Source organism: Kitasatospora sp. NPDC059160 (genome assembly GCF_042755465.1).
Taxonomy (GTDB): Bacteria; Actinomycetota; Actinomycetes; order Streptomycetales; family Streptomycetaceae; genus Kitasatospora.
Genome location: NZ_JBHZCN010000055.1, coordinates 1 through 56,218, shown reverse-complemented (window position 1 = coordinate 56,218; position 56,218 = coordinate 1). Strand labels below are relative to the sequence as shown.

The 56,218-nt window shown below is 73.9% G+C and carries 49 protein-coding genes and 2 riboswitches (1 of these 51 cut by a window edge); of the genes, 22 read left to right on the top strand and 27 right to left on the bottom strand.

What is annotated here, in order from left to right; translation table 11 throughout:
* Positions 1–351, bottom strand: the 5' end (the start) of a protein-coding gene (locus ACFXOZ_RS23555) for a PRC and DUF2382 domain-containing protein (protein WP_380592467.1). It extends 771 nt beyond the left edge of the window; 351 of the gene's 1,122 nt are visible here — the first part of the coding sequence; its start codon is at positions 349–351; the stop codon falls past the left edge of the window.
* A gap of 223 nt (positions 352–574) precedes the next feature.
* Positions 575–678: riboswitch (glycine riboswitch) on the top strand.
* A gap of 236 nt (positions 679–914) precedes the next feature.
* Here ACFXOZ_RS23555 and gcvP point away from each other — a divergent pair.
* On the top strand, positions 915–3,815 hold the full coding sequence (gene gcvP / locus ACFXOZ_RS23550) for an aminomethyl-transferring glycine dehydrogenase (RefSeq protein WP_380402120.1): 2,901 nt from the start codon (positions 915–917) through the stop codon (positions 3,813–3,815).
* Between the two features lie 144 nt (positions 3,816–3,959).
* On the opposite strand, the gene ACFXOZ_RS23545 is transcribed toward gcvP, so the two are convergent.
* Positions 3,960–4,151, bottom strand: a complete 192-nt coding sequence (locus ACFXOZ_RS23545) for a DUF5999 family protein (protein WP_360242315.1) — start codon at positions 4,149–4,151, stop codon at positions 3,960–3,962.
* A 407-nt stretch (positions 4,152–4,558) separates the two neighbouring features.
* Entirely contained in the window at positions 4,559–5,131 is a 573-nt protein-coding gene (locus tag ACFXOZ_RS23540; protein ID WP_380592465.1) for a hypothetical protein, read from the bottom strand.
* 376 nt (positions 5,132–5,507) lie between these two features.
* Here ACFXOZ_RS23540 and ACFXOZ_RS23535 point away from each other — a divergent pair, with 376 nt between their 5' ends.
* On the top strand, positions 5,508–7,013 hold the full coding sequence (locus ACFXOZ_RS23535; RefSeq protein ID WP_380528710.1) for a glutamate--cysteine ligase: 1,506 nt from the start codon (positions 5,508–5,510) through the stop codon (positions 7,011–7,013).
* Positions 7,014–7,089: 76 nt separating this feature from the next.
* The gene (locus ACFXOZ_RS23530; RefSeq protein ID WP_375893597.1) at positions 7,090–7,878 is read left to right on the top strand and encodes a CPBP family intramembrane glutamic endopeptidase; all 789 of its coding nucleotides are present in this window, start codon (positions 7,090–7,092) and stop codon (positions 7,876–7,878) included.
* On the opposite strand, the gene ACFXOZ_RS23525 is transcribed toward ACFXOZ_RS23530, so the two are convergent.
* From ACFXOZ_RS23525 to ACFXOZ_RS23500, 6 genes are all read right to left on the bottom strand, one after another.
* The gene (locus tag ACFXOZ_RS23525) at positions 7,856–8,392 is read right to left on the bottom strand and encodes an HAD domain-containing protein (protein ID WP_380528711.1); all 537 of its coding nucleotides are present in this window, start codon (positions 8,390–8,392) and stop codon (positions 7,856–7,858) included. The genes ACFXOZ_RS23530 and ACFXOZ_RS23525 overlap by 23 nt on opposite strands.
* A gap of 99 nt (positions 8,393–8,491) precedes the next feature.
* Positions 8,492–9,766 carry an MFS transporter gene (locus ACFXOZ_RS23520; protein WP_375893601.1) on the bottom strand — a complete coding sequence of 425 codons (1,275 nt, stop codon included), beginning with the start codon at positions 9,764–9,766 and terminating at the stop codon, positions 8,492–8,494.
* A 106-nt stretch (positions 9,767–9,872) separates the two neighbouring features.
* Positions 9,873–10,574 carry a dienelactone hydrolase family protein gene (locus ACFXOZ_RS23515; RefSeq protein WP_380592463.1) on the bottom strand — a complete coding sequence of 234 codons (702 nt, stop codon included), beginning with the start codon at positions 10,572–10,574 and terminating at the stop codon, positions 9,873–9,875.
* Positions 10,575–10,663: 89 nt separating this feature from the next.
* Positions 10,664–12,076 carry a sugar porter family MFS transporter gene (locus ACFXOZ_RS23510; protein ID WP_380528714.1) on the bottom strand — a complete coding sequence of 471 codons (1,413 nt, stop codon included), beginning with the start codon at positions 12,074–12,076 and terminating at the stop codon, positions 10,664–10,666.
* A 113-nt stretch (positions 12,077–12,189) separates the two neighbouring features.
* Positions 12,190–12,873, bottom strand: coding sequence for an FMN-binding negative transcriptional regulator (locus ACFXOZ_RS23505; protein WP_380528716.1), 684 nt, complete (start codon positions 12,871–12,873; stop codon positions 12,190–12,192).
* 13 nt (positions 12,874–12,886) lie between these two features.
* Entirely contained in the window at positions 12,887–13,561 is a 675-nt protein-coding gene (locus ACFXOZ_RS23500) for a pyridoxamine 5'-phosphate oxidase family protein (protein ID WP_380592461.1), read from the bottom strand.
* A 34-nt stretch (positions 13,562–13,595) separates the two neighbouring features.
* Between ACFXOZ_RS23500 and ACFXOZ_RS23495 the strand changes: the two genes are divergently transcribed.
* Both ACFXOZ_RS23495 and ACFXOZ_RS23490 read left to right on the top strand, forming a co-directional pair.
* Positions 13,596–14,927 carry an aminotransferase class I/II-fold pyridoxal phosphate-dependent enzyme gene (locus ACFXOZ_RS23495; RefSeq protein ID WP_375893610.1) on the top strand — a complete coding sequence of 444 codons (1,332 nt, stop codon included), beginning with the start codon at positions 13,596–13,598 and terminating at the stop codon, positions 14,925–14,927.
* 158 nt (positions 14,928–15,085) lie between these two features.
* Positions 15,086–16,288, top strand: coding sequence for a GDSL-type esterase/lipase family protein (locus tag ACFXOZ_RS23490; RefSeq protein ID WP_380592459.1), 1,203 nt, complete (start codon positions 15,086–15,088; stop codon positions 16,286–16,288).
* Between the two features lie 111 nt (positions 16,289–16,399).
* Here ACFXOZ_RS23490 and ACFXOZ_RS23485 read toward each other — a convergent pair whose 3' ends face one another.
* Entirely contained in the window at positions 16,400–17,758 is a 1,359-nt protein-coding gene (locus ACFXOZ_RS23485) for an NAD(P)/FAD-dependent oxidoreductase (RefSeq protein ID WP_380528719.1), read from the bottom strand.
* Positions 17,759–17,941: 183 nt separating this feature from the next.
* Between ACFXOZ_RS23485 and ACFXOZ_RS23480 the strand changes: the two genes are divergently transcribed.
* From ACFXOZ_RS23480 to purB, 4 genes are all read left to right on the top strand, one after another.
* Positions 17,942–18,697 carry a HipA family kinase gene (locus ACFXOZ_RS23480; protein ID WP_380592457.1) on the top strand — a complete coding sequence of 252 codons (756 nt, stop codon included), beginning with the start codon at positions 17,942–17,944 and terminating at the stop codon, positions 18,695–18,697.
* Complete coding sequence (locus tag ACFXOZ_RS23475; RefSeq protein ID WP_375893616.1) at positions 18,694–19,110, top strand: DUF3037 domain-containing protein; 417 nt, start codon at positions 18,694–18,696, stop codon at positions 19,108–19,110. Before ACFXOZ_RS23480 ends, ACFXOZ_RS23475 begins: the two co-directional genes overlap by 4 nt.
* Positions 19,111–19,262: 152 nt before the next feature.
* On the top strand, positions 19,263–19,721 hold the full coding sequence (locus ACFXOZ_RS23470) for a MarR family winged helix-turn-helix transcriptional regulator (RefSeq protein WP_375893617.1): 459 nt from the start codon (positions 19,263–19,265) through the stop codon (positions 19,719–19,721).
* Positions 19,722–19,824: 103 nt separating this feature from the next.
* Entirely contained in the window at positions 19,825–21,255 is a 1,431-nt protein-coding gene (gene purB / locus ACFXOZ_RS23465; RefSeq protein WP_380592455.1) for an adenylosuccinate lyase, read from the top strand.
* Between the two features lie 7 nt (positions 21,256–21,262).
* Here purB and ACFXOZ_RS23460 read toward each other — a convergent pair whose 3' ends face one another.
* Positions 21,263–22,804 (bottom strand): MFS transporter, encoded by a 1,542-nt coding sequence (locus tag ACFXOZ_RS23460; protein WP_380526638.1) that lies wholly within the window; start codon positions 22,802–22,804, stop codon positions 21,263–21,265.
* Between the two features lie 312 nt (positions 22,805–23,116).
* A riboswitch (cyclic di-AMP (ydaO/yuaA leader) is annotated at positions 23,117–23,299 on the top strand.
* A 2-nt stretch (positions 23,300–23,301) separates the two neighbouring features.
* On the opposite strand from ACFXOZ_RS23460, the gene ACFXOZ_RS23455 reads away from it, so the two are divergent.
* Positions 23,302–24,267, top strand: coding sequence for a peptidoglycan DD-metalloendopeptidase family protein (locus ACFXOZ_RS23455; RefSeq protein ID WP_380526637.1), 966 nt, complete (start codon positions 23,302–23,304; stop codon positions 24,265–24,267).
* A 260-nt stretch (positions 24,268–24,527) separates the two neighbouring features.
* Here ACFXOZ_RS23455 and ACFXOZ_RS23450 read toward each other — a convergent pair whose 3' ends face one another.
* From ACFXOZ_RS23450 to ACFXOZ_RS23435, 4 genes are all read right to left on the bottom strand, one after another.
* Entirely contained in the window at positions 24,528–25,253 is a 726-nt protein-coding gene (locus tag ACFXOZ_RS23450; RefSeq protein ID WP_380526636.1) for a DUF2470 domain-containing protein, read from the bottom strand.
* 174 nt (positions 25,254–25,427) lie between these two features.
* A complete protein-coding gene (locus tag ACFXOZ_RS23445) occupies positions 25,428–25,838 on the bottom strand; it encodes a RidA family protein (protein ID WP_375893625.1) in 411 nt (136 codons plus the stop codon).
* Between the two features lie 46 nt (positions 25,839–25,884).
* The gene (locus tag ACFXOZ_RS23440; RefSeq protein WP_380592453.1) at positions 25,885–26,634 is read right to left on the bottom strand and encodes an IclR family transcriptional regulator; all 750 of its coding nucleotides are present in this window, start codon (positions 26,632–26,634) and stop codon (positions 25,885–25,887) included.
* Positions 26,635–26,671: 37 nt separating this feature from the next.
* A complete protein-coding gene (locus tag ACFXOZ_RS23435) occupies positions 26,672–27,868 on the bottom strand; it encodes a sugar kinase (protein ID WP_380592451.1) in 1,197 nt (398 codons plus the stop codon).
* A 153-nt stretch (positions 27,869–28,021) separates the two neighbouring features.
* On the opposite strand from ACFXOZ_RS23435, the gene ACFXOZ_RS23430 reads away from it, so the two are divergent.
* The 5 genes from ACFXOZ_RS23430 (at position 28,022) to ACFXOZ_RS23410 (ending at position 34,686) form a co-directional block, all read left to right on the top strand.
* Positions 28,022–29,359 (top strand): amino acid deaminase, encoded by a 1,338-nt coding sequence (locus ACFXOZ_RS23430; protein WP_380592449.1) that lies wholly within the window; start codon positions 28,022–28,024, stop codon positions 29,357–29,359.
* On the top strand, positions 29,359–30,993 hold the full coding sequence (locus ACFXOZ_RS23425) for an amidohydrolase family protein (protein ID WP_380592447.1): 1,635 nt from the start codon (positions 29,359–29,361) through the stop codon (positions 30,991–30,993). The genes ACFXOZ_RS23430 and ACFXOZ_RS23425 overlap by 1 nt, the downstream gene beginning before the upstream one ends.
* A gap of 26 nt (positions 30,994–31,019) precedes the next feature.
* On the top strand, positions 31,020–31,688 hold the full coding sequence (locus ACFXOZ_RS23420) for a bifunctional 4-hydroxy-2-oxoglutarate aldolase/2-dehydro-3-deoxy-phosphogluconate aldolase (protein ID WP_380592445.1): 669 nt from the start codon (positions 31,020–31,022) through the stop codon (positions 31,686–31,688).
* Between the two features lie 175 nt (positions 31,689–31,863).
* Positions 31,864–33,456, top strand: coding sequence for an alpha-amylase family glycosyl hydrolase (locus ACFXOZ_RS23415; protein ID WP_380592443.1), 1,593 nt, complete (start codon positions 31,864–31,866; stop codon positions 33,454–33,456).
* 165 nt (positions 33,457–33,621) lie between these two features.
* Positions 33,622–34,686, top strand: a complete 1,065-nt coding sequence (locus ACFXOZ_RS23410) for a hypothetical protein (RefSeq protein ID WP_380592441.1) — start codon at positions 33,622–33,624, stop codon at positions 34,684–34,686.
* Between the two features lie 100 nt (positions 34,687–34,786).
* Here ACFXOZ_RS23410 and ACFXOZ_RS23405 read toward each other — a convergent pair whose 3' ends face one another.
* Complete coding sequence (locus ACFXOZ_RS23405) at positions 34,787–35,614, bottom strand: (2Fe-2S)-binding protein (protein WP_380526622.1); 828 nt, start codon at positions 35,612–35,614, stop codon at positions 34,787–34,789.
* 295 nt (positions 35,615–35,909) lie between these two features.
* Between ACFXOZ_RS23405 and ACFXOZ_RS23400 the strand changes: the two genes are divergently transcribed.
* Both ACFXOZ_RS23400 and ACFXOZ_RS23395 read left to right on the top strand, forming a co-directional pair.
* Positions 35,910–37,094 (top strand): sensor histidine kinase, encoded by a 1,185-nt coding sequence (locus ACFXOZ_RS23400; RefSeq protein WP_380592439.1) that lies wholly within the window; start codon positions 35,910–35,912, stop codon positions 37,092–37,094.
* Between the two features lie 92 nt (positions 37,095–37,186).
* A complete protein-coding gene (locus tag ACFXOZ_RS23395; protein WP_380592437.1) occupies positions 37,187–37,678 on the top strand; it encodes a hypothetical protein in 492 nt (163 codons plus the stop codon).
* Positions 37,679–37,737: 59 nt separating this feature from the next.
* Here ACFXOZ_RS23395 and ACFXOZ_RS23390 read toward each other — a convergent pair whose 3' ends face one another.
* On the bottom strand, positions 37,738–39,333 hold the full coding sequence (locus ACFXOZ_RS23390; RefSeq protein WP_380592435.1) for a purple acid phosphatase family protein: 1,596 nt from the start codon (positions 39,331–39,333) through the stop codon (positions 37,738–37,740).
* 191 nt (positions 39,334–39,524) lie between these two features.
* On the opposite strand from ACFXOZ_RS23390, the gene ACFXOZ_RS23385 reads away from it, so the two are divergent.
* On the top strand, positions 39,525–40,202 hold the full coding sequence (locus ACFXOZ_RS23385) for a response regulator (RefSeq protein ID WP_375893646.1): 678 nt from the start codon (positions 39,525–39,527) through the stop codon (positions 40,200–40,202).
* Between the two features lie 357 nt (positions 40,203–40,559).
* Here ACFXOZ_RS23385 and ACFXOZ_RS23380 read toward each other — a convergent pair whose 3' ends face one another.
* The gene (locus ACFXOZ_RS23380; RefSeq protein WP_380592433.1) at positions 40,560–42,242 is read right to left on the bottom strand and encodes a peptide-N4-asparagine amidase; all 1,683 of its coding nucleotides are present in this window, start codon (positions 42,240–42,242) and stop codon (positions 40,560–40,562) included.
* Positions 42,243–42,400: 158 nt separating this feature from the next.
* Entirely contained in the window at positions 42,401–43,303 is a 903-nt protein-coding gene (locus ACFXOZ_RS23375; protein WP_380526610.1) for a LysR substrate-binding domain-containing protein, read from the bottom strand.
* Between the two features lie 138 nt (positions 43,304–43,441).
* On the opposite strand from ACFXOZ_RS23375, the gene ACFXOZ_RS23370 reads away from it, so the two are divergent.
* A complete protein-coding gene (locus ACFXOZ_RS23370) occupies positions 43,442–44,458 on the top strand; it encodes a pseudouridine-5'-phosphate glycosidase (RefSeq protein ID WP_380592431.1) in 1,017 nt (338 codons plus the stop codon).
* 3 nt (positions 44,459–44,461) lie between these two features.
* Positions 44,462–45,352: a carbohydrate kinase family protein gene (locus tag ACFXOZ_RS23365; RefSeq protein WP_380526608.1), complete on the top strand. Its 891-nt coding sequence runs from the start codon at positions 44,462–44,464 to the stop codon at positions 45,350–45,352.
* Between the two features lie 88 nt (positions 45,353–45,440).
* Here the strand turns inward: ACFXOZ_RS23365 and ACFXOZ_RS23360 are convergent, their stop codons facing one another.
* The 4 genes from ACFXOZ_RS23360 to ACFXOZ_RS23345 form a co-directional block, all read right to left on the bottom strand.
* Complete coding sequence (locus ACFXOZ_RS23360; RefSeq protein WP_380592429.1) at positions 45,441–47,240, bottom strand: helix-hairpin-helix domain-containing protein; 1,800 nt, start codon at positions 47,238–47,240, stop codon at positions 45,441–45,443.
* Positions 47,241–47,367: 127 nt separating this feature from the next.
* Positions 47,368–48,096, bottom strand: coding sequence for a hypothetical protein (locus ACFXOZ_RS23355; RefSeq protein ID WP_380592427.1), 729 nt, complete (start codon positions 48,094–48,096; stop codon positions 47,368–47,370).
* Positions 48,097–48,501: 405 nt separating this feature from the next.
* A complete protein-coding gene (locus ACFXOZ_RS23350; protein ID WP_380592425.1) occupies positions 48,502–49,209 on the bottom strand; it encodes a DUF6629 family protein in 708 nt (235 codons plus the stop codon).
* Positions 49,210–49,217: 8 nt separating this feature from the next.
* Positions 49,218–50,183: a DMT family transporter gene (locus ACFXOZ_RS23345; protein ID WP_380592424.1), complete on the bottom strand. Its 966-nt coding sequence runs from the start codon at positions 50,181–50,183 to the stop codon at positions 49,218–49,220.
* A gap of 283 nt (positions 50,184–50,466) precedes the next feature.
* Between ACFXOZ_RS23345 and ACFXOZ_RS23340 the strand changes: the two genes are divergently transcribed.
* Entirely contained in the window at positions 50,467–50,730 is a 264-nt protein-coding gene (locus ACFXOZ_RS23340; RefSeq protein WP_363437335.1) for a dsRBD fold-containing protein, read from the top strand.
* Positions 50,731–50,931: 201 nt separating this feature from the next.
* Here the strand turns inward: ACFXOZ_RS23340 and ACFXOZ_RS23335 are convergent, their stop codons facing one another.
* Complete coding sequence (locus ACFXOZ_RS23335; RefSeq protein WP_380592422.1) at positions 50,932–51,399, bottom strand: hypothetical protein; 468 nt, start codon at positions 51,397–51,399, stop codon at positions 50,932–50,934.
* A gap of 307 nt (positions 51,400–51,706) precedes the next feature.
* On the opposite strand from ACFXOZ_RS23335, the gene ACFXOZ_RS23330 reads away from it, so the two are divergent.
* Positions 51,707–52,708, top strand: coding sequence for a hypothetical protein (locus tag ACFXOZ_RS23330; protein WP_380592420.1), 1,002 nt, complete (start codon positions 51,707–51,709; stop codon positions 52,706–52,708).
* 114 nt (positions 52,709–52,822) lie between these two features.
* Here ACFXOZ_RS23330 and ACFXOZ_RS23325 read toward each other — a convergent pair whose 3' ends face one another.
* The 3 genes from ACFXOZ_RS23325 to ACFXOZ_RS23315 form a co-directional block, all read right to left on the bottom strand.
* On the bottom strand, positions 52,823–53,215 hold the full coding sequence (locus ACFXOZ_RS23325; protein ID WP_380526598.1) for a hypothetical protein: 393 nt from the start codon (positions 53,213–53,215) through the stop codon (positions 52,823–52,825).
* 670 nt (positions 53,216–53,885) lie between these two features.
* Positions 53,886–55,118 carry a DNA sulfur modification protein DndB gene (locus ACFXOZ_RS23320; RefSeq protein ID WP_380526597.1) on the bottom strand — a complete coding sequence of 411 codons (1,233 nt, stop codon included), beginning with the start codon at positions 55,116–55,118 and terminating at the stop codon, positions 53,886–53,888.
* 367 nt (positions 55,119–55,485) lie between these two features.
* Positions 55,486–55,719 carry a hypothetical protein gene (locus ACFXOZ_RS23315; protein ID WP_380592418.1) on the bottom strand — a complete coding sequence of 78 codons (234 nt, stop codon included), beginning with the start codon at positions 55,717–55,719 and terminating at the stop codon, positions 55,486–55,488.
* Positions 55,720–56,218: the final 499 nt, after the last annotated feature.

Here is a 56,218-nt window from a genome sequence, read left to right as displayed (position 1 = left end):
GTCCCGGGCGGGCTCCGTGGTGGCCGGACGGCCGTCCGCGGGGGTGTCGAGGCCGTAGTAGCGGTAGAGCTGGAGCTCCTGGGCCGGCGACAGGTGCTGGCCCACGCCGAAGTCCGGCGAGTCCTTCACCAGCGACTTGTCGTACGGCACCCGGAGCTCCTCGCCGGAGAACTCGCTCGTGGTGAGCGGGACGAAGGCGTCCCGGCCGAAGATGCCGGTGCGGACGGCCGCCCACTCCGGATGCCCGGTGGCGTCGTCCAGGTACACCTCGTCCACCGTGCCGATCTTGTCCCCGTTGCGGTCGACCGCCTTGTGGCCGATGAGGTCCCTGGGGTCGATGTCGGTCTGCACTCTTTCCTCCAAGCGCTGCGCCTGCGGAACTCCCGCAGGTGAGGCGGCCGGAGCACCCGTCCCGTCCGCCACTTCACACCAAAAGCCATCAATCGGACGCGCGCGACCGGGGTGCGCCGGACGGGCTTCGCGCTGGGCCGTCCGGGGGACGCGCGTAGACCCGGAGTGACCGGACGCACCCGTGATCGGAAGCCCTCCCGCTGGTACCCTGGGCCGCGACCGCCGAGCCCGCTCGGGAGAGTCCCCGACAGTGAAAACCGCTGGTCGGGGCGCCGAAGGAGCAACTCCTCCCCGGAATCTCTCAGGCATCCGTACCGTGCGGGATAGGTCACTCTGGAAAGCAGGGCAGGACCGCCGGCGCGGGAGCCGACGATCACCACCCTCACCGACGGTGCAAGCCGACGGCGCGCCATCGCGCGGCGTGCGGGCGAAGCTCTCAGGTCCCGATGACAGAGGGGGAGGCCTTTCGGGTCCGCCCGCCCAGGTCGGTCCGCTGTCCGCAGCGGCGCGACCGGCCGGCGTGCGTACCCCCGCCGGTCCGTGACCAGGAGGCCTCGACCACCATGAACGCCCAGCCGAACGCGGGACGCCCCACCAGCGCCTCGACCCTCACCGAGCTTGAGCTGGCCAGCCCCTTCGAGAACCGCCACATCGGCCCCGACGCCGCCGCGCAGGAGAAGATGCTGGCCTCCGTCGGCTACGGCTCGCTGGACGAGCTCGCCGCCACCGCCGTTCCCGAGGCGATCCGCTCCATCACCGCCCTGGACCTGCCCGCCGGCCGCAGCGAGGCGCAGGTCCTCGCCGAGCTGCGCGAGCTGGCCGGCCGCAACCAGGTGCTCCAGCCGATGATCGGCCTGGGCTACTACGGCACCTTCACCCCGCCGGTGATCCTGCGCAACGTCATGGAGAACCCGGCCTGGTACACCGCGTACACCCCGTACCAGCCGGAGATCTCGCAGGGCCGCCTGGAGGCCCTGCTCAACTTCCAGACCCTGGTCTCCGACCTGACCGGTCTGCCCACCTCCGGCTCCTCGCTGCTGGACGAGGGCACCGCGGCCGCCGAGGCGATGGCGCTGGCCCGCCGCGTCACCAAGGTCAAGGGCGGCGTCTTCCTGGTCGACGCCGAGACCCTGCCGCAGACCGTCGCGGTGATCAACACCCGCGCCGTGCCGACCGGCGTCGAGGTCGTCGTCGCCGACCTGTCCGAGGGCATCCCGGCCGAGATCGCCGAGCGCGGCGTCTTCGGCGTGCTGCTGCAGTACCCGGGCGCCACCGGCGTGGTCCGCGACCTCACCGCGGTGATCGAGCAGGCGCACGGCCTGGGCGCGATCGTCGCCGTCGCCGCCGACCTCCTGGCGCTGACCCTGCTCAAGTCCCCGGGCGCGCTGGGCGCCGACATCGCCTGCGGCACTTCGCAGCGCTTCGGCGTCCCGATGGGCTTCGGCGGCCCGCACGCCGGCTACCTCTCGGTGCGCGCCGAGTACGCCCGCTCGCTGCCCGGCCGCCTGGTCGGCGTCTCCGTCGACGCCGACGGCAACCGCGCCTACCGCCTGGCCCTGCAGACCCGCGAGCAGCACATCCGCCGCGAGAAGGCCACCAGCAACATCTGCACCGCCCAGGTGCTGCTCGCCGTGATGGCCTCGATGTACGCCGTCTACCACGGCCCGGACGGCCTGGCCGACATCGCCCGCCGCACCCACCGCTACGCCGCCGCCCTCGCCGAGGGCCTGCGGGCCGGCGGCGTCGAGCTGCTGCACGGCGAGTTCTTCGACACCGTCACCGCCGTCGTCCCGGGCCGCGCCGCCGAGATCGCCGCCGCCGCCCGCGCCAACGGCATCAACGTGTTCCAGGACGGCGAGGACCGGATCTCGGTCTCCGCCGACGAGACCACCACCCGCGAGCACCTGGCCGGCGTCTGGGCCGCGTTCGGCGTCCCCGCGGTCGAGGTCGCCGAGGCCGCCGACGCGCTGCCGGCCGCGCTGCTGCGCGAGGACGAGTACCTGACCCACCCGGTCTTCCACAGCCACCGCTCGGAGACCGCCATGCTGCGCTACCTGCGCCGCCTGTCGGACCGGGACTACGCGCTGGACCGCGGCATGATCCCGCTGGGCTCCTGCACCATGAAGCTCAACGCCACCACCGAGATGGAGGCGGTGACCTGGCCGGAGTTCGGCCAGCTGCACCCCTTCGCGCCGGTCGACCAGGCCGCGGGCTACCTGACCCTGATCCGCCAGCTGGAGCAGCAGCTCGTCGAGGTCACCGGCTACGACGCCGTCTCGATCCAGCCGAACGCCGGCTCCCAGGGCGAGCTGGCCGGCCTGCTGGCCGTCCGCGCCTACCACCACGCCAACGGTGACGCCCAGCGCGACGTCTGCCTGATCCCGTCCTCGGCGCACGGCACCAACGCCGCCTCCGCGGTGATGGCCGGCATGCGCGTGGTCGTGGTGAAGACCCTGGTCGACGGCGACGTGGACGTCGAGGACCTCAAGGCCAAGATCGAGCAGCACCGCGACAACCTGTCGGTGCTGATGGTCACCTACCCGTCGACCCACGGCGTGTACGAGACCCAGATCACCGACATCTGCGCCCTGGTGCACGAGGCCGGCGGCCAGGTGTACGTCGACGGCGCCAACCTGAACGCCCTGGTCGGCCTGGCCAAGCCGGGCAAGTTCGGCGCGGACGTCTCGCACCTGAACCTGCACAAGACCTTCTGCATCCCGCACGGCGGCGGCGGCCCGGGCGTCGGCCCGGTCGCGGTGCGCGCCCACCTGGCGCCGTACCTGCCGAACCACCCGCTCCAGGAGGAGGCCGGCCCGGCCACCGGCGTCGGCCCGATCTCGGCCGCGCCGTGGGGCTCGGCGGCGATCCTGCCGATCTCCTGGGCGTACGTCCGGCTGATGGGCGGCGAGGGCCTCAAGCACGCGACCCAGGTCGCCGTGCTGAACGCCAACTACATCGCCAAGCGCCTCGCGCCGCACTTCCCGGTGCTCTACACCGGCCCGGGCGGGCTGGTCGCGCACGAGTGCATCATCGACCTGCGCCCGCTGACCAAGGAGACGGGCGTGACGGTGGACGACATCGCCAAGCGCCTGATCGACTACGGCTTCCACGCGCCGACGATGTCCTTCCCGGTGGCCGGCACGCTGATGATCGAGCCGACCGAGTCCGAGGACCTGCACGAGATCGACCGGTTCTGCGACGCGATGATCGAGATCCGCGGCGAGATCGACAAGGTCGGCTCGGGCGAGTGGGCGGCCGACGACAACCCGCTGCGCAACGCCCCGCACACCGCCGCCGTGCTGGCCGGCGACTGGGCGCACGGCTACTCGCGGCAGGAGGCGGTCTTCCCGGCGGGCGTGAACCCGGCGGACAAGTACTGGCCGCCGGTGAGCCGGATCGACGGCGCGTACGGCGACCGCAACCTGGTCTGCTCCTGCCCGCCGCTGGACGAGTACGGCGTCTGATCGACCGCGCAGGAACGAGGCAGGGCCCCGGCAGAACGTTTCTGCCGGGGCCCTGCCCTTGTGTGCTGTCCGGGTGTCGGACGGGTTACCGCGTGGGCTCGGGCCGTGGCGGCGCGGGCGGTGGGGCGGCGGGGCGGCGTGGGCTCAGGCTGCGTGGGCGACCGGGCGGCGCGGGGCGATCACCCGGCCGTCGGGCAGCAGTTCTCCGGTGTCCTCGAACAGGAGGACGCCGTTGCAGAGCAGGCTCCAGCCCTGCTCCGGGTGGCAGGCCACCGGCTCGGCCGCTTCGCGGTCCTCGGACTCGGCCGTCGGGCACTCAGGACGGTGCTGGCACATACGCGTACCCTCGCTTCGCTCTGCGATCCTCCCCGTGGTGCGGTTCCCGGAGGTCGAGCCGTCCGGGGCCGCCGTGGTGGTCGGATCCTGTCCGCGTGCCGGCCAGGTTTGGCCAGCACTCAAGTGGGTAGGACAGGGGGTCCTTCCACGCTGGTTCCCAGTGTCGGCATCTGCGGACGCGCGCGCAGCAATTTCGTGACATGCGCCACAACTCCGGGGCAGAGATCACCCGTTCAGGTGGGGCCGGGGAGAAATCGCGCACCAGTGGGCCAGTCGGGGCATGGCCCGAGAGGGCCATGGCGGATGGCCCGTCCGGGTAGTGGCCGTTCGGGTGAGGGCGGCGGGCGGGGCGGGCGCGGCGAAGGGCCGCCGGGCGCGGTGCCCGACGGCCGGTGCGGTGCGCGTCCTCAGGGGGAGCCGAGCAGCAGGGATCCGGCCAGCGGGGCGCGGGCGAGCAGCGGGAGCAGCTCGGCGGCCGGGTAGGCGCGGTGCGCGGTGACGCCGAGCGGGGCCGGGGCCAGCGGGATCAGCAGGTCGGTGGACGGGCCGGCGTCGGGGCTGTGCAGCCAGAGCGCGGTGGCGTACTGGCCGGGGAAGGTGAGCAGCCGGGGCTGGCGGCGGGAGCGGGAGCCCTGGGCGAGCTGCCAGGCCTCGCGCAGTGCCCGGACGGTGGAGGAGAGGTACGGGCCGGCGGTGAAGTGGGAGAAGGTGTGGCCCTCGGGGCTCTGCACCACCTCGGCGGCGGCGGCCACGTCGGGGCCGTCCTTGATCAGGAACCGCCAGCCGGTGCGCCGGGCGGCGGGCAGCTCGGGGCGCGGGCCGTCCAGGACGTGCACCGCGAGCGGGTGCGCGGGGAGCAGTGGACCGGTCGGGTGACGCAGCGCGGCGGCGGCGGGCTGGCGCAGCGCGGTCTCCGAGTCGAGCGCGCCCAGGACCGCGCGCAGGGCACTCGGTGGGGGCTGGGGGGTCTGCAGGGTCATGGCGGGGTCCGCCTCTCCAAGCGAGATCGGCGTGCGAGTGCGGCATACCGGCGCGGCTCGGCGCGTCCACGGTGACGGGGGCCGGCCTTGTCCGGTTGTGCAGGATCGCGGCGCCGGCGCGGTCTCCGCCGTCGATGAGGGACTCGGGGCGGGAGCGGACCGGCCGGAGCGCAGTGCGAACTCAGCGGCTTCATCGAACAAATGCGCAGGGTGATCTGTTTATCACAGGCGGTGGCGGCGGGCAAGTCTGCAGATGACCTGAATTCCCGTCAGATGCCTTGCAATGCAAGCCAGTACAAGCATTCGGGTATCGATCTTCGAGGTGGGCATGATGCTGGCACGGTCGACCGGCCGGGTGTCTCAGGAGGAGGGGACCGTGGGCGAGAAGGTCGTGGCGACACGGGCGGATCTGGCGGACCGGCAGCAGTACCGGCTCAAGCTCCAGGCCTGCCTCGACGCGCTCGGGCGGATGCTGCGCGAGGACCGCTTCGACCGGCCGCGGGCCGTGATGGGGCTGGAGATCGAGCTCAACCTGGCCGACGAACAGGGCCTGCCGGTCATGCGCAACGCCCAGGTGCTGAGCGCGATCGGGTCCAGCGACTTCCAGACCGAACTGGGCCAGTTCAACATCGAGGTCAACATCGTGCCGCACCGGCTCTGCGGGCACGTCTTCGAGGAACTGCGCGAGGAGATCGACACCGGGCTGCGGTACGCCGACCGGCAGGCGGCCGAGGCCGGCGCCCGGATCGTCATGGTGGGCATCCTGCCGACCCTGGAGAACGACCACACCGGGCTGGACGCGATGAGCCACAACCAGCGCTACAGCCTGCTCAGCGACCAGATCCTGGCCGCCCGGGGGGAGGACATCGCGCTGGACATCGAGGGCGTGGAGCACCTCCAGCTGGAGTCCATCACGATGGTCGCCGAGGCCGCCGCGACCTCGCTGCAACTGCACCTCCAGGTGACCCCGGAGCGGTTCTCCTCGGTGTGGAACGCCGCCCAGGCGATCTGCGGGCCGCAGCTGGCGCTCGGCGCCAACTCCCCCTTCCTGTTCGGACGGGAGCTGTGGCGGGAGACCCGGCCGGTGCTCTTCCAGCAGGCCTGTGACACCCGTTCGGCGGAGCTCAAGGCCCAGGGCGTGCGCCCGATCACCTGGTTCGGCGAGCGCTGGGTGGACTCGGCGTACGACCTGTTCGAGGAGAACCTGCGCTACTTCCCGGCGCTCCTGCCGATCTGCGACGACGAGGACCCGCTCAAGGTGCTGGCCTCCGGCGGCGCGCCCAGGCTCGCCGAGATGCGGCTGCACAACGGCACCATCTACCGCTGGAACCGCCCGGTGTACGACGTCTCCGGCGGGGTCGCGCACCTGCGGGTGGAGAACCGGGCGCTGCCGGCCGGGCCGACGGTGGCCGACACGCTGGCCAACGCCGCCTTCTACTACGGGCTGGTGCGGGTGCTCGCCGAGCAGCCCCGGCCGGTCTGGACCCGGCTGCCGTTCGAGCGGGCGGACGAGAACTTCCGCCAGGGCGCCCGGTACGGCATCGACGCGGTGTTCCAGTGGCCGCGCCCCGGCCGGGCCGGCCGCGGCGGCGGGCTGCAGACGGTGTCGGCGGTCGACCTGGTGCTCAACGAGCTCCTCCCGATGGCCTACCAGGGGCTGGACGAGTGGGGAGTGGAGCCCGCCGACCGGGACCGCTACCTGGGGATCATCGAGCAGCGCTGCCTGCGCCGCACCAACGGCGCCGCCTGGCAGAGCGCCACCTTCCACCGGTTGCGCGAGCAGTACGGCATGGACCGCCCGGCCGCGCTCGCCGCGATGACCAGGCGCTACGCCGAGCACATGCGCGGCGGCGAACCGGTGCACACCTGGCCGGTGGGCTGAGCCCGCCGCTGTGTCAGGATGATCGCTCCGGTCGTCGGCCGACGACCGGAGCGACCGTCCGTCCGCTGGAGCACCCGTGACGACCCGCCCGACCGTGCCGGAGACCGTGCGGCCCGACCGACGCCTGCTCGGCGTGGAACTGCTGGTCGTCCTCGGCCTCTCGCTCGGGGCCAGCGGGATCAGCGCGCTGATCAGCTTCGCGGGCTCGCTCACCGAACCGCTCCAGCTCGGGCAGCAGGTCGCCACCCTGAACGGCTCGCGCGCGCCCGGGCGGCCCTGGCTGGACCTGGTCTGGCAGCTGTACTACATCGGACGCGGGCTGATGCCGGTGGTGCTGGTCGGCTACCTGCTGGTGCGCGAGGGCGCCTCGCTGCGGGTGCTGGGCTTCGACCTGCGGGAGAAGCTGCGCGACCTGGGCCGGGGCGCGGCCGTCGCGGCGGCGATCGGCGGCTCCGGGCTGGTGCTGTACCTGGCCTCGCAGGCGGCCGGGTACAACCTGACGGTGGCGCCCTCCGGACTGCCGGACGTGTGGTGGCGGGTGCCGGTGCTGGTGCTGTCGGCCTGGCAGAACGCGATCCTGGAGGAGGTCGTCGTCCTCGGCTACCTGCTGCGCCGGCTGGGGCAGCGGGGATGGTCCTGGCCGGCGGCGGTGGTGGCCAGCTCGGTGCTGCGCGGCTCGTACCACCTGTACCAGGGGGTCGGCGGGCTGGTCGGCAACATGGTGATGGGGGCGGTGTTCTGCCTGCTGTACCGGCGCTGGGGGCGGGTGATGCCGCTGGTGGCGGCGCACGCGCTGATCGACACGGTGGCCTTCGTCGGGTACGCGCTGCTCGCCGGGCACGTCAGCTGGCTGCCGACCCCCTGACCGGTGATCCCGACAGGGACTGGCTGCGCGGCGGGCGGGCGAGCAGCCGGTCGACGTGCCGGCGCTCCAGGCCCCGGCCGGGGTCGATCGGCAGCAGCAGGCGGTCCCGGCGCCACAGCGAGCGGCGGACCAGCCGGGACGGGATGACGTCGTCCACCCAGGCGAACGGGCGGCCCTCGGCGTAGCGCAGCAGCGGTGCCCACTTGCGGGCGGAGAACAGCTGCATCAACGGGACGTGCGGGTCGCCGGGTTGCTGGACGTACCCGGTGAAGCGGACGAAGGGGAGCGGGTCCAGGCCGATCGCCGGGGCGATGTGGGTGTTGGCGTGCTCCTCCCAGGTGGTGGCCCAGACCAGCTCGTACGTCCCGGCGAGTTCGCGCAGCCAGGCGCCGTGCTCGGCGGAGAGCAGGACGGCGTAGCCGAGCAGGGTGTGGGTGTCGAACCCGGCGTCCGGAGGCGGGCAGACCGGGTTCAGCACCCCGTCGACGTCCAGGAACAGCAGTGGCTTCGGCACCGGTGGGCCCCCAAGTGGATGGATCTTCCTACCCGGTCGGACGAACCGTCGGCCCCGATGGTTGCTTTCCGACGGGCGCACGCGGGGCGCACAGGGCGCTCACGGCGCGGGCGCGGGTTCGCCGGCGGGCACCGGTGCGTCCGGGGTGCTTCCCCGCGGGTCGCGGCGGGAGAGCCGGCGGATCTGCGGGTCGATCAGGACGACGGCGCTCAGCAGCAGGCACAGCGCCGCGCAGGCCCACAGCGCGCCGGACAGGCCGAGCGCGGCCGCGGCCGGGCCGGCCAGCGCGGTGCCGACCGGGGCCAGCGAGTAGGAGCCGAGCTCGTCGTACGCGGAGACCCGGGAGAACATCTCCTCCGGAATCTCCTGCTGGAGCACGACCATCCAGTTGACGCCGAAGACCGTGACGCCGACCCCGGACAGGAACATCGCGGCGATCAGCAGCGGCAGCGGGGCGCCGGCGGCCAGGGCGAGGGCCGGGGCGCCGAACAGGAACACGCCCCAGTTGCCGACCAGCAGGATCCGGCGGGGGCGCCAACGGGCCATCAGCAGGCCGGTGACGACCAGGCCGACGCCGTACGCGGACATCGCCAGGCCCCAGGCGCCCGCGCCGCCCAGGCGTTCGTCGGCCACCGTCGGCCCGTACACCGCCTCGACGGTGTTGATGCAGGCCACCACGACGGCGAACTGCAGCACGATCACCCACAGCCAGCGGCGGGAGGCGAACTCCCGCCAGCCCTCGCGCAGGTCGCGCAGCATGCCGCCGCCGGAGGGGGCGGGCGCGGACTCGGGCTCCAGGAAGAAGCGCAGGGAGGCGGCGACCAGGAAGCAGAGGGCGTCCAGGGCCAGCACCCAGCCGGGGCCGACGGCGGCGGTGAGCGCCCCGCCGAGGGCGGCGCCGCCGATCTGGGAGGCGTTCAGGCCCATCCGGAAGACCGCGAAGGCGCGGGCGGCGTGCTCCTGGGGGACGGCCTGCATGATCATGCCGCCGGCCGCGGGGGAGTAGAGGGCGTAGCCGGCGCCGCCGGCGGCGGAGAGCACCAGCAGCTGCCACAGCTGGACGTTCCCGGCCAGCACCAGGGCGGCCAGCACGGCCTGGGAGGCGCCGCTGAACAGGTTGGCGGCGACCATCACGTGGTGGCGCGGGAGCCGGTCGGCGAGGGTGCCGCCGACCAGCAGGAACAGCACGGTCGGCAGCAGCCGCGCGGCGGTGACGTAGCCCACCTCGGTGGCGCCGCCGCCGTTGCCGAGGACGGCGAAGGCGGTGGCGATGGGGGCGCCGGCGTTGCCGAGGCCGCTGATCACGGTGGCGGCGGTCTGGATGCGGAAGTTGCGGCTCGCCCAGGTGGGGCGGCGGGGGAGTGGGGTCGGCACCCGGGTGACTATGGTCGGAGTTCGTACCGGTGTCATCCGGATTTCGCGCCCGAACCGGTGGGGGCGGGCGCCGGCGGCGGATGGGGCGGGGCGGTGGGGCGGGGCGTCAGCCCAGGTGGCCCCAGAGGAAGGTGAGGGTACGGCGCCAGGCGATCCGGGCCTGGAGGGCGTCGTAGGTGCCCAGCGGGTTCTCGTCGTTCATGAAGGCGTGCCCGGCCGGGTAGAAGTGGATCTCGGGGCGGACGTCGGTGGCCTCGCCGATCCGGGTGGCTGCCTCGTCCACGTCGGCCATCGGGATCGAGCCGTCGAGTTCGCCGAAGTGGCCGAGGACGTGGGCGGTCAGGCCGCGGTAGTCGAAGTCGGGGTCCGCCGGGAGGCCGTAGAAGGGGACCGCGGCGGCCACGGCGTCGCCGGCCCGGGCCGCCAGCATCAGGGCGAAGCCGCCGCCCATGCAGAAGCCGACCGCGCCGACCGCGTCGCCGACCACGCCGTCCAGCGCGAGCAGGTGGCCGACGGCGCCGGAGAGGTCCTCGACGGCCCGCTCGACCGGGAGTTCGCGCTTGAGCCGGGCCGCCTCGGCGCCGTCGTGGGTGGTGGTGCCGCCGAAGAGGTCGGGGGCCAGCACGGTGAAGCCCTCGGCGGCGAAGCGGTGGGCCATGTCCGCGACGTGCGAGGTGAGCCCCCACCACTCCTGGACCACCACCAGGCCCGGTCCGACGCCCTGCGGAGGGCGGGCCAGGTACCCGTGCGCGGTGCGGCCGTTGCTCGGGAAGCTGACGTTCTGCCGGGGGCCGCCGTGGTCGGGCATGGCTTCCTCTCGGTGGGTCGGGCCGTTCGGGGGCTGGGCCGTTCGGTGGGTCGGGCCGTCTGCGGCGGGGAGCGGGAGGGCGGGGCCGGTCAGCCCATCTCCTCCAGGGCGCGGCCCTTGGTCTCCTTGATGCAGAAGGCCACGAACGGGATGGAGAGCAGCGCGAAGGCCGCGTAGATGACGTACGTCGCGGAGAGGTTCCAGTCGGCGAGGTCCGGGAAGCTGACCGTGATCGCCCAGTTGGCGATCCACTGGGCCGAGGCCGCGACCGACAGGGCCAGCGCCCGGATCCGGTTGGGGAACATCTCGCCGAGCAGCACCCAGACCACCACGCCCCAGGAGAAGGCGAAGCAGAGCACGAACACGTGGGCGGCGACCAGGGCGACGGTGGCGTGGGTGTTGTCCAGGGTCGCGGTGTCGCCGGTGCCGTGCCGGTAGGAGAACGCCCAGGCGGCGGTGCCCAGCGCGGCCGCCATGCCGATCGAGCCGGCCAGGGCCAGCGGCTTGCGGCCGATCCGGTCCACCAGGGCCATCGCGATCACCGTGCCGATCACGTTGACGATGGAGGTGGAGAGGCTGATCAGCAGCGAGTTGGACTCGTTGATGCCGACCGACTGCCAGAGCAGGGAGGAGTAGTAGAAGATCACGTTGATGCCGACGAACTGCTGGAACACCGAGGCGCCGATGCCGATCCAGACGATCGGCAGCAGGCCGAAGCGGCCGCCGAGCAGGTCCTTGAGCCGGGGCTTGTGGGCGGATTCCAGCACCGCGCGGATCTCGGCGACCCGGGCGTCCAGGTCGACGTCCTCGCCCTCGACCTCGACCAGCACCTTGCGGGCCTGCTCCTCGCGGTGGTCGGCGATCAGGAAGCGCGGCGACTCCGGGATGGAGAGCGCCATCAGCCCGTACACCAGGGCCGGGATGGTCTCGACGCCGAGCATCCACTGCCAGGCCTGGATGCCGCCGAGGTGGCCGGTGGACTCGCCGCCGGCGGCCTGGTTGAGCGCGTAGTTGGCGAGCTGCGAGACGGTGATGCCGAGCACGATCGCCATCTGCTGGAAGGAGGCGAGCCGGCCGCGGTAGGCGGTCGGCGCGACCTCGGCGATGTAGGTCGGCGCGATCACCGAGGCGATGCCGATCGCGACGCCGCCGACCACGCGCCAGCTCGCGAGGGCCTCGATGTTCGGCGGGAACATCGAGCCGATGCCGCTGGCCGCGAACAGCACGGCGGCCAGCAGCATGGTGCGCACCCGGCCGAAGTGGTCGGCCAGCCGGCCGGCGACCACCGCGCCGGCGGCCGAGCCGAGCAGCGCGATGGCCACCACGAAGGCGGTGGTGCCGTGGCCCACCGCGAAGTGCTTCTGGATGCCCGTCACGGCGCCGTTGATCACGGCGCTGTCGTAGCCGAACAGGAAGCCGCCCATCGCGGCGGCCGCCGAGATGAAGATCACGTGCCCGAGGTGGGCCTCGCCGGAGGCCCGCTGGTGATGGACTGTGGACACGCGCGCTCCCCGGGTGGACGGGCCCGCCCCGACGGCTGGGCAGGACTCGTCTCACATTCGAGCAGCGCGGCGGCCGACCCGCCCGAGTTGGGGACCGATCGGGTGAAACGGGGTCAGTCGGCGGCGCGCGCGGTGGCCGTGCGCCGCTCCTGGAGCCGCTCCTGACGTCGGCGGTGGCGCCGCAGCAGTTGGGTGCGGGCGGCGGCGTCCTGGTCCCGGCGGAGCGCCGGGGCGTCCGCGCGCTCGGCGAGCCGCCCGGCGATCGCGTGCTGTTCGGCGGCCGGCTTCTTGTCGTCGTACTTGAACTTGGCGCGCACCTCGCGGACCGTCAGTCGGAGCCCGCGCAGGCCGGGCAGCAGCCGGCCGAACTCCGTCCGGCCGGGGACCACCCGGACCTCAGGGGTCTCCGGCTGGAAGTGCGCCAGCTGGCGGTTGAGGATCTCCGCCTTGCCCTCGGCGGACTCCACCACCTCGGCGGTGCAGTGGAAGTGCACCGAGGCGTAGTAGCTGGTGGGCGTGCCGGGCTCGCCGCGCCAGTGGCCGGGCGCGAAGGCGTAGCCGTCGGTGACCGCCAGGGTGACGTTCGGGTCGGCGCGGACGGCGGTCAGCAGCGGGTTGGGCGTGGCGAGGTGGAGCAGGATCTCGCCGCCCTCCTCGTCCAGCAGGAAGTGGGTGGGGACGAGCACCGGGCCCTCGTCGGGGCCGCCGTTGGCGGCGAGCAGGCCGAAGTCGCGGCCCTCGGCCAGCCAGGCGCGCCACTCCTCCTCGTCACCTCGGTCCCAGGACCTGATCAGCATCGGACGGCCTTCCTCAGCGGGGGTAGCGGCGCATGTGCGCGGGCAGCGGGACGTTCGGGTCGTGCGCCTCGGGGGCGCCGTAGGCGGTGCTGACCGGGACGGTGCCGGACCAGTACGGCAGGTCGGCGTCGGCCGGGTCGTCGGCGGCGCCGTCCGAGCGGGTCTTCGCCGAGACCTCGTCCAGCTCCAGCCGGAGCACGGCGGTGGCGGCGAGCTCCTTGGGGTTGGCCGGGCGGATCTCGCCGGAGCGGCCGGGGACGACCTGGTCGACGATGGCGGCCAGCGCGACGTCCAGCTCCTCGGGGTCGGTGACCTGGTACGCGGTGCCGTGGGCGACCACCGAGCGGAAGTTCACCGAGTGGTTGAACGCGGACTTGGTCAGCACCAGGGCGTCGACGTGGGTGACCGTGAGGCACACCTGGAGGCCCTGGTCGTCGGCGGCGCCGCGCAGCGGGCGGCTGCCGGTGGAGCCGTGGACGTAGAGCCGGCTGCCGACCCGGGCGAAGACCGTGGGCAGGACGACCGGGGCGCCGTCGACGACGAAACCGAGGTGGCAGAGGTAGGCATCGTCGAGGATGGCGTGGATCGCCTCGCGTTCCCAGGTGGCGCGGTCCTTGTAGCGGGTGGGGGTGGTGCGTGGGGTCCGGGCGTAGTCGGTGCCCTCGGTGTTCGTCGGCGTGGTCGACATGACAACCCCTATGTACTAGTGCATAATCTGGTTTGTGCTAGGAGACTATCCGCTGAAAGGGCGACGCGCCAGCGAAATCGCGGCCCACATCGAACAGGGCGTGAGCAGCGGACAGCTCGCGCCCGGAACCCCGCTCCCCCCGCTGCGCGACCTCGCCGTCGAACTCGGCGTCAACCCCAACACGGTGGCCGCCGCCTACCGGCTGCTGCGCGACCGGGGCGTGATCGAGACGGCCGGCCGCAAGGGCAGCCGGATCCTGCCCCGGCCCGCGCTCACCCCCCGCGACCAGATCCGCGTCCCGGTGCCCGAACGCGCCCGCGACCTCTCCACCGGCAACCCCGACCCGGCGCTGCTGCCCGACCTCGCCCCCGCCCTCGCGGCCGCGGTCGCCCGGACCGGACCCGTGCTGTACGGGCAGTCGCGGATCGACCCCGGGCTGCTCGAACTCGCCCGCAGCTCCTTCGAGGCCGACGGACTGCCCGGCGGCCCGATCGCCGTCGCCTCCGGCGCGCTGGACACCATCGAGCGCACGCTCGGCGCCTGGCTGCGCCCCGGCGACGCGGTGGCGGTCGAGGACCCGGGCTGGGGCAGCCTGCTCGACCTGCTGCCCGCGATGGGGCTGCGCCCCCTGCCCGTACGGCTGGACGACGAGGGGCCGCTGCCGGAGGCGCTGGCCGCGGCACTCGCCGACGGGGCCCGCGCGGTGGTGGTGACCAGCCGGGCGCAGAACCCGACCGGTGCGGCGCTCGGCGAGGCGCGGGCCGCGGCGCTGCGGGCCGTGCTGGCCGAGCACCCCGGGGTGCTGCTGATCGAGGACGACCACGGGCACGGCATGGTCGACCAGCCGTACCGGCCGCTGGTCGGCGCGGGGCCGCGGCACTGGGCGGTGGTGCGCTCGGCGGCCAAGGCGTACGGGCCGGACCTGCGGGTGTCGGTGATGGTCGGCGACGAGGAGACGGTCGGGCGGGTCGCCGGGCGGCTGCGGCTCGGCGCGGGCTGGGTCAGCCACCTGCTGCAGCGCACCGTCGCCGAGCTGTGGCGCGCCGACGCGGCGCCCGCCGCGAGCGTGGCCGCCGCCTACCGGGAGCGGCGGGACGCGCTGCTGGCGGAGCTGGCGGCGCGCGGCATCGAGGCGCACGGGGCGAGCGGGCTGAACGTCTGGGTGCCGGTGCCGGACGAGACCTCGGCGCTGGCGGCCCTGGTGCAGCGCGGCTGGGTCGCGGCGCCCGGGGCGCGGTACCGGATCCAGTCGCCGCCCGGGCTGCGGTTCACCGTCGCGGGACTCGACCGGGCGGGCGCAAGGGACCTGGCCAACGATCTGGCGGCGGTTCTGGGAACGGGCGGTGCCGACACCCGGCTGGTCTGAACCCGTCGGTAACAAAGCGGGAAACCTGCTGCACGTACCTAGCGGTAACCGGCGCGGCCATGCCATCTTTCGTGCGCCACCGGCGCCGGCGGCCTTCCCTCACGTACGCGTCTTCCCGTCCCCATCGCGCGGGGAGACCGAGCCGCAGGAGTTCCGCCGTGCCCGAAAACAGTTCGAGCAGCACCAGCAGCACCCCTGGACTCGGCCGTCGGCTGCTCACCGCAGCCGCAGCCCTGCCGCTGACCCTGGCGGGGCTGGCCCTCGCCGCGCCCGCCTCGGCGGCCCCGGCCGCGCCGGCCGCCGCGCCGGGCGGACCGACCGCGAGCGTCACGCTCGGCGACAGCTACATCTCCGGCGAGGCCGGCCGCTGGAAGGGCAACTCGGCCGACTCCAGCGGTAACCGGACCGGGACCGACCGGGCCTGGAACGGCAGTTCGTACGACCCCTCGCTGGTCTACGGCGCGACGGCGGCCAGCGGGTGCGACCGCTCCGACGTCGCCGAGGTGCTCGGCGCCCAGGGCGTCGCCCAGAAGCAGGTCAACCTGGCCTGCTCGGGCGCCGTCACCGGCAACGTCTTCCGCGCCTCCAACGGCGGGCAGTCCCTCAAGGGCGAGGCCCCGCAGGCCGACCAACTCGCCACCGTGGCGGCCCAGAACAACGTCAAGCTGATCACGCTGTCGATCGGCGGCAACGACCTCGGCTTCTCCGGGATCATCTCCAACTGCGTGCAGGACTACCTGGTCTGGTACTCCTACTGCCACAGCTCGGCGCAGTCCCAGATCGACTCCAAGATGCCCACCGCGATGGCCGGGGTGAGCAAGGCGATCGACGAGATCCGGGCCGTCATGACCAACGCGGGCTACGCGCGCTCCGACTACCGGCTGGTGCTCCAGTCGTACCCCTCGCCGATCCCGCGCAGCGCCGAGATGCGCTACCCGGAGAGCGGCTGGAGCCGGTCGGACACCGGCGGCTGCCCGTTCTGGGACGGCGACGCCGACTGGGCGCGCGACTCGATGGTGCCGCAGATCTCCAAGGCGCTGGCGGGGGTCGCGGCCGCCAAGGGGGCGCAGTTCCTGGACCTCTCCAACATGCTCCAGGGCCGTGAGGTGTGCTCCACCTCCGCGCAGCAGCCGAGCGCGGGCTCCGGCCCGTCCGCGACCACCAGCGAGTGGGCGCGCTTCCTGGACGGCGGTCTCAACACCAGCCAGGGCGCGGTCCAGGAGTCGATGCACCCGAACTACTACGGGCAGCAGGCGCTGGGCGCGTGTCTGGGGCAGCTGTGGACCCGGCCGACCGGCAACTACGCGTGCAACAACACGGCCGGGCGGGACGCGAGCGGGATGTACCTGACGGCGGAGTGAGGCGGACGTGCCGCCGCCCCTCGCCCGGAGTGTGCGGGCGGGGGCGGCGGTGCGGCGCTCGGCTCGCCTTCGGCTCGGCGCTCGGCTCGGCTTTCGGGTCGGCTTTCGGGTTCAGCCCTTGGCGAGCAGGGACTGGGCGTGGGCGCGGACCTGATCCTTCGTCAGATAGGCGTCGGTGTACTCGAAGTCCTGCAGCCGGGCGGGCTGGCGGGCCAGGAAGCCGGTGCGGACGAAGTCGTCCCCGGCGGTCGCGTTGAGCAGCCAGTTCGCCCCCACCCGGAACTTCGCCGCGTTGGTGCGCATCGCCATCAGGTGGTAGCCGCGGGCCACCAACTGGGCCGGAACACCGCGTAGTTCGACGCCCACCGGCTTGGAGACCGCGTCCTTGCCGCCGAGGTCGACCACCAGGCCGAGGTCCTTGTGGTAGTACGGCTCCAGCGGCTGGCTGCGCAGCGAGGCGATCACGTTGTCGGCCACCGCGCGGCCCTGGCGGGCCGAGTGCTGGGCGGTCGGCGGGCAGACCGCGCCGTCGCCCTTGGCCAGGTCGGGGACGGCGGCCGCGTCGCCGAGCGCGAACACGCCCTCGAACTGCGGCACCCGCATCTCCGCCGTCACCGCGAGCCGGCCGCGGACCGTCTCCGCGTCCAGGGTGGCGATCAGCGGGCTCGCGGCCACCCCGGCCGTCCAGATCAGGGTGCGGCAGGGGATCACCCGGCCGTCGGTGAACTTGACCGTCTCGGCGCCGACCTCGGCCACCGACACGCCGAGCGACACCTCGATGCCGCGGCCGCGCAGCACCTCCAGGGCCGCCGTGCCGAGGGCGTCGCCCAGTTCGGGCATCAGCTTGGGGGCGATGTCGATCAGGTGCCACTTGATCTGCTGGGCGTCCAGGCGCGGGTAGCGGCGGGCGGCGGCGGTGGTGAGGCGCTGGAGGCAGGCGGCCGTCTCGGTGCCCGCGTAGCCGCCGCCGACGACCACGAACTGCAGCCGGGACTCGCGCTCGTGCTGGTCCAGGGTGGCCGAGGCGAGGTCGAGTTGGGCGATCACGTGGTCGCGGACGTAGGCCGCCTCGGCGAGCGTCTTCATGCCGCGGGCGTAGTCGGTCAGGCCGGGGATGTCGAAGGTGCGGGTGACGCTGCCGGGGGCGAGCACCAGGACGTCGTACTTCTGCGCGACCACCTCGTCGGTGATCTTGCGGACCACGCACACCCGGGAGGCCGGGTCCACGCCGATGGCGCCGCCGGGGACGATGTGGGTGCGGCGCAGGCTCCGGCGCAGGGAGACCGCCACGGACTGGGGGGTGAGGACGCCGGCCGCGACGTGGGGCAGGAGGGGGAGGTAGAGCTGGTAGCTGAACGGCGTGACCAGCGTGATCTCGGCCTCCGACGGCGAGAGCTTGCGTTCGAGGCGGCGGGCGCACTCCAGGCCTGCGAAGCCGCCGCCGACGATCAGGATCCGAGGTCGTTCCATCGCTCATCCCTTTGCCGTACAGGTCGTACCGGAAGGCCCCCATTACTGTCCGCCACACTCGCACGGAGCAGCGGGGGCTGCCACCGGGATGGGGCGCAGGGGGGAGGAGGGGGAAGAGGGGTTCCTGAAGAGGGGCTCCTGTCGGGGGCCGGGGCGGGGCGGGGCACCGATAGGCTGTCGGGCGTGCTCCCCGAGGTGACGGCGATCCGGTACGTGACGCCACTGCGAGAAGGCGGCTCGATGCCGGGCCTGGTCGAGGCCGACGACCGGCGGCTGTACGCGCTGAAATGGATCGGCGCCGCGCAGGGCCGGAAGGCGCTGGTCGCGGAGGTGCTGGCCGGCGAGCTGGGGCGGCGGCTGGGGCTGCCGGTGCCGGAGCTGGTGACCGTCGACCTGGATCCGGTGCTCGCGCGCAGCGAGCCGGACCACCAGGTCCAGGACCAGATGCGGGCCAGCGGCGGGACCAACCTCGGGATGGCCTTCGTCAGCGGGGCGCTGAACTTCGACCCGCTCTGCTTCGAGGTGGACCCCGAACTGGCCGGGCAGGTGCTCTGGTTCGACGCGCTGATCGGCAACGTCGACCGGTCCTGGCGCAACCCCAACCTGCTGGTGGCGACCGGCGGGCTGCGCCTGATCGACCACGGCGCGAGCCTGATCTTCCACCACAACTGGCCCGGCGCCGCGGCCTGGGTGCGCCGCCCGTACGACGCCTCCGACCACGCGCTGCTGCGCGCCCGGCCGGACCTGGCGGCGGCGGACAAGGCGCTCGCGCCGATCGCGGAGGAGGCCGTCGAGGCGGCGGTGGCGCAGATCCCCGAGGTGTGGCTGGTGGACGAGTTCGGCTTCGACTCGCCCGAGGACGTACGCGCCGCGTACCGCGCCCAGCTGACCGGGCGACTGGCCGGTCCGCGGGACTGGCTGCCGGAGGTGTCCGCATGACCGGGCCGCTGTCGGCCGCGCTGCCGGCCGTCGTGGAGCTGCACGACTACGAGTACGCCGTGATCCGGGCGGTGCCGCGGGTCGAGCGGGGTGAGTGCGTGAACGTCGGGGTGCTGCTGTACTGCCGGCAGAGCGCCCACCTGGCCGCGCGGACCCACCTGGACCAGGCCCGGCTGCTGGCGCTGGACCCGGTCGCGGACGTGCAGGGGGTGCGCCGGGCGTTGCAGGGGATCGAGGCGGTCTGCCTGGGCGGGCCGCAGGCCGGTCCGGCGGCCTCGGACAGCCCCGGGCAGCGGTTCCGCTGGCTGACGGCGCCGCGCAGCGCGGTCGTCCAGCCGGGGCCGGTGCACACCGGGCTGACCGCGGACCCGGAGGTCGAGCTGCGGCGGCTGTTCGACCAGCTGGTGCTCTGACCCCGCCGCTCCGGGCCCGGCCCTGCTGCGCCTCCCGCGTCTCCGTCCCTCCTGTCCCTCGTGCCCCGAACGGGGGTACTGTGAGGCGGCTCGCCGACGTTTGCCGTGGTCAAAGCTTGAGTTAGTGAAGCACTCAGCCGTACGCTGACCCCATGGGTTCGATCTCGACGACGACCGTACCGACCAACGCCGAGCTGATGGAGGCGTTGGCCGCCGTCGGTGCCGCGTACTTCCAGGACTTCGCGGCCGCCGCGGCCCGGCACGGGCTGTCCTCCTCCCAGGCCAAGGCGCTGGGCTCGGTGCAGGAGCCGGTGCCGATGCGCGCGCTGGCCGGGCGACTGGGCTGCGACGCGTCGAACGTGACCGGGATCGTGGACCGGCTGGAGACGCTGGGCCTGGCCAACCGGGAGGCGGCCGCCGGTGACCGCCGGGTGAAGATCGTGGTGATCACGGCCGAGGGCCGGGAGATCCTCAACCGGATCCGCGGCGAGATGGCCCGAACCCACCAGGCCTTCTCGGCGATGACCGACGAGCAGCGGATCGCCCTGCACTCGATCTGCGGGCAGGTCCTCCCGGTGCTGGCCGGCCGGACGGGCGCCGCGCCGCAGTAGCGGCGGCCACCGGGCCCGCCGGTCGGGCCCGCCGGCCGGGTCGGTGCGGCCTCGCGCCATCCGCCGACGTTCGGCGTGACCTCGGCTGTTAGGCTTGCGAAGCGTGAGCGCGAAGCCCCAGATCCCCAATGTCCTGGCCTCCCGGTACGCCTCGGCGACCCTGGCCCAGCTGTGGTCCCCCGAGCACAAGGTGGTCCTCGAGCGCCACCTGTGGCTCGCCGTCCTGAAGGCCCAGCAGGACCTCGGTGTCGAGGTGCCCGCGGATGCCGTCGCCGACTACGAGCGGGTGGTCGACCAGGTCGACCTCGGCTCGATCGCCGCCCGTGAGCGGGTCACCCGCCACGACGTGAAGGCCCGGATCGAGGAGTTCAGCGAGCTCGCCGGCCACGAGCAGATCCACAAGGGCATGACGTCCCGGGACCTGACCGAGAACGTCGAGCAGCTGCAGATCCGCCAGTCCCTGGAGCACGTCCGGGACCGTACGGTCGCCGTCCTGGTGCGCCTGGCCAAGCTGTCCGCCCAGCACTCCGAGCTGGTCATGGCCGGCCGTTCGCACAACGTGGCCGCGCAGGCCACCACCCTGGGCAAGCGCTTCGCGTCGATCACCGACGAGCTGCTGGTCGCCTTCCGCCGTCTGGAGGAGCTGATCGCCCGCTACCCGCTGCGCGGGATCAAGGGCCCGGTCGGCACCGCCCAGGACATGCTGGACCTGCTCGGCGGCGACACCGAGAAGCTGGCCGAGCTGGAGCGCCGGGTCGCCGGCCACCTCGGCTTCGACCACGTGCTGACCAGCGTCGGCCAGGTCTACCCGCGCTCGCTGGACTTCGAGGTGCTCACCGCCCTCGTCCAGCTGGCCGCCGCGCCGTCCAGCCTGGCCAAGACCATCCGCCTGATGGCCGGCCACGAGCTGGTCACGGAGGGCTTCAAGGAGGGCCAGGTCGGCTCCTCCGCGATGCCGCACAAGATGAACACCCGCTCCTGCGAGCGCGTCAACGGCCTGGCGGTCATCCTGCGCGGTTACGCGTCGATGACCGGCGAGCTGGCCGGCGACCAGTGGAACGAGGGCGACGTCTCCTGCTCCGTGGTGCGCCGGGTCGCGCTGCCGGACGCCTTCTTCGCCTTCGACGGCCTGCTGGAGACCTTCCTCACCGTCCTGGACGAGTTCGGCGCCTTCCCGGCCGTGATCGAGGCCGAGCTGGACCGCTACCTGCCGTTCCTGGCCACCACCAAGGTGCTGATGGGCGCGGTGCGTGCGGGCGTCGGCCGGGAGACCGGCCACGAGGTCATCAAGGAGCACGCCGTCGCCTCGGCGCTGGCGATGCGCGCCGGCGCCCGGGAGAACGAGCTGCTGGACCGCCTCGCCGCCGACGAGCGGATCCCGCTGGACCGGGCCGGGCTGGACGCGCTGCTCGCCGACCGGCTGTCCTTCACCGGTGCGGCCGGGGCGCAGGTCGCCGAGGTCGTCCGACAGGTGGAGGCCGTCGCGGCGGCCTACCCGGAGGCGGCCAAGTACGCCCCCGGCGACATCCTCTGACGAGGAGTCAGTTCTCTGACGAGGGCCCTGCCGCCGTTCCGGTGGCGGGGCCCTCGCGCGTCCGGGGGCGGCCCGGGTCGAGCGGCGGGGTGGTGGTGGCGCAGGGCCAGTCGCAGTTCGGCTCGGCCACCGGGTGCTCCTCCTCCGGCGCCAGCACATTGCCCCGGACGGTGGCGAAGGCGATCAGCCCGCCGGCGGCCAGCAGCCCCGCGCAGATCAGCATCGCGGTGTGGAAGGCGGAGTCCACCGCGGAGGGCACCCGGTAGGCGTCGCCGCTCAGTCCGGCCAGGGCCGGCAGGGCGGCGACCGCGAGCAGGCCCGCCGCGCGGGCGGCGGCGTTGTTGACGCCGCTGGCGATGCCCGCGTGCCGCACCTCGACGGCGGCCAGCACGGTGGCGGTCAGCGGGGCGACCAGCAGCGTCATCCCGGAGCCCATCACCGCGACCGCGGGCAGCACGTCCGCCCAGTAGGAGGAGCCGGGGCCGGTGCGCAGCATCAGCAGCACCCCGGCGGCGCACAGCAGCGGGCCGACGGTGAGCGGGACGCGCGGGCCGATCCGCTTGCCGAGCCGCCCGGCGCGCGCGGACAGGGTCAGCATCAGCACCGTGATCGGCACCAGGGCGAAGCCGGAGACCAGCGGGGAGAAGCCCGAGACGATCTGCAGCTGCACCACCAGCAGGAAGAAGACCCCGCTGAACGCCGCGTAGACGCAGAGGGTGACCAGGTTCACGGCGGTGAAGAGCCGGGAGGAGAACAGGCCGAGCGGCAGCATCGGGTCGGGCGTGCGCCGCTCGACGGCCACGAAGGCGGCGGCCAGCAGCAGGCCGATCGCACCGGTGACCCAGACGGCGGGGGACAGTCCCTCCCCGGCGGCGGTGAGCGCGTAGGTGACGGCGCCGAGCGCGAGGGCGGCGAGCAGGGCGCCGGGCACGTCGAAGCGGCCGGCGGCGGACTCGTCCCGGCTCTCCGGGACGTAACGGGAGGTCACCGCGATCACGGCGGCGGCCAGCGGCAGGTTCAGCAGGAAGATCCAGCGCCAGCCCGGGCCGTCCACCAGCCAGCCGCCGAGGAAGGGGCCGACGGCCGCCGACACCCCGCCCAGGCCGGACCAGAGGCCGACCGCCGCCGAGCGGTCGTCCGGGTGGAAGACCGCCTGGAGCATGGCCAGCGAGCCCGGGGTGAGCAGCGCGCCGCCGATGCCCTGGACGGCGCGGGCGGCGATCAGCACGTGGATGGTCGGGGCCGCGGCGCAGGCCGCGGAGGCGACGGCGAACCAGACCACGCCGATCAGGAAGACCCGGCGCCGTCCGTAGCGGTCGCCGAGGGCGCCGCCGAGCAGGATCAGGCCGGCCAGGGTGAGCAGATAGGCGTTCAGGGTCCATTGCAGGGAGGCGAGGGAGGCGCCGAGGTCGGCGCCGATCCGGGGCAGGGCGACGTTGACGACGGTGCCGTCGAGCATCGCCATGCTGGAGCCGAGCACTGTCGCGAGGAGTACCCAGCGGCCCTGCGCGGTGCCCAGGCGCAGAGTGCCGGCTTGAGAGGTGGCCACGGGCCGAATCCTGCGCCCGCCGGGGTGTACGTGACAAGGGTCACCGGGTGGTGTGTCGGTCGGTGGCGGTGCGTGAACGGACGGTCGCACGGGGGTGGTCCCGGCGGCGCAGGGTGGTGGATCAGTGGCGCCGGGTGAATGGATCGTGCACGGAGCGTGCAAGGGATCATTCGGAGGGTGACGGGGCTGCGGGGGTTGTTGCCGATTCAAGAGATCGACATTGCTTCACCCGAACGGATGAGTTTTAGTTCAGCGACCGCCCGGCCAGTCCGGACGGATCCACCGGGTGGAACGCCGAGTCCTGCCGCTGCCCGGTGGCTCGCACCGAACTCTGTACGGCAGGAGCGGGGGACCCACAGGTAAGTCGCCGGACCGGAGTTCGCGCCTTTTCGGGCGCGGACCACCAGGGCCGGCTTGGGGTGAAGCCGCACATGCGGCCGGGCAACTCCAGCCCGAACCCGACAGCTCACCTCGCAGGCGTCGGAGAGGAAAATTCCATGCCTGCACAGGCTCGTCGTATCGCCCTGCCCCGTGCCGCCCGCATCGGCATCGCCACCGCCGTCACCGGGGCCTCGTTCGTCCTGCCGCTCGTGACCGCGATGAGCGCCCAGGCGCACACCGCCCCGGCGGCCACCACCGCCCCGGCCGCTTCCGGGGCCGCCGCTCCGGCTGCCGCCCCGGCCGCCCAGCAGAGCTACCGCGTCGTCAGCGGTGACACCCTGTCGAAGATCGCCGACGCCAAGAACGTCGAGGGCGGCTGGCACGCGCTGTACGAGCAGAACCGCTCGGTGGTCGGCGCCGACCCGAACCTGATCTTCCCCGGTCAGCAGCTGGCCCTCGCCGGTCACGCCGCCGCTCCGGCGAAGCCCGCCGCCCCGGCCAAGCCGGCCGCTCCGGCGAAGTCCGCCGCGCCGGTCACCCAGGACACCTCCGCTGCCGCGGACTCCCAGGTGCAGGTCCGGACCGAGGCTGCCAAGCCCGGCGCCCAGGTGCAGACCCAGGTTCAGACCGCCGCCCCGGCCCAGGCCGTGACCGCGGCCCCGGTCGCCGCCACCTCCGGCTACGTCGCCCCGCTCGCCAACCCCGTGCTGGGCGAGGCCTACGGCGTGGCCGGCTCGATGTGGGCCTCCGGCCACCACACCGGCCAGGACTTCGTCGCCTCCACCGGCACCCCGCTGCGCGCCGTCGCCAACGGTGTCGTGGTGAAGGCCGGCAGCGACGGCGCCTACGGCAACGAGGTCGAGATCAAGCTCGCCGACGGCAAGTACGCCCAGTACGCGCACCTGTCCTCGATCGGCGTGAGCGTCGGTCAGACCGTCACCGCCGGCCAGCAGCTCGGCCTCTCCGGTGCGACCGGCAACGTGACCGGCCCGCACCTGCACTTCGAGATCCGTACCGGTTCCGAGTACGGCTCGGACATCGACCCGGTCGCCTACCTGCGGGCGCACGGCGTCGCGCTCTGACCCTCCGGGGCCTTCCGCAGGAACGTGTGAACCACCGCTGGTGCGGGGCGAATCGACGCCCGGGATGGTCATGTCGGGTGACCGCTCGACCGGGTGATCGCCGCACCGGTGGACCTGGGCGCGGGACACGCCCAAGGCCGGCCCGGCCGTACGGGACAACCTCTCGTACGGCCGGGCCGGCCGCTGCCGTTCTCCGCTCGGTCGTCGTGGTCCACGGGTACGTCTCGTATTCGCGCTGACTGCGCCGACTGCGGCGGCGGTCAGGGGCGGCGGGCCGGGAGGCCGTGTTCGGCGGCGGCCATCAGGTCGTGCATCCGGTGGCCGAAGTCCTCGGTGTCGCGGGCGGGTTCGGGGAAGACCAGGCGGACGTCGCGGTGGCCGTGCGAGTGGTCCAGGCGCAGTACCAGGCCGTGGCGGTCCAGGGCGAGCGGGCGGACGGCCGGGCCGTGGGTGAGCAGTGCCGGGTCGAGCAGCCGGGTGAGCAGGTCGAGGGCGTCGGCGTGGTCGTCGGCCAGGTGGGTGAGCAGGGCGGCCTCGTGACGGGCCAGCGGGTCGGGGGCGGCGAGGGAGAGGTCGGCGGCGGTGAGCGCGCCGGTGCCGTACGGGGTGGCGAGGACGGCGTGGGCGACGTCGACCCGCAGGTGGACGCTGAGGCCGTCGTCGGCGAGGTGGGCCAGGTGCAGCCGGCCGGCCAGGGTGAGCCGGCCGCGGATGCGGTCGCGGACCGCCACGGGGGAGACGTCGGTGACGTCGAGCACGACGGCCAGGCCGTCGGTGGCGGTGGCGCCGGCGAGGGCCGCGACGAGCGGGGCGTCCAGCGGGGCGCGCAGGCGCAGCCGGGAGCCGTGGACGGAGACCGGGGTGTCCAGGTCGTGGTGCTCGCCGAGGGCGCGGACGGTGAGCGAGGAGGTCGCGCTGAGCAGGCTGCGGACCCGCTCGGCGGTGGTGGGCTCGGGCACCTCGGCGTCACCGGCGGTGATGCTCATGAACGGACCTCCTGTTGGTTAGGTGAGGCTAACCTAATGTCCCCCTGGAGGTGTGGCAAGTGGGCGGGCGGTGGTGCGGCGGCGTGGCGGGGTGGGGATGCGCCGAGGGCCCGGACGCGTTGGTGGCGTCCGGGCCCTCGGGGTGTCGTGGCGTCGGGTCGGGCTGTCAGGTGGTCAGCCGATGACGGCCTGGGCGTCGATCTCCACCAGCATCGGCTCCTGCGGCAGTTCGACGAAGATCGTGGTGCGGCACGGCTTCACCCCGCCGGGCTTGACGTTCTCCTCGATGAACTCGGCGTAGACCTCGTTCATCAGCGGGAAGTCGGCGCGCTTGGTGAGGTAGACGCGGAACATCACCACGTCCTCGATGGTGGCGCCGCCGGCCTCGACGATGGCCTTGACGTTCTCCAGGGTGCGGCGGGTCTGCGCCTTCACGTCGCCGTGGTGGAGGTACTCGCCGGTCGCCGGATCCTGCGGGCCCTGGCCGGAGACCTGGAGGATCGGGCCCTTGCGGACGCCCTGGGAGAACATCCAGGCCGGGGCCGGGGCGCCGTCGGTGCGGATCTCGGTCTTGTCGGAGGACATCGGGGTCGGGGCTCCTTGCGGTCGGGGACGGTGCGATGACGGTTCGTCAGTTGTGGTCGGGACGGCCGCAGTCGGCCGAGACCGCCCGGGCGGTCGCGAGCAGCTGCGGGAGCAGGTCCAGCACCTGCTCGTACGGGAGGAGGACGTCCGGGACGGAGATGGAGGCGGCGGCGACCACCCGGCCGCTGGCGTCCCGGATCGGGGCGGCGACGCAGTTGATGAAGGCCTCGTGCTCGGCGTGGTCCTGCGCCCAGCCCTGGACCGCGACCTTCTCCAGCTCGGCGAGCAGCGCCTCGGGCGTGGTGAGGGTGCGTTCGGTGTGCGGGGTGAAGTCGATCCCGGCCACCACCCGGCGGCGCTCGGGCAGCGGGAGGTCGGCCAGCAGGACCTTGGAGACGGCGGCGCTGTGCAGGGCGGCGCGCAGGCCGATCCGGGAGTACATCCTGACCGGGTGGCGGGAGTCGAACTTGTCGATGTAGACCACCTCGCCGCCCTCGTAGGCCGCCAGGTGCACGGTCTGGCCGGTGGTGGAGTTCAGCTCGGCGAGGTGCGGGGCGGCGATCCGGCGGATGCCGCGCTGCTCCAGGGCGAGGCCGGACAGGGCGAACAGGCCGGCGCCGAGGTGGTAGCGGTAGGCCGCGTCGCGGTAGACGAACCGTTCCTCCTCCAGGCTCTGGAGCAGCCGGAGCACGGTGGTCTTGTGCACGCCGAGGACCTCGGCCAACTGGTCGAGGGAGCGCTCGCCCTCGCCGAGTTCGGCGAGGATGCGCAGGGCGCGGGTGACGGTCTGACTCATCGGGCTCGTGCTCCGGTCGGGTGGCGGGGGTCGGTGCTCATTGTGCCCGGGCCCGGTCGGCGCGCGCCCCGGCGGCCGCCTGGGTCGCCGCCCCGGCCACCGCCTGGGCCGCCTCCTGGGTCGCTGTCAGGGCCGGTGCGTCCGCGCCGGTCCGCCGCCAGGGGCGGGCGGCGGGCAGGGCCGGGGAGTCGATGCCCTCGGCGCTGACCCGGGTGGCGGCCCAGTCGGCGGGGGAGGCGTCGAGCAGGGCGGTCAGCACCGGGGCCGGCGGCAGTTCGGCCTGGTCGCCGTGCGCGGTCAGCGCGCAGGCCGCGCTCAGGTGGCCCAGCCGCAGCCGGCGGCGCTGGTCCAGGGCGTGGAGGGTGCCGGCCAGGTAGCCGGCGGCGAAGGCGTCGCCCGCGCCGGTCGCCTCCACCACCTCGACGGTCAGGGCCGGTTCGGCGACGGCCGTGCCGTCCCGGTCCAGCGCGGTGACCAGTCGGGCGGCGTCCTTGACCACCACGGTGGCGGGTGCGGGGAAGCGGCGGCGCAGCGCGGCGGGCTCGTCGGTGCCGAAGGCGGCCCGGGCCTCGTCGGCGCCGAGCAGCAGCAGATCGGCGGCGTCTAGCAGCGGCGGCAGCACGGCCGGGTCGCGGTCCCGCCAGAGCGCTGGGCGCCAGTTGAGGTCGAAGCTGACCAGCCGCCCCGGGCGGCGGTCGGCAAGCAGGGCGCGCAGCAGGGCCAGGCAGTCGTCGGAGAGCGCGGCGGTGATGCCGGACAGGTGCAGCAGGCGGGCGCCGGCCAGCAGGCCGGCGGCGGCCGGGTCGGTGAGCAGCGCGGGGGAGAGGGCGGCGGCCGCGGAGCCGCGCCGGTGGTAGTGCAGCCGGCTGCGGCCGGGGCCGAGGTCGTGCCGGTGGCCGGTGGTGCCGCCGACCTCCTTGAGGTAGAGGCCGGTCGGGCGGTGCGGGTCGACGGTGACGCCGGAGACGTCCACGCCGCGGGCGGCGACCTCGGCGAGCAGGCGGCGGCCGAAGCCGTCGTCGCCGACCCGGCTGATCCAGGCGGTCGGCACGCCGAGCGCGGCCAGGGCCCCGGCGACGTTGGACTCGGCGCCGCCGACGGACAGCCGGAAGGTGTCCACGGACTCCAGCGGGCCGGGGCGGTCGGGCAGGAGCACGGCCATCGACTCGCCCACGCACACGGCCGTCGGGGGAGGGCCGGGGCGGTCCGGCCCCGGGTGGTCCTGTGGCGGCATCTGCTGGGCTCCTCGTCTGCGGCGGCGGTGTGTCGACCTCTGACGGTGGGGTTCGACTCCGTTGACCGTGATCCGGCGCCGATGCTAGAACCGTGTTGCCAACATGTGCAACCCTCGTTGCACATGTTGCAACATGGTGGATGGAGGAAGACGGTGGAGCAGACTTTCGCGGGCCGTGGCACCCTCGCGGGCAGTGGCGCCTTCGCGAGCGGTGCGGACGGGCCCGGCATCGCCGAGGGGGCGGTCGCGGCGCTGGCCGACGAGACCCTCGACTGGCGGTTCAAGGCCGCCCCGCCGGAGAGCTGGGGCCGCACCACGCGCGACTGGCTCGCCACCGGACCGACCCTCTCCTCCCTCGGCACCCCGCTGCTCACCCTCGACGGCGCCGCGCTCGACCACAACGTCCGTAGCATGGCCGACTGGTGCGCCGAGGCGGGCGTCGCGCTCGCCCCGCACGGCAAGACCACCATGGCGCCCCAGCTCTGGCAGGCCCAACTCGCCGCCGGCAGCCACGGGATCACCCTCGCCAACCTGCCCCAGGTGCGGGTCGCCCGCGCCTTCGGCGTCCAGCGGATCCTGCTCGCCAACACCCTGCTCGACCCGGCCGGACTCGCCTGGCTCGCCGCCGAACTGACCGCCGACCCGGGCTTCGGCTTCCTCTGCTGGACCGACTCCACCGAGGGCGTACGGCTGATGGACGAGGCGCTGCGCGCCGCCGGGGCCGAGCGGCCGGTCGAGGTGCTGGTCGAACTCGGCGGCCCGGGCGGGCGGACCGGCGTGCGCGGCCTGGACGCCGCCGTCGAGGTCGCCGCCGCCGTGCTGCGCGCCCCCACCCTGCGGTTGGCCGGCGTCGGCGGGTACGAGGGCGCCCTCGCGCACGACGCCACCGCCGAAGGGCTGGCCGCCGTCCGCGGCTACCTGAACGCGCTCGGCGAACTGCACGGCCGGCTCGCCGGGGCCTACCCGGACGGCGCGCCACCGGTGGTGTCAGCCGGCGGAAGCGCCTACTTCGACCTGGTGGCCGAGGAGTTGGCCGCCCTGCCGGAGGCGCTGGTGGTGCTCCGCTCGGGTGCGTACATCGCCCACGACGACGGCTTCTACCGGGGCATCTCCCCGCTCGCCCGGGGCGGCGGGCCGACCCCGTTCCGCGCTGCGCTGCACGGCTGGGCCCGGGTGGCCTCCCGGCCCGAGCCCCAACTCGCGCTGCTGGACGCGGGCAAGCGCGACCTGCCCTTCGACGAGGGCCTGCCCGAGCCGCAACTGGTGCGTGGCGGTGCGGCGTTGACCGGCACGGCCGCCCGGATCACCGCGCTCAACGACCAGCACGCCTACCTCCGCGACGCGGGCGACCTCGCACCGGTCGGCGCGGTGCTGCGGCTCGGCGTCTCGCACCCGTGCACGGCCTTCGACAAGTGGACCGCGATCCCGGTGCTGGACCGCGCGGACGCGGCCGAGCCGCAGGTCACCGGGCTGATCAGGACGTTCTTCTGATGGCGGCGGGGGAGAGAACCACTGCCTTCCCGGGGGCGACCGTCTTCAAGGGGGCCACGGTCGTCGACGGGACGGGCGCCGACCGCTACCGGGCGGACGTGCGGATCGCCGACGGCGTGATCACCGAGATCGGCGCGGGCCTCGGCGGGGGTACCGTGGTGGACGCCGACGGCCTGGTGCTCGCCCCCGGCTTCATCGACATGCACGCCCACTCCGACCTCGCCCTGCTGCTCGAACCCGAGCACCCGGCCAAGGTCACCCAGGGCGTCACCTGCGAGGTGCTCGGCCAGGACGGCCTGTCCTACGCCCCGGTGGACGACACCACCCTGCCCGCGCTGCGCCGGCAGCTGGCCGGATGGAACGGCGATCCGGCGGGCTTCGACTGGGACTGGCGCGACGTCGGCGGGTACCTGGACCGGATCGACCGCACCCGGGTCGCCGTCAACGCCTGCTACCTGGTCCCGCACGGCTCGCTGCGGATGCTCGCCATGGGCTGGGACAACCGCCCGCCCACCCCGGCCGAACTCGACCGGATGCGGCAGGTGTTGGCGCAGGGCCTGCTGCACGGCGCGGTCGGCATGTCCAGCGGGCTCAGCTACACCCCCGGGATGTACGCGGACACCGCCGAGCTGGCCGCGCTGTGCACCGTGGTCGCGGCCTACGGCGGCTTCCACGCGCCGCACCAACGCTCGTACGGGAAAGGTGCGTTGGAGGGCTACGCGGAGATGGTGGAGATCGCCCGGCGGTCCGGCTGCGCGCTGCACCTGACCCACGCCACGATGAACTTCGGCGTCAACCGGGGCCGGGCCGGCGAGTTCCTGGACCTGGTCGACCGGGCGCTCGCGGACGGCGTCGACCTCACCCTGGACAGCTACCCCTACCTGCCCGGCTCCACCACCCTGGCGGCCCTGCTGCCGAGTTGGGCCACCGAGGGCGGCCCCGGCGCCACCCTGGCGCGGCTCGCCGACCCGGCCGCGTGCGAGCGGATCCGGTACGCGATGGAGCGGACCGGCAGCGACGGCTGCCACGGCGTGGTCGCCGACTGGGCGACCGTCCAGATCTCCGGCGTCCGCTCGGCCGACCTCGCGCCGACGGTCGGCCGGACGGTCGCCGACCTGGCCGCCGAGCGGGGGGCCGGCGGGACGGAGGTCTTCCTCGACCTGCTGCGCCGCGACGAGTTGGCCACCACCGTCCTCCAGCACGTCGGGCACGAGGAGAACGTCCGGGCGGTGATGCGCCACCCCGCCCACACCGTGGGCAGCGACGGCCTGCTCGTCGGGGCCCGGCCGCACCCGCGCGCCTGGGGCACCTTCCCACGCTACCTCGGCCACTACGGACGGGAGTTGGGCGTGCTCACCCTGGAGCAGGCGATCACCCGGATGACCGGCCGGCCCGCCGCCCGGCTGGGGCTGGACCGGCGCGGCCGGATTGCCCCCGGCCACCACGCCGACCTGGTGCTGCTGGACCCCGAACGGGTCCGGGACACCGCCACCTTCGAGCAACCCCGGCTGCCCGCCGAGGGGATCCAGTACGTGTACGTCAACGGCACCGCCGTCGTCCGGCAGGGTCGCACCACCGGCGCCCGGCCCGGGCGCGCCCTGCGCCGCACCGATCGAGGAACGCTGGCCCGATGAATGTTGGCCCGATGAACGCTGGCCCGATGAACGCCACGAACGCCACGAACGCCACGAATGCTGTGAACGGCACGAACGCCCTCGCCGAGCTGCGGAACGACCCGGTGATCGCGGTGGTCCGCGCACCCCGGATCCCGGACGCCGCCGCACTGTGCGCCGCACTCGCCGAGGGCGGCATCAGCTTCACCGAATTCACCTACACCACACCGGATGTGACGGACCACCTGGAGCGTGCCTCGGCGTCCGGATGGCGGGTCGGGGTGGGGACGGTGCTGACCGCCGAGCAGGCCGGGCGGGGGATCGACGCCGGGGCCTCCTTCCTGGTCACCCCCGGCTGCCGGCCCGAGGTCGCCGAGGTCGGACGGGCGCGCGGGGTGCCGGTGGTGCTGGGGGCGCTGACCCCGACCGAGGTGGCCCGGGCGGTCGACCTGGGGGCGGCCGCCGTCAAGATCTTCCCGGCCCGGTCGTTCGGCCCCGGCTACTTCAAGGACCTGCGCGGCCCGTACCCCGACGTGCCGTTGGTGGCCTCGGGCGGGGTGAACGCGGGCAACGCGGCCGAGTTCCTGGCACAGGGGGCGCTCGCGGTGTGCGCGGGGACGGACGTGGTGCCGCCGGCGGTGGTGGAGGCGGGGGACTGGGCGGAGATCACCAGGCGGGCCCGGGCGTTCACCCGGGCCTGCGCGGCGGGGGCGTAGCCGCTTCCTGCGGAGCGGGGGCCGCGCGGCGCCGGCCCGGCGGCGGTTCGGTGAAGGTGCGCGGCGGGCTGTCGGGACGGCCGGGATCGGACGAGAATCGGTGGCACCCGGCCCACCCCGGGCCCCTCGGCCCCCGGCCCGGGCGGCCCCCGGACCCGACAGGAGGACCCGCCCCATGACCTCGACCCGCCCCGGCCCCGACTGGTTGGCCGACGCCGTCCTCTACCAGATCTACCCGCAGTCCTTCGCGGACTCCGACGGCGACGGCATCGGCGACCTCACCGGCATCACCGAGCACCTCGACCACCTCGCCTGGCTGGGCGTGGACACCGTCTGGCTCAACCCCTGCTTCGCCTCGCCGTTCCGCGACGCCGGGTACGACGTCACCGACTACCTCACCCCGGCCCCGCGTTACGGCCGCACCGAGGACCTGGTCGCGCTGGTCGAGGCCGCGCGCGGCAAGGGCATCCGGATCCTGCTGGACCTGGTCGCCGGGCACACCTCCGACCGCCACCCCTGGTTCCTGGCCTCCGCCGAGGACCCGGCCGACCAGCGCTACATCTGGTCCGACCGGCCGGTGGACGGCTTCGTCGCCTCGCCCGGGAGTCGGCCGGGCTGGTACCGGCCGAACTTCTTCGACTGTCAGCCCGCCCTCAACTTCGGCTACGCGCGCACGAGTTCGTCGGAGCCCTGGCGGCAGCCGGTGGACGCCGAGGGCCCACGCGCCAACCGGGCGGCACTGCGCGACATCATGGCGCACTGGCTGGGCCTCGGCGTGGCCGGCTTCCGGGTGGACATGGCGTACTCGCTGGTCAAGGACGACCCGGGCCGGGTGGAGACCGCCAAGCTCTGGACCGAGCTGCGCGACTGGCTGGACCGCGCCCACCCCGAGGCCGCGCTGCTCGCCGAGTGGGGCGAACCGGCCGCCGCCGTCGCGGCCGGGTTCCACGCCGACTTCTTCCTGCACTTCGGCGGGGACGACCACGGCCTCCCGCTGCGCTCGCTGTGGAACAACGGCGGCGGGACGGTCGAGGAATTCTGGCAGCAGGGCCCGTGCTACTTCGAGGCCGAGGGGCGCGGCACCCCGCAGACCTTCCTGGACGCCTGGCGCTCCGCCGCCGAACTCACCGAGGGCAACGGGCACATCGTGCTGCCCACCGCCAACCACGACTTCTCCCGGCTGGCCACCGCCCCGCGCTCCGGGGAGCAACTCGCCCCCGCCTTCGCCTTCCTGCTCACCTGGCCGACCCTGCCCGCCGTGTACTACGGGGACGAGATCGGCATGCGCTACCTGCCCGGACTGCCGGACGTCGAGGGCAGCGTGCTCGGCCCGCGCTTCAACCGGGCGGGGTCGCGGACCCCGATGCAGTGGACGCCCGGCCCGTCGGCCGGATTCTCGACGGCCGCGCCCGAGCGGTGCTACCTGCCGCCGGACCCTGACCCGCACCGCCCGGACGTGCTCTCCCAGCGCGCCGACCCGACCTCGCTGCTCCACACCGTCCGGCGCCTGATCGCGCTGCGCCGCGCCCACCCCGGGCTGGGCGCCGGCGGCGGGGTGGAGGTGCGGCAGGCCGGGTACCCGCTGGTGTACGTGCGGTCCGGGCGGTACCTGGTGGCGGTGAACCCGCGCCGGGAGCCGGGGGCGGTCCGGCTGGCGGGCCTCCCAGGCGGGGGAGCGGTGCGGCCGCTGGAGGTGCAGGGGGTGCGGGTCGTGGACGGTGAGCTGCGGGCCGAGGGGTTCTCGTACGGGGTGTTCGAGCTGGGCTGAGCCGGGCTGCCGGTTGCCGGTCGTCGGGCCGTGCTCCGGGCGGCCCGGCTTCCTATCGATGTCAAATAGTTGTAAGCTACATCCATAGATGGTTGCATTTGCCACCCGAATCGGTTGTATGTGCCGCCATCATCGAAGAGATCGCCGGAGGACGGTACGAACGCCATGAGCACACCCCAGACCCCCACCGCGGCGCCCACCCCGGGGCACGCGCTCAAGCACCTCGCCGTCCACCTGCTCACCCCGCTGCTGATGTGCCTCGGCATGGCCCTCGCCTACCAGGGCGCCTTCCACCAGCCCGAGCCCCACCACCTCAAGGTCGCCGTGGTCGGCGCCGGACCGCAGGCCCAGGGGCTGGCGCAGACCGTCCAGGGCAAGGCCGGTGCCGCACTGGACGTGCGGACCGTCGCCGACCGCTCCGCCGCCGAGCAGCTGCTGCGCGACCGCGACCTGGTCGGCGCCTTCGTCCCGGACGCCCGGAACCCGGAGCTGATCGTGGCCAAGGGCAACTCCGACACCTCGGTGGTGGCCGCCACGGCGGTGTTCACCAACGTCACGGACCGGCAGGGCGTCCCGCTGCACGTCACCGACCTCACCACCCCCGCCGAGGGCGACCCGACCGGCCAGGGCCTGTTCTTCCTGCTGGTCGCGCTGAGCATCGGCTCCTACGCCAGCGTCGCGGTGATCGGCGCGGCCGGCGCCGGGCTGCCGATGCGGACCCGGGCCCTGGTGGGCGTGGCCGTCTCGCTGGTGGTCAGCGTGATCGGGATCGCCACCGCCGGTCCGCTCTTCCACGTGGTCGATCACGACTACGCCGCCGTCTGGGCGCTCGGCTGGCTCTACTCCGCGGGCATCGTGCTGATCGGCACCGGCCTGCACAGCTTCTTGAAGAAGTGGACCACGCTGGCGCTGATGGTGCTGTTCGTGATGCTCAACTTCACCTCCTCCGGCGGCATCTACCGGCCCGAACTGCAGAACGGGTTCTTCGGGGCCCTGCACGGCTTCTGGACCGGAGCCGGCTACCTGGAGGGCGCGCGGGACATCCTGTACTTCGACGGCGGCGCCGGCCTCGGCGGGCACGTGCTGACCCTGGTGGTCTGGCTGCTGCTGGGCGGGGCGGCCCTGGTCGCCGCGGCGGCGTACGAGGGCCGCGGGCGCCGCGCGGTGTCGGCGCGGGCCGAGGCGGCGGCCGAGGCCGAGGAGGAGATGGAGGAGGCGGTCGCGGTCTGAGGACCGTCCACCCGAAAGGACTTCACCCGGTGCGAGGGCATCGGAACCGGGTGGGGAACAAGTGGCCCGCACCCGGCTCCGGACAAGCCGGGTGCGGGCCTCAGCGGGTTTCCGGTGGGTTCCGCCGGGCCGGCGGCCGGGTGAAGCAGCAGTCCCCGCAGAGCCCGGCGCCCGGGCCGGTCCGGTAGTAGAGGCAGCAGCTCGTCCGGCGGAACGCGGCCCCGCGCGGGCCGGTGTGCAGCGTGCCGGAGCCCGCCAGGGGCGGACGGTCCAGCAGCCGCGTGACCAACTCCCGGGCCGGGAGCGACGCCCGGGGGCTCAGTACCCGGAGCGTCCCGGCCAGCGCGGAGGCCGCGTTGCCGCGCAGCAGGCGTGCCGAGAGCGGCACGGCGGCGCGCACTGCTGCGGCCAGTGGCTCCAACTGCCCGATCAGGACGGATCGGTGGAGCTGATCGACGAGGTCCCCGGGCTCCGGGCGGACCGGTTCCGGCGGCGTCCAGAGGTCGATCGGTCCATGGTCCGGGATCCGCACCCAGGCGTGGTCCAGGGTCGGGACCGTCCCCAGCAGGACGGCCGAGCCGATGCCCACCGACCAGAAGCGGGCGGCCAGGCCGAGGTGCAGGATCGAGGCGGCGACCCGGAGTTCGGCCGTGCCCAGGCGCTGCGCCACCACCCGGATCCGGGCGGGGAGTGGCGCGTCCGGGCCGGTGCCGTACAGCTCCGGCAGCGGGCGGAAGCCGGGCGGCGGGGGGCCGGCGGGGTCGGTGTCGGGGGCGGTGTCGAGGGCGAAGTACGGCCCGAGGGCGGCGAGTCGGGCGTAGTCGGACTGCTGCCGGTCGGCCTGCGGCCGGTCGGGCCGAGGCTGGTCGGGCCGAGGCTGTTCGGGTTGCGGTTGTTCGAGTTGCGGTTGTTCGGGCGCGGGGTTCAACGGCCCTCCCCGGTAGGGTCGTTGAACCCCGTGCCGGCTTCGGTCGGCCCGGTCGGGATCGGGCGGTCGGGGTGCATCTGCTTCTCCAGAGGGCCGGGCCGGTCGTGCGGATGAACGCTACCGCGCCCTGGCGCTCGGAGATCCACGGTGATCCGTCCTCCGTTGCGGGGGTTGTTCCGACGGCATCGAGTCTGGCCCGTCCGAACCGTCCTGACCTCCCGCTGCGGAGGGGAGTCGCCTCCTGCGCGGGGAGGAGCGGGCCTCCCCCGGGAGAGCGGCCCGTAGGCTCGGCGGAGTGCGCACCGACCGTCAGTCCCGCCCCGCCCGGCGCCGCCGTTGGCCCGCCGTCGCCACCGCTCTGCTGCTGCTCGCGCCCGTCGTGCTCGCTCATCCGGGGGAGCGCGGGGCGGCCCTGCTGCTCGCCCTGACGGCCGCGTTCGCAGCCGCGGTGGCGCTGCTGCCCTGGCCGCTCGGCCGCGTCACGCTCGCCGCCGCGGCGGCCGGCGCGGCCGGGGTCTCGCTGCTGGTCGACCTGGGCTACCCGGGGCCGTACCGGCTGCCCGCGTTCTGGCTGCCGCTGGAATGGCTCGCGCTGCTGGGCGTCCTGTACCGGGTCGTCCGCCGGTTGCCCGAGCGCTGGGCCTGGCCGGTCGGCGGGGTGGTCTCCCTCGCGGCCGTGCTGCTCCCGTTGCGGTTCGTGCTCCGGATGCCGCAGGGCGGTGCGGCCGGGCCGGTGGGCGGCGTGCTGTTCTCGCTGCTGCCGGTGCTCGGGGTGGCCGGGGCGAGCCTCTACCTGCGGGTGCTGGACGTCCGGCGGGAGCGCGCCGTCGAGCGGGCGCGGCGCGAGCAGCGGCTGGACGTCGCCCGCGGGCTGCACGACTTCGTCGCCCACGAGATCACCGGCATCGTGCTGGAGGCCCAGGCCGGCCAGCTCCCGGGCCAGCAGGCGGAGGAGACGGCCGCCCTGTTGCGCCGCCTGGAGGAGGCGGGGCTGCGGGCGCTGGACTCGATGGACGAGATGGTCGGAGCGCTGCGCGAAGGCCGGGCGGCGGCCGGAACCACCCGCCGGGTCGGCCTGGCCGACCTGCCGGAGCTGGTGGAGCGCTTCGGTACGACGGGTGGCCCGCGCGCCACCGTGGAGCTCGCCCCGGAGGCGCTCGGACTGCTCGCCGCCGAGGCCGGGGCCACCGCGTACGCCGTCGTCTTGGAGGCCCTGACCAACGTCCGCCGGCATGCCCCGCAGGCCACCGCGGTGACGGTCCGGGTGGCCGCCGAGCCGGACGGCCGGGCGGTGCGGGTGACCGTCGGCGACACCGGCGGGCCGGCCGCCCGACGGCCCCGGCTGCGCCGCCGCCCGGGCGCGGGCGGTACCGGTCTGGCGGGCCTGACGGCCCGGGCCGCCGCCCACGGGGGCACCCTGACCGCCGGCCCGTCCGGCCCCTCGGGCTGGGAGGTGTGCTGCACCCTGCCGGGGCGGTGACGCGGGGGTACCCCCCGGCTTTCCGGGCGACGGTCGGAGCGCTATGTTGAACACGTTCAAATCATCCGCGGGGTCGTTCTCAGGGGGTAGGGATGAGCGGGTCACTGCCGGCGCAGCCCGGTTTCGCGGCCGAGGCCGCGTTCACCGACCGGCCGAGGGAGCCACGTACCAACCTGGTCCGCGGCCGGGTCCGGCCCAGTGGGCGCGTCCTCGTCGCGCTGGCCGGTGTCGCCTGGGTGCCGTGGGCCGTCGGCGGGGTGTGGTGGGGGGACGGCAACGCCTGGTTCTGGGGCCTGTACGTCGGATTCCTCGGGATGACGGTGCTGCCCCTGGCCGTACCGCGCGAGCCGGGCTTCCGGCGTGCCTGCCTCACGGTCGGCTGGTTGCAGCTCGGCGTCCAGGCCGTGTGCTCGGTGCCGTTCCTGCTGCTCCCGTTGCCGGTGTTCGTCTTCGCCCTCCCGTCCGGCGTCATGCTGCTGCTCACCGGCCGGCGCAACCGCGGCCGGGTGGGGACGGCGTTCGCCGCCCTGCTCCTCGCGGGCCCGCTCGGACTCCTCGCCAACGGCGGGTGGACCCACATCTAGGAGTGCCCGGGGGGTGCCCGGGGGCGCCTGAGCGCGCCCCCGGGCGTGGGCGGGGAGGGTCAGCGCCCCCGGCCGCCGCCGCGCAGGCCGCGCGGGCGGGTGAGGGTGAAGCGGTCGACCGGGACGAGGTCGCCGTACGGGCCGCTCACGGAGTAGTACGTGACGGCGATGCTGGTGCGGCCGCCGCGCTCGCCCGGGTCGACCTCGAAGGCGGCGAAGCCGTACGGGTTCTGGGCGTCGCGGAAGGCGGACCAGGGGGCGTCCTCGATCACGTAGACCGGGGGCCGCTTGCCGGTGGCCTGGTCGACCGGGCCGACGCCGGTGATCACCCGGGCCTTGGGCGGGGTGAAGAAGAGGTGGTTGGAGGGGGCGGAGGTGCCGCCGCCGCCGATGACCATGTGGACGGTGCCCTGGGTGGTGTCGACGGTCTCGGTGCCGGTGGCGACCGGGATCGGGGTGCGGGTGTCGGTGGGCTGCTGGCCGCGGATCGGGTGGGAGCGCTCGTAGTGGTGCTCGTGGCCGCAGACCACCAGGTCGACGCCGTACTTGTCGAACAGCGGCACCCAGGCCTCGCGGACGCCGAGGTCGGCGCCGTTGAACTTGTCGGCGGTGGAGATCACCACCTGGTGCATGCAGACCACGATCCAGTCGATCCCCGGGTCGGCGTTGGCGGCGATCAACTCCCGCTCCAGCCAGCGCTGCTGGGCTCCGCCGGAGTAGCCGTGCACATAGCTGTTGCCGCCGTCCTGGTAGGCGACGTCGTCGTTGTTGAGGCTGATGACGCGCACCGAGCCGGCCGTGAACGCGTACCAGAGGCCGCGCAGTTCGTCGTCGGCGTCGGAGTCCGGGAGGTCGAAGTAGGCCTGGTAGGCGCCGTAGCCGATCGGACCGTTGCCCTTCTCGTTCTCGTGGTTGCCCGCGGCGGGCATCCAGGGGCGGTGGCGGGCCGAGCGGGTGTTGTTCTCGAACCAGTCGGACCAGGTGCGGACCCGGTCGGTGGAGAGGTTGGCGTAGCAGAGGTCCCCGTTGAGCAGGTGGAACAGCGGGGCGACCCGCTCGACCCCGGCGGTGGTGTCGCCCGCGGCCGGGCTGCCGAGGTTGTCGTTGGCGTAGCCGTTGGCGGTCTGCTTGCCGAGGGTGGGGGTGCCCTGGTCGCCGAAGCTGGTGAAGGTGAAGGCGGCCCGGCCGCGCGGGGCGGTGCGGACGGTGCCGAGTTCGGGGGTGGCGCCGTCGTGGACGGCCGCGTACACGTAGTCCGTGTCGGGGTGCAGGTCGCCGATCCGGGCGTGGTGCACCTGGACCTCGGTGCCGGAGTTGGCGTCCCGGTAGGTGCGGGTCTCGGCCTGCTCGGTGCGCCCGAAGCCGCCGTGCGAAGTCCCGTACATCACCCGGGGGTTGGAGACGGACGCGGTGGTGTGCCAGGAGACCGTGACCTCGCGCGAGGCGTCCGAGCCGAACTGCAGGTGCAGTCCGCCGACCCGCGGCGCGCCGGAGCGCTCCGGCCGCTCCCACAGCAGCGGGGAGGCGGCGGCGGGAGTGGCCGCGACGCCGGAGAGGGAGACGGCGCCGCCGAGGCTCAGGCCGGTCGCCCCGGCCAGGAGCCCGCGCCGGCTGACGGAGGGGGTGACGGGCGGACGTCCACTGGAAGCGTTCATGGCGGTCAGCTTCACCGGGCGGAGGTGAACCGCGCCGGACCGGCCGCGTGAACTTTCCCGGCGCCTTCCCCCGCCCTCCCGGCCTACCCGCCGCCCTCCCGTCGTATCCCAGGCTCTTCCGGCCTCTCTCGGTTCCTCCCGGCCCCTCCCGGCCTTTCCCGCCCGCCGGTCGGTGCGGGAGACTGCCCGGTGTGACGAGTGCGAACGGTGAGTGCCCGCGGGTGATCCGGGTGTTGGTCGCGGACGACCAGGAGGCCGTCCGGCGCGGTGTGCGCCGGATCCTCGACGCCCAGCCGGACATCGAGGTGGTGGGCGAGGCCGTGGACGGCGTCGCCGCGCTGGAGCTGGCGGCCCAACTGCGGCCGGACGTCGCCCTGGTGGACATCCGGATGCCGCGACTGGACGGGCTGGAGGTGACGAGGCGGCTGTCCGGCTCGGTGCGGGTGGTGGTGCTGACCACCTTCGACCTGGACGAGTACGTCTACCCGGCGCTGCGGCACGGCGCTTCCGGGTTCCTGTTGAAGCGCTCCGGCCCGGCCCTGCTGGCCGAGGCGGTACGGGCGGCGGCGGACGGGGAGAGCCTGATCAGCCCGTCGGTCACGGTGCGGCTGCTCCAGCACGTGACGGCGCCGCGGCGGCCCGCGCGTCCGGCCGCGGCGGGGGTGGTGGTGCCGCTGACCGAACGGGAGGTGGAGATCGCCGGTCATGTCGCGGCGGGCCGCACCAACGCCGACATCGCGGCCGAACTGTTCATCTCCGCGGGGACGGTGAAGACCCACGTGGCCAGCATCCAGCGCAAGCTGGGCGTGTCGAACCGGGTCGGGATCGCTGTGCACGCCTGGGAGATGGGGTACCCGGTGCCGCGGTAGCGGGCGGCAGGGCGCGAGGGCCGAGGGCGGCAGGGCGCGAGGGCGCGTCCACGGGGCCGAGGGGATGCTCCGTGGACGCGCGGAACCTGCGAGGTGGGGGTGGCCTCCGGACATCCCGTCCTCCGGCCGGTAGTTCGATCGTCGACCGAGGTAGTACCAGCGGCAGACCCTGATCCGTCTCGACCTGTCGCCACTGCCTCCTGCGGTCGAACTTCCTTCAGCTACCTCGCAGGTCCACCTCCCATCATGCGCTTCCTACGAGCCGTGCACCAGGGGTGAACGGTCCGAAATCGGGCGAATTTCGCAAGTCGGGCCCCCGGGGGTCCCGGGGGCCTCGGGGGCCTCGGGGGGAGTGCCTCAGGGCTTCGGCCACCCGTCGACGAAGCTCAGCGTCCGGTGGTACGGCCCGTCCGGCCCGGTGCTGCGGTAGTCCTCGGTGCTGCTGCCGGTCCGGACGGTGCGGTCGCCGTCGTGGCGGGTCGCGGTGGGCCGCAGGGTGTGGTCCACGGTGCTGCGCCCGGTGACGTGGCCGCCGGTCGCGGTGGTGGCCTCGCGGTGGTAGCCGAGGTCCATCGCGGTGTTCTGGTCGGTGTTCCCGGCCGCGTCGTGGGTCACCTTGTAGGTGACGTCCAGCGGTTCGCCCTCGTGCACGGTGGTGGTGCGGTGCGGTCCGCCGCCCCAGGTGGCGGTGGTGCGGGTGAGGTCGGTGCCGTTGTGCAGCGTCACGTCGTTGCCGCTGTCGCGCAGTTGCTGGGCGGAGCTGAACGCGAGGTCGTCGCGGACCTCGGTGGTGATCCGGCCGTGCGAGGTCTGCACCCAGCCGCGGGCCAGGTCGTGCCGGGCGGCGGTGACGGTCCAGTCGCCGCTGCCGCCGCCGTGGTCGGTGAGCCGGGTGGTGACGGCGGCCTCGGGGGCGACCCGGTAGTCGGTGAGCTGCCCGGAGGTGCGGGCGGTGTCGTGGTCGACCTCGGCGAACAGGTTGACCTGGCCGGTCCAGACGTCGTTGCTCTGCGCCTCGGAGGCGTTCACCGCGATGCCGACGCTGTGCGGGCGCCCGTCGAGCAGCAGACCGACGTACGGGGTGAGGTCGAGCCGGTAGGCGGGCAGGTCGAAGGCGAAGATGCCGGGGACCGGCCGCCACAGCAGCGGGTCCCAACCACCGGTGTAGATCACCGGGTACGGCCAGACGGCGCCGGCCACCCGGCCGTCCACGGTCAGCCTCAGTTCGCGGAACGGGCCCTTGCCGCAGGCGCCGATCGACGGGTTCGCGGCGACGAAGGCGTCCGGCGCGGAGGCGTAGGCGAACTCCTCGCAGGCGCCGCCGCCCCGCGCGTACACCTCGGCGGTCAGCCGTTGCAGGTTCTGCGGGAAGGTGAGGTCCTTGGCGGTGCCCGGAGCGGCCTGGGTGAGCGAGAACGCGCCGGTGGTGAGCACCTGGTCGGCGCCGTGGGCGGCGGGCCAGCGGTCGTTCGCGGTGTAGAAGGTCAGGCCGACCGAGACCTTGTAGACGCCGGTGTAGGTGGCGTCGGTGACGTTGGCGAGGTCGAGTGAGAACGGCTGCGGTCCGGCCGCGAACAGCGGGGCGTAGCGGGTGAGATCGCGTTCGACGTTCCACTGGATGCCGTCCGGGGACGGCTCCGGGGTGGAGGACAGCAGGACCTCGACACCGCCGACGCGGACGCTGAACATCCGGTCGAACTGCCGCCCGGCGACCTGCCCGTGGAGGTCGAGGACCACGGCGGACCAGGGGCCGGCGCAGTCGGCGGGCGGGGTGAGGGTGGCGGTGTACGGGGTGTCGGGCGGGTTGCCGTAGCCGTTGCGGAACTCCCGGTCGTGCATCACCTCGACGGTGCAGGAGCGGGTGTCGGGGCGGGTGAGCGGCTTGGTCGCGGTGACCGGGTCGTGGTAGCCGCGGCCGAAGTCGGCGTGGGCCGGGGCGGCGGCGGTCAGGGTGCCGGCGAGGGTGAGGACGGCGGCGCCGAGCAGTCCGGCGAGGCGGCGCAGCGGGCGGCGCGGGGAGCGCCGGGGGAACAGGGCCAAGGTGGGTCCCCGGGGTCGGGCGGCCCGTCGGCGCGCGACGGGCCGGGTGGCTGATCCGGGCATCCTTCCGGCGCTGGCATGTGACCGTCAAGAGTTGCTTTCGGGCCCTCCGGCGGGGCGTCGGTCCGCCCTCCCGGAACGGGGGCGGGCCGTTGCCGCTACCACTCCTCCAGGGCCGCGGCCTCCTGGCGGATCAGGTTGCGCAGCGTCGCCATCGGGGGGCGGCGGTCGTCCGTGCGCCACTGCATCTCCAGCGGCAGGGTGGCCCGGCCGTCCAGCCGTACGGTGGCCACGTCCTCGGTGAGGTGGCCGGTCATCGAGCCGGGCACCAGGGAGAAGGCGCGGTTGCGGGCGAGCAGGTAGAGCCGGGAGCCGACGATCCGCGGCGGGCTGACCAGCACCGGCGGGTCGACGCCGTGCTCCGCGCACAGGCCGAGCACGTGGTCGTAGTACCGGGGGTGCTGCTCGCGCGGCCACAACAGCAGGGGCAGGTCGCGCAGTTCGGCCAGCCGCAGGGTCGTCCGGGCGGCCAGCGGGTGGTCCCGGCCGAGGGCGACCCGGACCGGCTCGTCGGCGATCCGCTCCAGCCGGTAGCCGGGGACGTCCTCCAGGAAGCGGCCGAGGCCGATGTCGGCGAGTTCGCCGGCCAGGGTGGCGGAGACCTGGCCGGTGTCGACGGCGAGTTCGGCGGTGTCGAGCGCGGGCAGCTCCTGTTCGGCCCGGCTGACCACGGCGGGCAGCAGCCGGTTCGCCACGCTCGGGGAGGCGACGATCCGGGCCGTCCCCAGCCGGGACTCCTCGTGCAGCCGGACCCGGGCCAGCATCGCGCCGGCCTGCTCCAGGAGTCTCGCGCTCTCGGTCGCCATCACCTCGCCCGCCTCGGTCAGCGCGACCGAGCGGCGGCTGCGGTCGAACAGCTCGACCCCGACCGTCCGCTCCAGTCGGGCGACCTCCTGGCTGACCGTCGGCTGCGAGATGTGCAGCCGCTCGGCGGCCCGGCCGAAGTGCAGCGTCTCGGCGACGGTCAGGAAGACCTCCAGCTGCCGCAAGGTGAAGCCCATGCGGGTCATCCTAGTGCGAACCAATAGCTGACCGGCTATCGGAAACCCCAGGACTCATTCTGGTTTCCGATCCGAACCGTCCATACGCTGAGCGTCACGTTGCCCCACCGCAGTGGCATCTCACAGGAAGCTCCCGCCATGACCGGACAGCCCGCCAGCACCCCCGCCATCCAGATCTCCGAGGAGGTCGCCCGGGCCGTCGCCGACGGCCGGCCCGTGGTCGCCCTGGAGTCGACGATCTTCACCCACGGCCTGCCGCGACCCCGCAACCTGGCGGTCGCGCTGGAGGCCGAGCAGCAGCTGCGGGCGGCGGGCGTCGTCCCCGCCACCATCGGCGTGCACGCGGGCGTCCCCACCGTCGGCCTGAGCACCGAGCAGATCACCGAACTCGCCGCCACCGACGGCCTGGACAAGGTCAGCCTGCGCGACCTGCCGGTGGTCGCCGCGCTCGGCCGGCACGGCGGCACCACCGTCGCCGCCACCGCCTTCCTCGCCCACCGCGCGGGCGTGCGGGTCTTCTCCACCGGCGGCCTCGGCGGCGTCCACTTCGGTGCCGCCGAGAGCTTCGACGAGTCCGCCGACATGACCACCCTGGCCGCCACCCCGGTCACCGTGATCAGCGCCGGGGTGAAGTCGATCCTCGACATCCGGGCCACCCTGGAGCGCTTCGAGACCCTCAACATCCCGGTCATCGGCTACCGCACCACCAAGTACCCCGGCTTCTACGTCACCGACTCCGGCCACGAGATCAACTTCGCCGTGCAGTCCGCGGCGGAGGCGGCCGCGGTGATCGACGCCCGCGACCGGCTCGACCTGCCGCAGGCCGTGCTGATCGCCAACCCGGTCGACCCGGCCAAGCAGCTGCCGCCGGAGGAGCTGGACGGCATCCTGGCCCGCGCCTGGGCCGAGGCCGAGCGCCGGGGCATCACCGGCAACGCCTCCACCCCGTTCCTGCTCGACCACATCCAGCGCGACACCGGCGGGCGCAGCCTGGAGGTCAACGTCGAGGTCTACCGCGGCAACGTCCGCCTGGGCGGGGAGATCGCGGTGGCGCTGGCGGCCCTGGGGGGTGGGGCCGGTGGGGTCGACCGGGCCGGTAGGTCTGCTGGGGCCGGCCGGGCCGACGGGTCCGCCGCCGCGACCGCCGGGGCCTGACCCGTGCTCGGGGTGCTCGGCGACCTCGTCGAGGACATCGTGGTCTGGGTCGACGGGCCGCTGCGCCACGGCACCGACTCCGGCGCCCAGGTCTTCCGGCGGCGCGGCGGCAGCGCGGCCAACGTCGCCTGCTTCGCCGCCGGACAGTACCCGGCCCGCTTCCTCGGCTGCGTCGGCGCGGACGCCATCGGGGACGGCATCGTGGCCGAACTCGGCGGCCACGGCGTGGACGTCCGGGTGCAGCGGCACGGTCGGACCGGCAGCATCGTGGTGCTGATCGACCGCGACGGCGAACGGACCATGCTGCCCGACCGCGGCGCCGCCAAGCTGCTGGAACGTGTCCCGGACGACTGGTTGGGCGGACTGACCCACCTGCACGTGCCCGCCTACTCCTTCGACGGCGAGCCGGTCGGCCGGACGGCGGTCGACGCGCTCGACCGGGTCCGGGAGGCGGGCGGCACCACCTCGGTGGACGCCTCCTCCACCGGGATGCTGGAGCAGTACGGGCGGGAGCGCTTCCTGGCCCTGCTGGCCGAGTTGGCGCCCACCTTCGTGTTCGCCAACCGCTCCGAGTCCGCCTACCTCGGGCTGCTGGTGGACGGCCTGCCCGGGCCGGAGCGGGCCCGGCTGGCGGCCTCGACGGTGGTCACCAAGGCGGGTGCCGAGCCGACCACCGTGGACGTGCCGGGGGACGGGCTGTTCACCGTGCCGGTGCCGCCGGTCGCCGAGGTGCGGGACCTCACCGGGGCCGGGGACGCCTTCGCGGCGGGCTTCCTGGCCGGGTTCCTGGACACCGGGGACCTCCACCTGGCGGCCGGGCTCGGGCACCGCAGCGCGGCGCGGGTGCTGGCCTCGCCGGGGGCTTCGACCGGGGGAATCGACCGGGGGGTGTGAGGGCGGGGGTAGGAGGGCGGGGGTAGGAGGGCGGGGGTAGGAGGGTGGGGCACTGCGGGCTCGGCAACTACGGAAGTAGTGCGGGGCACTACTTCCGTAGTGCGTCCTTGCGGAGGAACTGCTTCAACCGTTGCCACGTCCAGGCGTTGACCACGTCGTCGACGGTGAGCCACCCGCGCTGCGCCGTGCCGATGCCGAAGCGCGGGTAGCCGAGCTGGCCGGTGGCGTGGGCGTCGCTGTCGACCGCGAAGCGCACACCGTGCCGCTTGGCCCGCAGCACGTCCTCGTCCCGCAGGTCGAGCCGCTGCGGGGAGCTGTTGATCTCGATCGCGGTGCCGGTGCGGGCGGCGGCCGCGAACACCGCGTCCAGGTCGACGTCGATCGGCCCGCGCCTGCCGATCCGCCGGGTGGTGAGGTGGCCGATGACATGGACGTACGGGTTCTCGCAGGCCCGGACCAGCCGGCGGGTCTGGGCGGCGCGGTCCAGGGTGAAGTGCGAGTGGACGGAGGCCACGCAGACGTCGAAGCCGGCCAGGAACTCGGGCGGCCAGTCCACCCCGCCGTCCGGGCCGATGTTCAGCTCGGTGCCGTGCAGCAGGCGCAACTTCTTGTGACGGTCGGCGAGTCGGCGCAGCTCCTCGCGCTGGGCCAGCATCTTCTCGTCCGTCATCCGCTGCATCACCAGGTCCGGCGCGTGGTCGGTGACGGCGTAGTAGGAGTAGCCGCGGGCCGCCGCCGTGTCGACCATCTCGGTGAGGGTGGCCAGGCCGTCGGTCAGGTCGGTGTGGGTGTGGAGGTCGCCGCGCAGGTCCGACTCCTTGATCAGCTCCGGGAGTTCACCGTTCAACGCGGCCTCGATCTCGCCCCGGTCCTCGCGCAGCGGCGGCGGGATCCAGGGCAGCCCGAGCGCCGCGTACACCTCCTCCTCGGTCGCGGACACCACCTTGGCGCCCTCCTCCTTCTTCCTCGGAGCCTTTCCGTTCCCCGGGCCCTTTCCGTTCCCCGGGCCCTTGCCGGTGTCGCCGGCGGCCTCGAACAGCCCGTACTCGGAGAGCTTGAGGCCGGCCCGCACCGCCCTCGTGCGCAGCTTGATGTTGTGCGCCTTCGACCCGGTGAAGTAGACCAGCGCGGCGCCCCAGTCCTCCTCGGGCACGACCCGCAGGTCCACCTGGATCCCCCCGGTGGTGCGGACCGAGGTCTTGGTCGGCCCGCTGCCGATCACCTCGGCCACGTACGGGAGTTCGGTGAGCGCGGCCATCAGCGGGGCCGAGTCGGCGGCGGTCGCCAGCACGTCGATGTCGCCCACCGTCTCGCGCATCCGGCGCAGCGAACCCGCGTACGCGCAGCGGGTGCAGCCGGGAACGGCGGACAGCGCCTCGACCAGCTGCTCGGCCAGCTCGGTGGCGGCGTCGAGCAGGGTCCGGCCGCCGGACTGCCGCATCAGCTCGATGCCGTGCAGGATCTTCTCGCCGCTGCGCTCGCCGAAGCCCGCCACGCCGGACAGCCGGTCGGCGCGGATCGCGTCGGCGAGTTCGTCCACCGAGCCGATCCCGAGGTCCCGGTAGAGGGAGAGGGCGCGCTTGGGGCCGACGCTGGGGACGGCCATCATCTCCCGTACGCCGGACGGGATCTCGGCGCGCAGGGCCTCCAGCGCGGAGATCCTCCCGCCGGCGAGGTACTCGGCGATCTTCTCGGCGGTGGACCTGCCGACGCCGGGGATCTGCTGGAGTCCCTTGACGTCCAGACCGGCCAGGTCCTCGGGGTGGCCGCCGACGGCCCGGGCGGCCTTCTCGTAGGCGCGGGCCCGGAAGGCGTCCCCGCCGGTGATGTTGATCAGGTCGGCGTACTCCTGGAGCAGCTCCCTGACCTGGTCGTTGAGCCGGGGCATGGGGCAAGTCTAGGTTCGGAGCGCGCCGTTCGCCGTGCGGTGGGCGCCCGGGGGCGGTCGGGGGTGGCGGTGGCGGTGGCGGTGGCGGTCGCCGGGAGTGTGGCTGGGGCGGTGGCCGGGGCGTGGCTCAGTCGTAGGCGACCCCGAGGAGCAGGACGACGGTCATGCCGCCACCGGGGGTCGGTTCCACCGCGAGCCGGCCGCCGGCCGCCAGCACCAGGCTGTGCAACGCCGGTCCCACCGGTCCGGTGCTCCGCACGCCCGCCAGCAGCCACTCGCGGGCCTCGGGCGGCTCGTACGAACCGCGGTCGGATATTCGTATCTCCACTCGCTCCCGGCCGTGCCCGGTCGTGCCGTGTCCGGTCACGCCGTGGCCGGTTGCGGTGCGCCCGGTCGCGGTGCGCGGTGCCGACGGGCCCGAGCGCTTGACGTCCGCGCGGACCAGCACCCGGCCGCCCAACGGGCTGCGCCGGATCGCGTGGTCCAGCAGCCCGGCGATCGCGGCCTCCATCCGGCGGGCGTCCCCGGCCACCACCGGCAGGCCCGGCGCCAGCCGCAACGTGACCGCCGCCGCCCGGCCGCCGCCGCGCACCACCCGGCGGACCACCTCGGAGACCTGCACGTGCCGCGCCTGGGGCTCGCACCCGGCCTGGCGGCCGGTCCAGCTCAGCCGGTCCAGCTCCGTACGGGACAGCGGCCGGGGGCCGGCCATCGAGATCGGCGGATACGGGCCGAGTCCCTCCGCAGTGCCCCCGCCGCCCTTGCGTTCGGCGCCGCCCGCGCCGTTCGCGCCGCCGAGCGCGCCGAGCGCCCGGGCCCCCGACGCGACGTAGCCCCAGAGCTTCCCGCGTGCCATTGCCCTGCCCCTCGTGCCTGACCGACGGCCGTCATCTGTTCCGCGGCCGACCGGGGCGGGCCGCTTCCCTGGCCCTCCTGCCAGCCTGCGCCTACTCCGCCCGGGTGACAATCCGGCTCCGGGACGCGAACGGCTGCGGGGACCCCGCCGAGCGGGGGGTGGCGGGGGCGCCGAGTGGCGGGGGCCGCTGCGCGGGGCTTTGGTTCGGGGGTGGGCTCTCGGGAGGGTGGGTGACGCCGGGGGCGGTTCCGGGGGTGGCAGCTCCGGGGGCTGGATGATTTTCCGACCGCCGACCCTCATCGAGGGGGGTTGAGACCGTTGGCGGTCTGAAAATCATCCGCAACGCCCCCTTCCGCAGCCACCCCCTCCACCGCCCCCTCCCGCAGCGCGTCCCTCTCGCCTGGGTCAGGTGAGGGGGAGGTGGGTGGTTGGTGTGGGTGGGTGGGTGCCGGTGGGTCTCGGTGGGTGTCCGGACCAGTGGAGGAGGAGCAGGCTGGCGAGGGCGGCGAGGGCGCACCAGGTGGAGATGAAGGCGAACCTCCAGAGCAGGGCGCAGGCGAGGGCGCCCGCTGCCGTGAGGAGGCCGAGGCGGCGGAGCAGGTGGTCGGCGCTGAGGAGGAGGGAGCCGACGGTGGTGAGGAGGTAGCCGGTGAGCAGCAGGGCGGGGTGCGGGACGCCGGTTCCGTAGCCGAGGGTGTGGCCGTGCCGGGTGGCTGTCACCGGGTGGGTGGCGACGGCGACCGCGAGCGGTACCGCCACCGCTGCACCGAGCAGGGCGAGGAGGGCGAGCAGCCGGCGACGGGCGGGGGTGGCGGGGTGACCGGGTTCGCGGGCCGCGCACCACACCCCGGCCGGCACCAGGGCGGGCAGCAGCGGCAGGGCGATCACCGCCCAGGCGGTGCGGGCCGCCCCGGCGGGGCCGGCGGGCAGCTCGCCGTCCGTGCCGAGCCAGACCAGGGATTCGACGAGCTGGTGCACGCCGAGTACCAGCGGGAGCGCGGCGAGCGGCAGGCGCTGCGGTCGCCCGGACCGTCGGGCGCGGACCAGGCAGGCCACGCCGACGCCCGCGACCACCGTGCCGGCCACGGCGTCCGCCTGGGCGCTCCAGCACATCGGTGGGCCTACTCGGCTCTGCGGTCGGGGTCGGGGTCGGGGGCGGCATTGGTGTCGCTGGTGTCGCTCTCGGCGCTGCCGGGTCGGTCCTCGGGTGGCGCGCCGATGGACTCCAGGGTCTCGCGGACGCTGCCGGGCATCGCGGGGTGCCGTCCGATCACGATCACCCCGATCACGATCGCGACCAGCCCGGCCGTCTGCCAGGCCAGTGCGCCCGGGGTCACCCGCAGGCGGTCGCCGAGGAAGCCGACCGCGCAGGCGATCCCGGACAGCGGCTGGGCGGCGGTCAGCGCGGGGAGGGACATCCGCAGCGGGGCGGCCTCGAAGGCGCTCTGCACCAGCAGCAGCCCGACCACGCCCGCCACCACCACCGCGTACGGCTGCCAGGTGCGCAGCACCACCGCCAGCCCGTCGTGGTCGAGGCGTTGGGTGGTGGTGCGGGTGAGCGCGTCCTGGAGGCCGTAGAGGAGTCCGGCGGCGAGGGCCAGCAGGGTGGCCTCCTCGAACAGCGGCAGCCGTCGGGCGAGGGTGACCAGCAGCAGGGTCAGCCCGACCACCGTGCCGACCACCAGCCAGTGGCGCAGCTCCCCGGCGGGCGGACCGCCGCCGGTGGGCCGCCCGGCCACGATGAACGCCGTCACCCCCAGGCCGAGCAGCAGCACCCCGGCCCAGCCGGAGCGGCCGAGGGTCTGACGGGTCAGCACCCGGGACAGCGCCATGGCGAAGATCAGGTTGGTCGCCAGCAGCGGCTCGACCAGGGACACCTCGCCCTGGTTGAGCGCGAGCGCGGACAGCAGCAGGCCGCTGACCATGAACCCGGTGCCGAGCAGCCACTCCGGCATCCGCATCAGGTCCAGCAGCAGGCGCCAGTGCAGCATGTCGGCACGGGGGGCCCGCTGCGCCGCGTGCTGCTGGAGGACGAAGCCGAGTCCCAGACAGCAGGCCGCGCTCAGAGCGAGGAGGAAGACCGCCACGGAGGGACCACCAGGTTGTCGCTGCCCCGCGCCGCGCCGGCGGTTCCGGGGGAGGGACGGCGATCGCGGCGCGCTTGTGTCAGCGTACCGCCGGGGCGGCGGCCGGGCCGAGCGGGCGCGGCGCCGGGCACCGCCCGTGGCCACGGGCCCGCGCTTGCCGCCACGGGCCCGCGCTTGCCGCCACCGGCGGGGCGGGCGCACGCTGGTGTGAGCGGCCGCCACGGGCCCACCGCCCGGGTCGGCCGGGACCGGCGCGACGGGGGCCTGCGCCAGGAGGTGTGGCATGCACAACCAGTGGGACGTGGAGCTCAGCTTCGACGAAGACGGCGTGCACACGGTGTGCGACGCCAGGTTGACGGGCGCGCGGGCGCCGGGCCTGAGCGCGCACGGCGAGGCCGAGAAGAGCGCGGAGGACCGCCCGCTCGCCAGGATCGGCGAGGAGGTCGCGGCCTCCCGGGCCCTGGAGGAACTGTCCCGCAAGCTGCGGGCCCAGGCCACCGGGGAGATCGACGACGAGGGACACCGCCCGGGCTACCTCATCTACTGAACCCGCGTACGCCGAACCCGGCACGGGCCGCCCGGGCGGTTGCGGAACGTCGTCCCGGCCGGTCAGGTCCGAGCCGGCCGTCGGGGCCGTGCCCCCATGCCCGTGCCCACCGGGGCGGCTGATCGCCATCGCCAAGTAGCATGTGGGGAGCGGGACTTGGATGACGGGCCGGCCACTGGGCGTCGGGGTGCCCTCCCCGGGCTACCGGATCGGCGCCTCGGTGCGGCACAGCCGTTCGGCGGCAGAGCGGACCCCCTCCATCCAAGCGCGGTACTGCTCGGTCGGGCCTTCCACGCGGACGTCCATCAGGTACTCGGGCCCGATGGCGTCGATGAACGCCTCCTCCGCCTCGGTGTCCCCCCTCATGGCGAGGAACCAGACCTCTCCCGCCACCGTGGCCGGTGCGAGCTCCCCAGCCGCCAGCAGGCCCGCCAGGTGGTGGATCAGGCAGCGGTCGGCCGTCCGCTCGTCCGGCAGGGCCTTGCCGAGCTCCGCCAACGCCTCGCGGAAGACCTCGGCGGTGTCGTCGTTCGGGGCCCGGCCGGCGAGGTCCCGCAGGGCAGGGGAGTCGAAACCGGCGACGAGCAGGTGGGCGGCGGCCATCGGCAGCTCCGCGGGCTCGACGCGGCCCGCGACGTACTGCCAGGTCAGAGTGGTCAGCTGGTCCATCCGGACATTCTGCCCACGGCCGTCAGCCGCGCCACCAGGAGGCCCGGATTCCGGCATCGGCTCGATGGTGCCCGCAGGCCCCCCAGGGCGTGGTCCCCGTCCCGGCCGGGTCGATGCGCAGCGCGAACGGTGCTCCCCACCAAGTGCGGGGAGGACGGCTGAGGACCCCCTGTCACCGGCGCCCGGTCCTCCGTACGATGCCGTGCGTGATCAAGGAAACGTCTGCCCGGCAGCCCCGGGGACCACAGCTGTCCGACGGGTCTCCCGTCGACCGCGCCGACCGTGCGGCGAACCGTCGAGGACGGCGATGAGGGCCGTCGTCTCGCCACCGCGGCCGCTGGACGTCACCTCGGTCTTCCCCGAGCTCGCCGCCCATGCGAGGACGGCGGTCCGGCTGCACCCCGTACCGGCGGTCCCGGGCCCGGGCGACAGCTCCGTGGGAGGGGCGCCGGCCTGGCCTGCGGACGAGGCATGGCCGACCTGCCCGGGTGGGCGTCATCCGAGGCACCGGCAGCCCCACCGTCCGGCCAACGTCCGGGGCGAGCGCTCGACCAGGTTCGCCTACCACGGTGAGATCACCTGGGACGGGATACCCGCGGACACGTCGTGGCCGTTGCTGCCCGTACTGCAGGTGTATGCGCGTGACGTGCCGGGGTACGACGGCTTCCCGGAGGGTACGGACGTCCTCCAGATCCTGTGGTGCCCGTTCCAGCACGTCTACGACGACCCGACGGCCCCCCGCAACGGAGTCGCCGGCCCGTGGGTCCAGGTCCGCTACCGCAGTACGGGCGACCTGGGGGAGCGCTTCCTGACGCCGCCGGAGCCGGTGGCCGTCGGCGAGCCCGGCTACCTGCCGACCCCGTGCCTGCTGCGGCCGGAGCCGGTGACCGAGTACCCGCACCCGGGCCTCCTGGGCGAGGGGTTCGAGGACCGGGTCGAGGCGTGGGAGACGGCGACCTTCGGCGACCCCGACGACCCCGAGGAGTACGACCCCCGCTACTCCTGGGACCTCTCGACGGCCCCGGGCTGGAAGCTCGGAGGCCACGAACCCTGGAACCACCAGGGCTACCACGGACCGCTGCGGTGCGGCGCCTGCGACAGCGCGATGCGCTTCGTCGCGGCGATCGCGACCGACGAGTGGGACGGGGGCACCCGGAGCTGGGCGCCCCTCGGTCACCTCGAAGGCGCTCCCAGCGAGCAGCGCCGGAACCAGAGGCCGACCGACGTCGTCCTCGGGGGGCGGGAGACCATGCGCGTCCTCGACTGCCCCGTCTCCACGCACCACCCGGTCGTCAGCGACCTGATGTAGCCGACGGGCCCGCCGTGCCGTGGCCCGATCCGCCGCGGCCCCCGGCACCGGACGGTCGGACCGGCGGGCCGCGTCCGAGGCGGACAGTCGCAGGAACGAGCGGGATGCGCGGTGTCAACCGCCAGCGGCACGGTACGCCGTCACGGCGGCGGCGAGGACCTGCTCCGTGTCCGGTGACGCCTTCTGGCCGGGCACCTGCTGCACCATGAGGATCACATCGCCCATGCGAACGAATGCAGTCTCCCCGACATACGGGTCCGGATCGCTGGGGAACGCCGACGTGGTGTGCAGCAGCAGGCTGTCGTCGGCCGGCATCTGGGCCGCTGTGACGGACGCGGTCTCCTGGAGCCGAGTACCGTCCGCGAGTGTCCTGGTGTAGTTCGCGCATCCCCGGACGACACTGCGGATGGCGTCCATGACCGCGGCCGCCTGCCCGGGCCCGTACCGGTCGAGCGACTCCTGGCCGAACCAGCCGAGGTCGTCGTCGCCGACCGGTGTCCGTTCCACTCCCACCGCTACGTCCTCCGCAGGTGGGGCGTGGGCTGTCATGAAGGACGTGACGCCGAGCTCGGAGCACGGCATCGACGCGATCGAGACGGTTGACGGGGTGTGCGAGGCCCCGGTCGTCGTCAGGTTGACTTCCTCCGTGAGGAGTTGGAAACCGCCGGGAAGCCGGTCCCGAGTGAGTAGGTCGCTCCGCAGCCGGTCCGGGGACGCACGTTCGGAGCCCCCGCCGACACTGGCCTTCGGACGGGCTTGCGGCTCGGCCGAGCACGCGGATACACCGAGAATCGCCAGGGCAACCCCGGCCACCGCCACATGACGGGTACGCACTGACCCACCCCCTAGGATTCGTGATCGCCCCGTACCCTCCCACACGGACACCCCACGGCTCCGACGTCCCCGGGCGACGACGCCCTCAAGAGCCTGGCCGAGAGACATGTCTCGACGGGCACCGGTCAACGTCGCAGGAGCGCGGCCGTACCTCTGTGCGGCCGGCTCGGACCGTTCCGGAGTCCGTCAGGGGGATGTCGCACCGGACGGACGGACAGGGCTCTCGTCGGCAACCCTGTCCGGACCCGCCCAGAGCTACGCCCGTCGGGAACCCGCCCGGGTGCGAGACCGCCGAGCGGCTCCTCCCCACTGCTGCCGGGGAGGAGCCGCCCTCACGCGCGGGCTAGAAGCGGCCGCGGATCTGCATGCCGGTGTCGGTCTCCGGGTAGTTCAGCGCGTCGTACACCTTGTGGCCGGAGTCGCGGGCCCCACCGGCCCAGCTGACCGCGCCCTTGTCGGTGACCTTGGCCGCGACGCCGCCCCAGTACTTCGCCTCACGGTCCCACTGGACGTCCGTCAGGAGGGCGTCGAGCGTGACGCCCTCGGGCAACGGGTCGGCGGACCAGGACATGGTGCGGTTCATGGTCGCGCCGAGTCCTGCCACGACCGCGGGTGCGGTGATGGCGGTCTTGGCGTGGAAGAGCTCGGCGTTCTCCGCCAGGAAGGTGCCGACCGTCTCCATGATCTCGCGCTGGACGACGGCCTGGTCGGGGCGGTCGTTGTTCCCGTCGGCGGGGATGTCCTCGTACTCGATACCCGTCGAGGCGGCATGGATGCCGGCCTTGCCGAGCATGGCCGTGGAGATGAGGGTCCGCAGGACGGACATCGTCATCCACTCGGGAGCCTTGTCCGACACCTGGCGCTTGCCGGTGAGGATCAGGCCGGACAGCGGGACCGTGGTCTCGCCGGCCGGCACCTTGAGCGACTCCATCAGCTTGCGCGTCACCGTGGTGCCGAAGTCGCGGCCGTCCATCGACATGGCCAGGGACTTGTCGACCGGAACGCCCTTGAGGTTGCGGTCGTGGAAGATCTGCCGGGCGGCCATGACGCTGATCCCGTGGAAGATCTCGACGGAGAGCTTCATCTCGCCGAAGTCGAAGTCCTCCAAGCCGTACGCCGCCTGGTTCTTCCTGATCCGGTGCAGCGCCGTGACCTGGGTCTCGGCGTCGAGGGCGATCAGGCCGTCACGGATCGGCAGGTGCCAGACGCCGTTCTCGTCCGGCGCCAGAGGACGCGGGGACCAGAGGGTGATCTGCGGAACCGACCAGGCGCTGTCGAAGTCCCCCCGCAGGCCGGCCGCGATGTAGTCCGCGTACTCGCCGACGTTCTTCGCCTTCTTGCTGGCCGCAGTGCCGATGGGCCGCTGCACCTCGGCGCGCATGCGGGCGTAGGGGTCGACCTCGTAGCCGGCCTTCGCGGCGCGCTTGGCGTCCTCCTCGACCTTCGCCGGGTCGTTGACGAGGTGGAGCAGGTTCTCCCCGTCGATGACCGCGTTGGCCATGACCCCTTCGCGGACGACCAGGAGCTTGATCGGGAAGCCGGTGGTGACCGGCTTCGGGAACGTGGCTATGGACACACTCTCTCCCTTTGCAGCGCACTGCTTTGACGCTGCGTCATGTCAGGGGAAGGTGTCCGATGGCATACCAACGGTCAACTGAGGTGGAGGATCTGCTCGATGACGCAGCATACAGGTGAGGGAGGAGCTGCTGCGGTGGGAAGGATCCCCTCGATGAGGTAGCTGCGGGCCGCAGTTCCCTGCCAGGCGGGCGTCCGCGGAACGCACCGCCCCCACGGGTGCGGCGAGGGCGCAGAGGCAACGGGCAGTCCGCCACCCTGCTACGACGTCGGCACGACCGTCAGGCGCGCAGGGGGGAGCAGCATCGAACGCGGCCGGGCCCGAACCTGACGAGGGTCGTGGGAGATTGCGGTTACGACTCCACCGGTCAGGTCGCGGTGGGGATGTGGCGTGCTGCTGCGAGCTTGGCCAGCGTCCGAAGTCTCGCGAAGTAGGAAGCGCAGTACTCCGAGTTGATCAGGGGCACGACCTTGTCGAGGCCGGCGATGCACGCCCAGAGCACGGCGATGCCACTGTCGTCGAGCCCACCGTCCAACTCTTGCCGGACGAGGCCGGCGACGTCGGCGTCCAGGAGGATCAGCTCCACGCCCTCGATGTCCACGCCGCGGAAGCCGTCGGGGTACAGGGCGCACCGGTGTTCCTCCCACAGCCGGGCGAGTCGGCCCTCAGGCTGTGCCTGGCCTGTGTCGACGGCTGCCGCTTCTGCCGTGGATGGGGGCGGAGAAGCAGGGAGACGGCATCGAAGACGGCACGCACCAGGGCGATGGCCCTGGCCGGGCAGCGGTAGCGGGGTGTTCACCGGTGCAGTCTTGTCATTCGGAAGCTCTCGGTGCCAACGGATTTATCCGGGGCGGTCGGCAGCCCGGTGCCGCACGTCGCTACCGGCCCGCTCCTCCCTACCTAGTCCCCTCTCTTCGCTGCCAGGCGTCCCTGGCAGCACAGCTGCATCGATGACCTGCTGACACTGTCACCTGCGGCAGAACCCGGTTCAGGTGGCCCATCGGCCTAGGTTCTGTCCGGCGGATCATGGTCGGAGCCAGAGGCGGATCGCTGCGACGGTGACCGTGCCATGGAAGACGTAGGCCCGCTTGTCGTAGCGG

What these genes read in the sequence shown, in the direction of transcription:
- gcvP (WP_380402120.1), top strand. Translation starts at nt 915, where the DNA reads ATGAACGCCCAGCCGAACGCGGGACGCCCCACCAGCGCCTCGACCCTC.
- ACFXOZ_RS23545 (WP_360242315.1), bottom strand. Translation starts at nt 4,151, where the DNA reads ATGTGCCAGCACCGTCCTGAGTGCCCGACGGCCGAGTCCGAGGACCGC.
- ACFXOZ_RS23540 (WP_380592465.1), bottom strand. Translation starts at nt 5,131, where the DNA reads ATGACCCTGCAGACCCCCCAGCCCCCACCGAGTGCCCTGCGCGCGGTC.
- ACFXOZ_RS23515 (WP_380592463.1), bottom strand. Translation starts at nt 10,574, where the DNA reads ATGCCCGACCACGGCGGCCCCCGGCAGAACGTCAGCTTCCCGAGCAAC.
- ACFXOZ_RS23505 (WP_380528716.1), bottom strand. Translation starts at nt 12,873, where the DNA reads ATGCTGATCAGGTCCTGGGACCGAGGTGACGAGGAGGAGTGGCGCGCC.
- ACFXOZ_RS23500 (WP_380592461.1), bottom strand. Translation starts at nt 13,561, where the DNA reads ATGTCGACCACGCCGACGAACACCGAGGGCACCGACTACGCCCGGACC.
- ACFXOZ_RS23485 (WP_380528719.1), bottom strand. Translation starts at nt 17,758, where the DNA reads ATGGAACGACCTCGGATCCTGATCGTCGGCGGCGGCTTCGCAGGCCTG.
- ACFXOZ_RS23475 (WP_375893616.1), top strand. Translation starts at nt 18,694, where the DNA reads ATGACCGGGCCGCTGTCGGCCGCGCTGCCGGCCGTCGTGGAGCTGCAC.
- ACFXOZ_RS23470 (WP_375893617.1), top strand. Translation starts at nt 19,263, where the DNA reads ATGGGTTCGATCTCGACGACGACCGTACCGACCAACGCCGAGCTGATG.
- ACFXOZ_RS23455 (WP_380526637.1), top strand. Translation starts at nt 23,302, where the DNA reads ATGCCTGCACAGGCTCGTCGTATCGCCCTGCCCCGTGCCGCCCGCATC.
- ACFXOZ_RS23450 (WP_380526636.1), bottom strand. Translation starts at nt 25,253, where the DNA reads ATGAGCATCACCGCCGGTGACGCCGAGGTGCCCGAGCCCACCACCGCC.
- ACFXOZ_RS23445 (WP_375893625.1), bottom strand. Translation starts at nt 25,838, where the DNA reads ATGTCCTCCGACAAGACCGAGATCCGCACCGACGGCGCCCCGGCCCCG.
- ACFXOZ_RS23440 (WP_380592453.1), bottom strand. Translation starts at nt 26,634, where the DNA reads ATGAGTCAGACCGTCACCCGCGCCCTGCGCATCCTCGCCGAACTCGGC.
- ACFXOZ_RS23435 (WP_380592451.1), bottom strand. Translation starts at nt 27,868, where the DNA reads ATGCCGCCACAGGACCACCCGGGGCCGGACCGCCCCGGCCCTCCCCCG.
- ACFXOZ_RS23425 (WP_380592447.1), top strand. Translation starts at nt 29,359, where the DNA reads ATGGCGGCGGGGGAGAGAACCACTGCCTTCCCGGGGGCGACCGTCTTC.
- ACFXOZ_RS23420 (WP_380592445.1), top strand. Translation starts at nt 31,020, where the DNA reads ATGAACGCCACGAACGCCACGAACGCCACGAATGCTGTGAACGGCACG.
- ACFXOZ_RS23415 (WP_380592443.1), top strand. Translation starts at nt 31,864, where the DNA reads ATGACCTCGACCCGCCCCGGCCCCGACTGGTTGGCCGACGCCGTCCTC.
- ACFXOZ_RS23410 (WP_380592441.1), top strand. Translation starts at nt 33,622, where the DNA reads ATGAGCACACCCCAGACCCCCACCGCGGCGCCCACCCCGGGGCACGCG.
- ACFXOZ_RS23395 (WP_380592437.1), top strand. Translation starts at nt 37,187, where the DNA reads ATGAGCGGGTCACTGCCGGCGCAGCCCGGTTTCGCGGCCGAGGCCGCG.
- ACFXOZ_RS23390 (WP_380592435.1), bottom strand. Translation starts at nt 39,333, where the DNA reads ATGAACGCTTCCAGTGGACGTCCGCCCGTCACCCCCTCCGTCAGCCGG.
- ACFXOZ_RS23375 (WP_380526610.1), bottom strand. Translation starts at nt 43,303, where the DNA reads ATGGGCTTCACCTTGCGGCAGCTGGAGGTCTTCCTGACCGTCGCCGAG.
- ACFXOZ_RS23370 (WP_380592431.1), top strand. Translation starts at nt 43,442, where the DNA reads ATGACCGGACAGCCCGCCAGCACCCCCGCCATCCAGATCTCCGAGGAG.
- ACFXOZ_RS23360 (WP_380592429.1), bottom strand. Translation starts at nt 47,240, where the DNA reads ATGCCCCGGCTCAACGACCAGGTCAGGGAGCTGCTCCAGGAGTACGCC.
- ACFXOZ_RS23355 (WP_380592427.1), bottom strand. Translation starts at nt 48,096, where the DNA reads ATGGCACGCGGGAAGCTCTGGGGCTACGTCGCGTCGGGGGCCCGGGCG.
- ACFXOZ_RS23350 (WP_380592425.1), bottom strand. Translation starts at nt 49,209, where the DNA reads ATGTGCTGGAGCGCCCAGGCGGACGCCGTGGCCGGCACGGTGGTCGCG.
- ACFXOZ_RS23340 (WP_363437335.1), top strand. Translation starts at nt 50,467, where the DNA reads ATGCACAACCAGTGGGACGTGGAGCTCAGCTTCGACGAAGACGGCGTG.
- ACFXOZ_RS23335 (WP_380592422.1), bottom strand. Translation starts at nt 51,399, where the DNA reads ATGGACCAGCTGACCACTCTGACCTGGCAGTACGTCGCGGGCCGCGTC.
- ACFXOZ_RS23330 (WP_380592420.1), top strand. Translation starts at nt 51,707, where the DNA reads ATGAGGGCCGTCGTCTCGCCACCGCGGCCGCTGGACGTCACCTCGGTC.